This window comes from Embleya sp. NPDC127516, from assembly GCF_044765325.1.
Taxonomy (GTDB): Bacteria; Actinomycetota; Actinomycetes; order Streptomycetales; family Streptomycetaceae; genus Embleya.
In genome coordinates, this window is sequence record NZ_JBIWJT010000040.1 from 1 (window position 1) to 56493 (window position 56493).

Sequence of the window (56493 nt, forward strand, 5' to 3'; positions counted from 1 at the left end):
CGGAAGACCGGCTTGAGCCCGGAGATGCCCTCCAGCGTGGTGCCCGCGCGCGGGCCGTCGTCCTTGGCCACCACGGTGCCGTCGGCGAGCGTGACCGGGGTGATGTCCTTGGCCCAGAAGCCGTCGGCGATCGCCTGCTCGGTGCGGTTCTGCGAGCGCACCGCGAACTCGTCCTGCTCGGCCCGGGAGATGCCCTTGTGCTGGGCCAGGTTCTCGGCGGTGAAGCCCATCCCGATGTACACGTCCGGGAGCAGGCCCTGCTCGCGCGGGTCGGCCCAGGTCGAGCCCTTCTCCACGGCCTCGGTGGTGCGGGTCGCGGCCCCGGCGAAGAGCGGGTTCCTGGTGTCCGGGATCGAGTCGCTGCTGCCCTTGCCCCGGGTGCTGGTGACCATCTCGACGCCGGCCGAGATGTACGCGTCGCCCTCGCCCGCGCGGATCGCGTGCATCGCCATCCGGGTGGTCTGCAGCGACGAGGAGCAGTAGCGGGTGATGGTGGTTCCGGGCAGGTGGTCGTAGCCGAGCATGACCGCGACGTTGCGACCCATGTTGAAGCCCTGCTCGCCACCGGGCAGGCCGCAGCCCAGCATCAGGTCGTCGATGTCCTTGGGGTCCAGCGCCGGGACCTTGTCCAGGGCGGCGCGGACCATGAGCGCGGTCAGGTCGTCCGACCGCAGGTCCTTCAGGGAACCCTTGAAGGCGCGACCGATGGGGGAGCGGGCGGTGGCGACGATGACTGCTTCGGGCATCGGGACTCCTTGGTGGTCTTCGCGGCCGTCGGTACGAGGACCCGGCAGGGACTCTCGTCGTCACGGAAGCGCAACTGACGCTTGAAGTTACTGCCTGGTAGCCAAAAGTGGGAGGGGCGGATCGTGCGACCTGCCCCACGCCATAACTGACGACCAGTCAGATTTCTTCGGTCAGATTACCCCGGGCATCCTCGAAGGGGGTCGGCGCAGTCGGTGCGATTTCGGAATCGCCCTCGGCGGCGGCCTCGGGCTCGGCCTCCGGGTCCACCGTCGCGGGGGTGGGGATCTGCCGGCGACGCCGATGCCGCAGCAGCGCCCACCGGCCGCGCGGGCCGCGTTCGCGACCGCCGACGTCGGTGCCGGTCACCTCGGTGCCGCCCTCGGCGGCGGCCTCGATCGCGGCCTGCGCGATCGGCAGCACACCCTCGCCGCGGAAGCTGTCCGGGCTCACCTCGTCCAGCGGCCACAGGTCCAACGCGGCGCACAACGAGGGCAACGAAGCCATCGCGGCGGTCGCGTAACCCTCCACCGAGGGATGGAAGCGGTCCGGGCCGAACATCACCTTGGGCCGGGCCAGGAACTCGGGACCCAGCAGCGAGCCGAGCGAGACGGTACGCCCGCCCGCCTCGACCACGGCGATGGTCTGCGCGGCGGCCAGATTGCGGCTCCACTGCCGGGCCAGATAGCGCAGCGGCTGCGCGATCGGCTCGATCGTGCCCAGGTCGGGACACGTGGCCACGACCACCTCGACGCCGGAGGCGATCAGCCGACGGGTGGCCTGTTCCAGGTGGCGCACCGACTCCGCCGGGCGCATCCGATGGGTGACGTCGTTCGCGCCGATCATGATCATCGCGACGTCGAGCTCGTGCCGGAGCGCGAGGGTGACCTGACGCTCCAGATCAGAGGACTGGGCGCCGGACAGCGCGACGTTGACCAGCCGTACCGGCACTTCGGCAACCGCCGCCAGGCCGGAGGCGAGCAATGCGCCGGGGGTCTGCATCGGGTTCTCGACGCCGAGACCGGCGGCGGTGGAGTCGCCGATCACCGCGAACGTGATCGGTTCGCCCGGGAGATCGCCGTACATCCCGTCGGCGGTCGGCGGTTCGCCGTCGGGTTCGCCCACGGTGCGGCGGGCCATCTTCGCCTCGGTGTACAGCACCGCGAACATCGCCCCGGTCAGCACGCCCACACCGCCACCGCCGAAGGCCGCCGCGGCGGCCACTCGGCGGGCCATGCGCGTACGCATCATCGTCGGACCCCGTGACCGGCCGTCGTGTACAAGACCTCGGGCTCCTCCCCGTCGCGCACTCCAAGCCGACCCTAACCGACCGTCAGGTGTGTGGACGGCCGGCAGGGGGCGCGGTGGGGCGCGCGGCGTGGGCGCGGGCCGTGTGCGCTGTGTCGCGTCCGGCGCGATGGCGGCGACTAGGCTGGGAGAAGTTAGCGCAATGTGAGGATTTTGGGCCATCCGGCCCCGGCTGATGCGCACTCATGGCGGAGGTTCCGTGCGGTACCACGAATCCATGCTCGACCTGATCGGGGACACCCCCCTCGTCAAGCTCAACTCCGTTACCTCGGGGCTGTCGGCGACGGTGCTGGCGAAGGTCGAGTACTTCAACCCCGGTGGTTCGGTCAAGGACCGGATCGCCGTGCGGATGATCGACGCGGCCGAACAGTCGGGCGCGCTGCGTCCCGGCGGCACGATCGTCGAACCCACCTCCGGCAACACCGGGGTCGGGCTGGCGATGGTCGCGCAGCGGCGCGGATACAAGTGCGTGTTCGTCTGCCCGGACAAGGTCAGCATGGACAAGATCAACGTCATGCGCGCCTACGGGGCCGAGGTGGTGGTCTGCCCGACGGCGGTCGACCCCGAGCACCCCGACTCCTACTACAACGTCTCGGACCGACTGGTGCGCGAGACGCCCGGCGCGTGGAAGCCCGACCAGTACTCCAACCCGCAGAACCCGGAGTCGCACTACCTCTCCACGGGTCCCGAACTGTGGGAACAGACCGACGGTCGGATCACCTGCTTCGTGGCCGGCGTCGGCACCGGCGGCACCATCTCGGGGACCGGGCGCTTCCTCAAGGAGGTCTCGAACGGCGGCGTGCGGGTGGTCGGCGCCGACCCGGAGGGCTCGGTGTACTCGGGCGGCTCCGGCCGGCCGTACCTGGTCGAGGGCGTCGGTGAGGACTTCTGGCCGACCGCGTACGACAGCGCGGTGCCGGACGAGATCATCGCGGTGTCCGACCGGGACTCGTTCCTGATGACGCGTCGGCTCGCCCGCGAGGAGGGCCTGCTGGTCGGCGGCTCGTGCGGGATGGCGGTGGTCGCGGCGCTGCGCGCGGCCGAGCGGCTCGGGCCGGACGACGTGGTCGTGGTGCTGCTGCCGGACTCCGGGCGCGGCTACCTCAGCAAGATCTTCAACGACGAGTGGATGGCCGACTACGGCTTCCTGGACGCGGACCCCAACGAGGCCACCGTGGCCGACATCCTGGCCCGCAAGCAGGGCGACCTGCCCGCGTTGGTGCACGTGCATCCGGAGGAAAGCGTCGGCGACTCGATCGCGATCCTGCGCGAGTTCGGGGTCAGCCAGATGCCGGTGGTCAAGCCGGGCGCCGGTCACCCGGACGTGATGGCCGCCGAGGTGGTCGGCTCGATCGCCGAGCGCGACCTGCTGGACGCGCTGGTGTCCGGCCGGGCCGCCACGGGCGACCCGCTGGAGAAGTTCATGTCGGCGCCGCTGCCGGTGGTCGGCTCCGGCGAGCCGATCGCGCGGCTCGCACGGGTGCTGGAGCAGGCCGACGCGGCGCTGGTGCTGGTGCACGGCAAGCCGCAGGGTGTGGTCACCCGGCAGGACCTGCTCGGCCACCTGGCGGGCTAGTCCCGCTCACGGCGCAGGCCGCCGTGTTTCGCCACCGGGGCGGCGACGTCATCGGATCGGTTCGCTCCGGACACGCACACGTAGTCGATGTGTAACACCGCCTCGACACCGTGGGGTTCGACGGGGAACGGACCACGAGGGGACCGCTCCGGTGGCGAGAGGCGGTAGGGACATGACGGCGATTTCGGTGCGGGGTCGGGCCCGGCTCACCACGGTGAGCGAGGTCGGCGCGGGCGAGTGGCCGTCGCACGTACGGTTGCGGCAGGCCCGTGCGGAGGACGCCGCGCAGGTGCGCGCGATGCACGAGCGCTGCTCCCCGGAGACCCGTCGATTGCGCTACTTCACGTCGGCGCCCCGGTTGCCGGAGAGCGCGCTGGGTCGGCTGCTGGTGCCGGAGCACGGGGTGAGTCTGGTGGCGGTCGCGCCCGACGGTTCGATCGGGGCGTTGGCCACCCTCTTCCACCCGGCGCACGAGCCGGTGGCCGAAGTGGCGTTGCTGGTCGAGGACGGGTGGCAGCGGCACGGGCTCGGTACCGCGCTGTTGTGCTCGCTGGTCGAGCACGCGGCCGTGCGTGGGGTGCGCGAGGTGCGCGCGCACGTGTTGCCGTGGAATCGGCGGATGCTCGCCCTGTTCGATCGGGCCGGGCTGGTCAGCCGGCGCGGCTACGAGGACGGTGTGGTGCTCGTGGCGGCCGACGTGCCGCCGGGGGTGCTCGCTTCGGACCGCTGCGCCTGACGCGATCGGCGAGCGGTGGGATTTCCGCCGCTTTGCCTGATTCGGGGCTTGGTGGGCCGGAGAAAATTGCCTCTCAGGCAAGTTAATTGCCTCATTGGTCAGCGCCTGCCTAGCCTCGAAGCATGGTCGCCACCCCAAGCTACGACATGGACGAGCCGGACCCGGCATCCGCCGAGGCGGTACCGACCGGCCTCGGTGAGCGGTTGCGCGCGGCCCGTCGGGCGAACGGCTTCAAGCTCGACGAGGCCGCGCGGCTGACCAGGCTCTCCGTCGCCTATCTCTCCCGGCTCGAACACGAGCGCCGACAGCCGTCGCTGCCCGCTTTGTTGACCCTGGCCCGGGCCTACAACACCACGGTCTCCGAACTGCTCGGCGAGGACAGCGCCTCGGCCGAGCCGGTGGTCCGGGCCCGCGCGGCCGAACCGGTCGAGGCGCACGGCTGGACCTATTGGCGCGTGGGCAGCCCGCGGCGCGGCATGCAGGCACTGCGGGTGCGGGTGCCGGCGGGGCGCGCGGACGGGCCGGCGCGGGTGCATCCGGGCGAGGAATGGCTGTACGTGCTCAGCGGCCAGCTCCGGTTGACCCTGGACGGGGCCACCCACCTGCTCGCGCCCGGCGATGTGGCGCACTTCGATTCCGGGCTCGCGCATCGGATGGAGTCGGCCGACGCGTATCTGTCGGTCGAGTTCCTGATGGTCCACGCGGCGCCCGCGTTGGTGGCGTTCTCGCCGTGTCTGCCGGCGCATGTGTGAGCGGCGCGCGTGGGTGCGTGGCGCGCGTGTCCGAGTACTTGACGATGTGCGACCGCTGTCCGAGCTCGATGACCGAGCGCGCCCATGTCCGAGGAGTTCGTGATGGAGAGTGAGAAGAGCCGGGCGGCCGGGATGTGGATCCGGATCGCGATCTACATCCTGGGATTCTCCGTGGTGTTCGGTGCGCTGATGTTCACCGCGGTGACCTACGGCCACCGCTGAGTGTGCGGCGCGTCCTCGCGCCGACGGCCGGGCGCGGGCCCGTAGGCTCGCGCTCATGGACAACGCGACTTCCTCCGACTCCACGACCCGCTACATCCGGCTCAACCTCGAAATCGTGCTTGAGGTCACCGACGCCGACGCGCTGCGTGCCGCGGCGCTGGACAGCGTCAAGGCGGACGAGGAGCTGTCGCCCGGCGACCGGGCCGACGCGACCGCCGCGATCGAGAGCGACCTGGCCGAGTCCGTCTCGTACCTGATCGACCCGTTCAGCCTCGTCGAGGACATCGCCGGTACCGAACTGAGCGAGGCCGGCTGGCAGTCCGAGGGTGCCGAGTACCTGCCCGAGGACGACGACGAGGACGACGAGGACGCCTGACGTCCCATCGACTCGGGGCCTCGCCGCCGCCCGGGCGCGGCCACGATGCCCGCAGACCGTACGCAGATCCGATCGTCCCCCCGCGCCCCGCGAAGCGTCCGCTCCGCGGGGCGCCGACCGTTGCGGTGGTGCGGTGGTGCGCCCGCGCCCGGCGCCGGCGTACGGCGGAGGCATTCGTCCACGTAGGGGTGAATCGGCGGCCAACCGGACGGCGGGGCGTTGCCCATCGTCGCGGCCTTCGTTGTCCCACGTGCCGCATCCGTTCGTGCGGCACTGTGACATGGAGGAAGTATGAACACGGTCAAGAAGGCGGCCTTCATCACCGTCGCCGCCGGCGGCATTCTCGCCGCGGGTATGGGTGCGGCCCACGCCGGCTCCGAGGCGGATGGTGCTGCGGTCGGCTCGCCGGGTGTCGCGTCGGGCAACAACATCCAGGTGCCGGTGCACGTTCCGGTCAACCTGTGTGGCAACAGTGTCAACCTGGTCGGCGTGCTGAACCCGGCGTTCGGGAACGTTTGCATCAACCACGGCTGAACATTCGCACCTTCGGTGGGCGCTGTACGGGGCAACCGGTCCCGGGACGGCGCCCTCTGGCTTTTGGGTTGGCCTCAAGCGCCGGCCGGGCTGTTTGGCCTCAAGCGCCGGCCGGGCTGGTTCGCCTCAAGTGCCGGCGGGGCTGGTTCGCCTCAAGCGCCGGTGGGGCTGGTTCGCCTCAAGCGCCGGCCGGGCTGGTTCGCCTCAAGTGCCGGCGGGGCTGGTTCGCCTCAAGCGCCGGCGGGGCTGATTGGCCTCAAGTGCCGGCGGGGCTGGTTCGCCTCAAGCGCCGGCGGGGCTGATTGGCCTCAAGCGCCGGCCGGGCTGGTTCGCCTCAAGCGCCGGCTGGGCTGATTGGCCTCAAGTGCCGGCCGGGCCGGTGGGGCCCGGCCGGTGGTGAGGGTGGGTTTGGGGTCAGGCGTGGGTGCCGCCGTCGATGCGGAGGGACGTGCCGGTGACGAATTTGCCGTCGTCGGAGGCCAGGGCGGCGATCATGCCGGCTATGACGTCGGGGGAGGCCATGCCTTCGCCGATGATGGGCATCAGTTTGGCGAAGAGTTCCCAGTCGGCGTCGTCGGGGACCTGGTTCGGGGTGTCGTCGACTATGCCGCTGGAGATGCTGCCGGGGGCGACGTTGACCGCGCGCAGGCCCTGACGGCTGTATTCGAGGGCGATCGCGTGGGTGAAGGCGTCGATCGCGCCTTTGCTGGCCGCGTACGCCGCCATGTAGGGATGGGCGAAGCTCGCCGAGGTCGAGCTGAAGTTGATGATCACGCCGTTTCCGGTTTCCAGGAGCGGGGGCAGTGCGGCGCGGGTCATCAGGAAGGTGCCCGTCAGGTTGACGGTGATGATCCGGTTCCACTTTTCGAGGGGGAACGTGTGGGTGTGTCCCGCGCGCAGGATCCCCGCCGCGTTCACCAGCACGTCCAGGCCGCCCAGGCGCTCGACGATCTCGGCTACTCCGGCGCCGACCGCGTCCTCGTCCGACACGTCCAGCACGCTCGTGCTCAGCCGGGCCTCCAGGCCCTTCTCCGCCGCCATCGCGCGGGTCTTCTCCAGCCCGTCGGCGTTGACGTCCGCCGCGTGTACCGTGCCCGCCTCGCTCAGCAGCCGCAGCACCGTGGCCTGGCCGATGCCCGAGCCGCCACCGGTGACGATGATGCGCCGATCCTGGAACCGCTCCACAGTGTTTCCTCCTTGGACGGGGTGTACGGGTCCCATCACAAGCTGTTCGTACAGCGGGATCAAGCCTCCTGAACGGTTGGCGGTACGTGAAATGAGACATGTTCCACCGCAGCCGTGCGGCCGATCGGATTAATTCGTCCGGATTGCGTGACGAACCGATCGGGAAGGGGTCAGACCTCATGTGAAGGGGAGCCCCCACCCCTCACGAAGCGGCGAAAGACGAGGTTCCAGTCATGGCAGACTCACCCGCCCGCACACCGGAGAAGACCCAGGCCCGCCCGGAGCGGTCACAGACCGGCTCCGGACACCTGACCGAGGTGACCGCGCTGGCCACGGATCGGGGTCGGACCTCGATCGCGGACGGGGTGGTGGCCAAGGTCGCCGGCTTGGCGGCGCGCGAGATCCCGGGGGTGTACGCGCTCGGCAGCGGCGTCTCGCGGGCGTTCGCCGCGATGCGCAAGGCGGTACCCGGCGGTCGTCCCGACGTCGCGCGCGGGGTCAGTGTGGAGGTCGGCGAGAAGCAGTGCGCGGTCGACCTGAGCCTGATCGTCGAGTACGGCGCGCCGATCGCCGAGGTCGCGGCGGCGGTGCGCGAGCACGTGATCGAGTCGATCGAGCGGATGACCGGCCTCGAAGTGGTCGAGGTGGACATCTCCGTGGACGACATCCACATCGAGCAGGACGACGACGACACGTCCTCGCGCAACCTGGCCTGAGTCCCGGGCGCGCGGCCCTTGGGCCGTGTCGCCCCGACGCACAGGGAAAGGGCGGGCCCGGATCGCACCGGGCCCGCCCTTTCCCCGTGTTCGCGTCGCGCGGTCAGCGCCGCCGGCCGCGCATGCCCAGCCCGACCGCGCCCACCACGATCGCCACGATCGAGGCCGCGAGCACCGACCACGCCATCGTGGTCAGCGAGTCGGTGAACACGGTGTAGATCGCCTCGATGCCGTCCCGGTTCAAGGTGTTCCGGGTGGCCAGCTCGTCCGCGACCGGACTGCTCGCGGCGGAGACCAGGATCAACAGCAGGCCGCTGGTGACCAACAGGCCGACGCCGGTCATCACCAGCGCGCGGAACCGGTTCACCGCGACCACCAGGCCGACCACCAGCAGTACCAGGGCCAGGATCGGCAGCCACTTGCCCGCGTCGTCCACGGCCTGGAGCGCGTCCCGGCTCTGCTCGGCCTCGGACGCGTGCGGCAGTTCGGCCAGGTCGATCGGGATGGTGGTCGGCAGACCAGCCTTCGACACCGGGATGCCGGACTTGTTGAGCTGCGCGACGATCGCGTCGAGCGGGCTCTTGAGGTTGACCACGACCTTGTCGCCGTCGGAGGTGACGTTCTTGCTGTCCCGGCCCAGCAGGGAGGACATCACGACGTCGTGCGCGGTGGCGATGCCGTCCTTCCAGATCGCCTTGAACGCGGGCTTGCCGATCTCCTCGGTCACCGCGGTTTGCACCACACCGCGCGGAACCTGGCTGCGCACGTTCGACGGGAGCTGCTTCATCACCTCGTCGGTCATCAGCCGGGCGACCTCGGTGCGGATCGCCGACTCGTCGATCAGCGCCACCGCGTTGTCGGTGAACCCCTGCTCGGAGACCACCTCCCAGCGCAGCCACAGCGCGGACAGCGCCGGGATCGTCAGCAGCACCGCCAGCACCAGGCTGAGCCCGGCGACGGTGCCGCGCAGCGCGCCGTACGCGGGCCGCGAGGGCTGCCGGGACGGCGGGCCGTGGGGGCCGCCACCGCCGCCGGGTCCACCGGGTTGGTACGGACCGCCCGGATCGTACGGCGGCGGTGGGGCGGGCGTGGCCGCGTAGGGCGGGGGCGGGGGCGGGTAGCCGCCACCCTGGCCCGGATACGAGCCCGGGGACGAGTGCATCGCGCTTCCTCCGTCGTCGTGGTCGGACCGCCGTGGAATCGGCCCGGCTTTCGAGAATCTCACCCACGCGCCGCTGCCACTGCCACCCGCCCGGTGTTGTGCCTGTTCGGTGACACGGGCGGGCGGCGGCACGGGAGTGTTCGACGACGCGGGAGCGTCCCGGTGCGACGGTCCGGGTCGGTACCGGCGATCCGCGCACCCGGGCATAACCTGCTCGGATGGACACTGTGGACAACGCGCCGCAAGCGGGCCGCCGGCGACCCCGGGTAGGCCATATCCAGTACCTCAACTGCCTGCCCATCTACTGGGGTCTGGCCCGTACGGGCTCGTTGGTGGACTTGGACCTCACCAAGGACACCCCGGACAACCTCAACGACGCCCTCGTGCGCGGCGACCTCGACATCGCTCCGATCAGCGTGGTCGAGTTCCTGCGCCACGCGGACGACCTGGTGGTGCTCCCGGACATCGCGGTGGCCGCCGACGGACCGGTGATGTCGGTCATGCTGGTCAGCCAGGTGCCGGTGGAGCAGTTGGACGGGGCGCGGGTCGCGCTCGGTTCGCAGAGCCGGACCGGGGTCCGGCTGGCCCGGCTGCTGCTGGAGGAGAAGTACGGCGTACGGCCGAAGTTCTTCACCTCGGCGCCCGACCTCGGCCTGATGATGCAGGAGGCGGACGCCGCGGTGGTGATCGGCGACGTCGCGCTGCGCGCGACGCTGTACGACGCGCCGCGACTGGGCCTGCTGGTCTACGACCTCGCGTACGAGTGGAAGGAATGGACCGGACTGCCGTTCGTGTTCGCGGTGTGGGCCGCCCGCCGGGAGTTCCTCGCCGCGCATCCGGCCGAGGTGCACGCGGTGCACCGCGCCTTCCTGGAGTCCCGCGACCTGTGCATGCAGGAGGTGGACAAGGTCTGCGAGCACGTGGCCCGGTGGGAGGCGTTCGACGCGGCCACCCTGGAGCGCTATTACACCGAGGCGCTGGACTACTCGCTCGGCGAGCGCCACCTGGCGGGGATGGCCGAGTTCGCCCGCCGAACCGCGCACGACACCGGGTATCCGGCCGATGTGCGGGTGACCCTGCTCGACGCCCCGCCGACGCCGTGAGCGGGCCGGATAGGCTCGTTCACGAGCTTTTGTTCCACTGGCATTCGTTCCACTCGTATTCGTTCCATGCGGAGGCTTCCCCGTGAGCAGCGATCTCCAGCCGGTCCTGGACCGGGCCGCCACCGGTGGGCGGATCACGCCCGACGAGGCACTCGCCCTGTACGTCCACGCGCCGCTGCACGCGCTCGGCCGGGCAGCCGACGCCGCGCGGCGCCTGCGCTACGCGGACACCGTCGACATCGCGACGTACATCATCGAGCGCAACATCAACTACACGAACGTGTGCGTCACCGCGTGCAAGTTCTGCGCGTTCTACGCCCCGCCCAAGAGCGAGAAGGGCTGGGTCCGCGAGATCGACGACATCCTGCGCCGGTGCGCGGAGACGGTCGAACTCGGCGGCACCCAGATCATGTTCCAGGGCGGGCACCACCCGGACTTCGGCGTCGAGTACTACGAGCGCTCGTTCGCCGCGATCAAGGCCGAGTTCCCGCAACTGGTGATCCACTCGCTCGGCGCGTCCGAGGTCGCGCACATGGCCAAGGTCTCCGGGGTGGGCATCGAGGAGGCCATCACCCGGATCCACGCCGCGGGCCTGGACTCGTTCGCGGGCGCCGGCGCGGAACTGCTCCCGGAGCGACCGCGCAAGGCGATCGCGCCGCTCAAGGAGTCCGGCGAGCGCTGGCTGGAGATCATGGAGACCGCGCACGGTCTGGGCGTGGAGTCGACCTCGACGATGCTGATGGGCACCGGCGAGACCAACGCCGAGCGGATCGAGCACCTGCGGATGATCCGCGACGTGCAGGACCGCACAGGCGGCTTCCGGGCCTTCATCCCGTACACCTACCAGCCGGAGAACAACCACCTGAAGGGGCAGACGCAGGCCACCCTGCTCGAATACCTGCGCCTGATCGCGGTCGCCCGGCTGTTCCTGCACAACGTCGCGCACATCCAGGGCTCGTGGTTGACCACGGGCAAGGAGGCCGGCCAGCTCACCCTGCACTACGGCGCGGACGATCTGGGCTCGGTGATGCTGGAGGAGAACGTGGTCTCCTCCGCCGGCGCCAAGCACCGCTCCAACCGGATGGAGCTGCTGCACCTGATCCGCGCCGCCGGCCGGATCCCCGCCCAGCGCGACACCACCTACAACCACCTGATCGTGCACGACGACCCGGCGAACGACCCGGTCGACGACAAGGTCGTCTCGCACTTCTCCTCCACCGCCCTCGACGGCGGCACCGCCCGCCCCCTGCTCAAGGTCGTCGACGCGCGCTGAAAGCGGCTTGCGATGATGGGCGCATGTCGTTGACCTTGCATGTCGCGCCCGTTGTCCTGTCGATGGTCGACGCGGAGCCCATCCGCGACGGGGCCGTGCTCGTGGAGGACGGCCGGATCGTCGCGGTGGGCTCACGGGGGGAGTTGGCGTCGGCGGGGGCGCGCGAGCGGGTCTGGCGGGGGGTGCTCACGCCGGGGCTGGTGAACGCGCACGCGCATCTGCAGTACACCGACTTCGGGGATCTGGCGTTGTCCGGGCTGGCGTTTCCGGAGTGGATTCGCACGCTGACCGCGCGGCGGGCCGACTTCTCCGAGGTGATGTGGCAGGAGAGCGCGCGGCGCGGGGTGCATCACATGCTGCGGTCGGGGACGACGGCGGCGGCGGACGTGGTCACCGATCCCTGTGTGTTGGTGCCGGTGGGGCGGTCGGGGCTGCGCGGGATCAGCTACGTCGAGGTGATCGCGGACGACGCGATGTGGACGGGCGGGCGGCGCGCGGCCTTCCTGGAGACGTTGGACGGGGCGAGTGGCGGGCGCGCGTTGGGGGTCTCGCCGCACACGCCGTTCACGGTCGGTACGTCGGTGTTCAAGGAGTGTGTGGCGATCGCGCGCGAGCGCGGTCTGCGACTGCACCCGCACCTGGCGGAGACCGCGCACGAGGCGGAGTTCATCCGACACGGCACCGGCCGGTTCGCGGACATGAACCGGGCGATCGGGATGGCCCTGGAGCTGCTCGACGGCGGCAGCGGCGCCGGCCCGGCGGCCTACCTCGACGGGTTCGCCGGCCTGGGCGCGGACGTACACGTCGCGCACGGGGTGCACCTGGCCGGCGAGGATCGTGCGCTGCTGCGCGCACAGGGCACCGCCGTCGCGCTGTGCGTGCGCTCCAACGCGATCCTGGCGGCGGGTGAGCCGCCGGTCGCCGACTACCTGGCCGAGGGTGCGCCGATCGCGCTGGGCACCGACTCGCTCGCCTCCTCGCCGTCCCTGGACCTGTGGGAAGAAGCGGCGGCGGTCCGGGAACTGGCGGTCCGTCAGGGATATCGCGCGGACGACCTGGACCGGCGCCTGGTCGAGGCGGTCACGATCGGCGGTGCGACGGCGATGGGTGGGCTGGCCGGCGCGGGCACGCTGCGCCCGGGCGGACTCGCCGACCTCGCGGTGTTCGACGTGCCGACGGAGGGTGATCCGTACGCCGCGCTGGTCACGCACGGGACGGGGTCGTGTGTGGCCACGGTGCTCGGCGGGCGGCTGGTGCATCGGCGCTGAGCGGGCCGGGCGGACGTTCGGTCGGCGGAGGTCGCACGATCGTTTCGGCATGGTCGCGCATACGCCCACGGACCCGGGGCAGGCGCTCGGTCAGAACGACACGGTATTCGCAAAGGCCACTTACCGACCCGGGCCCTGTCCGTCCGGGATGAGGAGGCACATCATGTCCGTCGGTACCCGCATTCGTTCCATCGTTCGCGCCGTCACCCCGAGCCGCAGGGGTCGACGCACCGGCGGCGGCCGTGGCGTCGGCATCGGCGCCCGGATCGGCCGCGTCGGTGGCGGCGTCGGGGCGAACCGGCGCGGCGTCGGCGGTGGCGTCGGCCGTCGGTGACGCAGACGCAGGACACGATCGATTCCGGGCGGGTCGCGTATCGCACGCGGCCCGCCCGGTGCGTTGTCCGCCCCACGGCACAAGGGCCCGGTCCGGCGCGAGATGATGGCCGGGTGACTCGAGCATCCCTGGACAAGCAACCGCGTGAAGTCGCGTCGATGTTCGACGCGGTCGCGGCGCGCTACGACCTGACCAACACCGTGTTGTCCATGGGCCAGGACCGGTCCTGGCGCAAGGCCGTGGCCCGGGCCGTGGACGCCCGGCCGGGCGAGCGCGTGCTCGACCTCGCGGCCGGCACCGGTACCTCTTCGCTGCCCTTCCGGGACGCGGGCGCGGACGTGGTGCCGTGCGACTTCTCGGTGGGCATGCTGCGCGAGGGCAAGCGCAAGCACCCCGAACTACCCTTCACCGCGGGCGACGCGACCAGGCTCCCGTTCAAGGACGCCACGTTCGACGCGGTGACCATCTCGTTCGGCCTGCGCAACGTCGAGGACACCCAGGGCGCGCTGCGCGAGATGTTGCGGGTGACCCGGCCGGGCGGCCGACTGGTGGTCTGCGAGTTCAGCCGGCCCACGTGGCGTCCGTTCGAGACGGTGTACGTGGAGTACCTGATGCGCGCGCTGCCGCCGGTGGCCACCGCGGTCAGCAGCAACCCGGACGCGTACGTGTACCTGGCCGAGTCGATCCGCGCGTGGCCCGACCAGGCCGGCCTCGCGGCGCTGATCGGCGGGGCCGGGTGGGTGAACCCGGCCTGGCGCAACCTCACCGGCGGTGTGGTCGCGCTGCATCGGGGCTTCCGGCCGTCCGCGTGACCCACGGGTCGGTCCCGCGCCCGCGCGGGTGAGCGCGGGCCGGCGTGGCATCCCGCGGGGTGGACCACAGGCCGGTCCCGTGCCCGGCGAGTGGCCACAGGCCGGCCCGCCGCCCGCTCCTCATAGACTTGTCCGGCCGGAACCGTCCCGGTTTCGGTACTGCCGCAGAGACTTCCAGGGGAGTCGTCCGTGACCGACGCAGCGCCCGTCACAACCACCAAGCGCGCCGACTCGACGCATGAGGCCGACGTCATCGTGGTCGGGGCCGGTCCGGCCGGATCGACCACGGCGTACCACCTGGCCAAGTCCGGCGTCAGCGTGATCCTGCTGGAGAAGACCGAGTTCCCCCGGGAGAAGGTCTGCGGCGACGGGCTCACCCCGCGCGCGACCAAGCAGCTCATCGCGATGGGTGTGGACACCTCGGTCGAGGCCGGTTGGCTGCCGAACAAGGGTCTGCGGATCCTCGGCGGCGGCATGCGCCTGGAACTGGACTGGCCGGATCTGGCCAGCTATCCCGCGCACGGTCTGGTCCGCAAGCGGGCCGACTTCGACGAGATCCTGGCCCGCCAGGCGGCGTCCGCCGGCGCCAAGCTGTACGAGCGCGCGAACGTCACCGGCCCGATCCTGGACGATCGCACCGGCCGCATCGTGGGCGTCAACGTGCGGATGAACGGCTCGAAGGAGGAGACCGTCTTCCGCGCGCCGATCGTGGTCGCCGCCGACGGCAACTCGACCCGGCTCTCCCTCGCGATGGGCCTGCACCGCCGCGAGGACCGACCGATGGGTGTCGCGGTGCGCACCTACTTCAAGTCCCCGCGCAGCGACGACGACTACCTCGAATCGTGGTTGGAGCTGTGGGACCGCCGCGACGGTCAGGAGAAGCTGCTGCCCGGCTACGGCTGGGTGTTCGGCATGGGTGACGGCACCTCGAACGTGGGCCTGGGCCTGCTGAACACCTCGGCCGCGTTCAAGGACATCGACTACCGCGACCTGCTCAAGGGCTGGGTCTCGGGCATGCCCGAGGAGTGGGGCTACTCCGACGAGAACCAGGAGGGCCCGATCCGCGGTGCCGCCCTCCCGATGGGCTTCAACCGTCAACCGCACTACACCAAGGGCCTGTTGCTGGTCGGCGACGCGGGCGGGATGGTCAACCCGTTCAACGGCGAGGGCATCGCCTACGCGATGGAGTCGGGCGAGATCGCGGCCCAGGTGATCACCCAGGCGGTGGCCAGGCTCACCCCCGAGGGACGCGAGCGCGCGCTGCACGACTACCCGCGCATCCTCAAGCAGACCTACGGCGGCTACTACACGCTGGGTCGGGTGTTCGTGAAGCTGATCGGCGACCCGAGGGTGATGAACTTCGCCACCAAGCACGGTCTGCCGCACCCGATGCTGATGAAGTTCGTGCTCAAGATGCTGGCCAACCTGACCGACCCGCGCGGCGGCGACGCGATGGACCGGATCATCAACGGCATGGTGCGGATCGCGCCCGCGGCGTGAGGCGTGTGGTGCGGGCGTGCCGCGCGGGTGGTCCGCGCGCAGCCCGTGTGTGATGCGCGTAGTGCGTGCGTAGTGGTGGTGTGCTTGGCTCGGCGGCGCACCATCACTACGACTCCGGAGGACTGCTCCCATGCAAGACGCCCGCGACATGCGCGACTTCATCGCCGGACTGCCCAAGTGCGAGCTGCATCTGCACATCGAGGGCACGCTGGAGCCCGAGCTGAAGTTCACGCTGGCCGAGCGCAACGGGATCGAGCTGCCGTACTCCTCGGTCGAGGAGATGCGCGCCTCGTATCGGTTCGACAGCCTCGCGTCGTTCCTCACCGTGTACTACGAGGGCATGCGGGTCCTGGTGCACGAGCCGGACTTCTACGACCTCGCGATGGCGTACCTGCGCAAGGCCGCCGCGCAGAACGTGCGGTACGTGGAGATGTTCTTCGACCCGCAGGCGCACACCGGTCGCGGGGTGCCGTTCGACGTGGTGGTGCGCGGGCTGACCCGGGCGATCGGTGACGCCCGGCGCGAGCTGGGCATCCGGGCCCAGTTGATCATGTGCTTCCTGCGCGACTTCCAGGCCGAGTACGCGATGGCCACCCTGGTGCAGTCGCTGGCGTACCGGGAGTGGATCGTGGGGATCGGGCTCGACTCGGACGAGCGCGGCAATCCGCCGGCCAAGTTCGCCGCCGTGTACGCGCGGGCGCGGGCCGAGGGCTACCGGTTGACCATGCACTGCGACGTCGACCAGGAGAACAGCGTCGAGCACATCCGCCAGGCGATCGAGGACATCGGCGTGGACCGGATCGACCACGGCTCGAACGCGCTGGAGGACGCGAAGCTGGTCGCGGCGATCAAGGAGCGCGGGCTCGGGCTGACCGTGTGCCCGGTCTCGAACTCCTTCGTGGTGGACGGCATCAAGGGCGCGGAGATCCGCCGGATGCTGGACGAGGGCATCCTGGTCACGATCAACTCGGACGACCCCGCCTACATGGACGCGTACGTCCTGGAGAACCTCGAGCGCACCCAGGCCGACCTGGGGCTGAGCCGGGCCGAGGTGGCGCGGTTCGAGTACAACGCGTTCGCGATCTCGTGGTTGCCGGAGGATGTGCGGGACGGGTACGTGGCGGAGTTGGACGCGTATCTGGCGAACACCGCGAGCTGAGCCGCGACATGGGTCGAACTCCCGTGTACGCACGGGAGTTCGACTGTCGGACCGTGCGGGCTAGGGGAGCGGCGCGACCCAGGTGCCCAGGTCCGCGACGTTCTTGAAGTCGAGGCTCTCGACGCGCACGGCGCCCGCGACCGGTCCGGAACGTCCCGGAACAACATTCTCCGCACTACTGTGCATTGCGTGGTACCGTGCAACGCACAAGAGCTGGAGGCGTCATGGATCCGAGTCAGTTGCTCAAGGGAGTGCTGGACCTGGCGGTACTCGCCGTGCTGCGCGAGGAGGACGGCTACGGCTACGACGTACTGCGCAGACTGCGCAAGGCCGGTCTCGACGACGTCGGCGACGCCTCGGTCTACGGCACGCTGCGTCGGCTGTACAACGCCGGACTCCTCACGTCCTATGTGGTGGCGAGCGACGAAGGCCCGAACCGCAAGTACTACGCGCTGAACGAGCCGGGCCGGCTGCGGTTCCGGGAGTCCACCGACACGTGGAACTCGTTCGCCCGGACGATGTCGGAACTGGTGGGGGAGACCCGATGAAGGACACCGCACTGCACCCCGTCGCGGCGGACTACCGCCTCGAGGTCGCCCGCATTCTGGCCGACCTGCCGGTCGCCGAGGCGGAGGAGATCCTGGACGACGTCGAGGTGAACCTGAGCGAGGTGCTCGCCGAACTCGACGAAGTGGTCACCTCCGAGTCGCTGCGCGCCCGACTGGGCACCCCGCACGAGTACGCGGCCGAACTGCGGGCGGCAGCCGGATATCCGCCGCTGACGCCGACCGGAACGAGGCCCCTGTCCCGCATCGGCAAGGTCGAACTCCTGTGCCTGGGACTGTTCCTGGCGCTCGGCGCGGCGTTCGTGACCGGCATCGGGATCGGTGCCGCCGAGGGCGGGCAGGAGCGGTGGTGGATCTTTCCGTGCCTGCTCGGCCTGGCTGTCGAGGCGCTGAACGCGTTGTGGCTGCGTGGTCGCGCGCCGGGACTGCCCGAGATCGCCGCGCTGTCGATCACCGAACGTGCGAGGACTCTCGGGGATTCCTTGCGCACGGGCCGCTGGGCGGAACCCGTACGGTTTCTGATCGGTCTGCAAAGCGCGTGGTGGGTCACCCGGGCGCTGATCGTGGTCGTGCTCGTGCGGGTCCTCGCGGGCGGTGTGTGGTGGCCGGTGGCCGCCGGTGTCCTGGCCCTGGCCGGGTCGTTGTGGTTGGGGCCGCGTGCGGCACACGACCGTCGGCTGTTGTGGGCGGCGGTGCCGATCAACGCGCTCGTGATCGGAGCGGGGATCGGGATGCTCGCCGCGGGACAGTTGACACCGGAGAGCACGACCGAGTACGTGAACAACGCCCCGCCACGGTCGAACTACTACTCGGCCGTGGACGGTCACCCGCTGGACGGCAGCGCCCTGCTGACCACGGAGAGCGGGGGACCGCTGAAGAACATCTATCCCTTCGACGCCCAGGGGCGTCCGCTCAAGGACGTCCTGCTCTTCGACCACAACGGCAAGCAACTCGGCATCGTCGGCGACCAGTACGAACGCTACTGCGGGCCCACGAACCAGTCCGTGGTGCCCAACCGGGAGAGCCTGCCGTTCCCGCAGCCTCGGGTCGTCGGCGACTCGGCGACAGGAAAGTGCCGCGTCGAGGAGGGCACCGCGCCCTTCACGATCGCGATCCCGGTCCGACCGGGCGGGCAGCCCGCGGCGAACCCGATGCCGGGCGCGGCACCGCAGTCCGGTGCGCAGGTTCCGCAGGGCGGTGGGCAACCGCCGCAGACCGTCCCGTCGGCGCCTCCCTCGGCCGGTGCGTCGGGCGCGGTGAACCCGGCGAACCCGCCGGTGAGCCCCACGAGCCCGACCACCCCGCCCGTTTCGCCGAACTCGGCTCCGCCCGCCTCGCAGGCGGGTCCGAAGACCGGGGAGTCGGCGACCGCTCCCGCGGAGAGCGGGAGTTGAGACTCGGGACCCGGGCCCCGACTCGGGTCCCGGGACCGGCGGTCGGGACCGGCGGTCGGGACCGCCGGTCCCGGGCGGCCGATCGTGATACGGGCCGGGTGAGGTATGGGCCGGCAGCCGGTACACCGGGCCCAGCCGGCGTCCTCGGCTCGGCGCCGCGCGGGGCGGATCGACGCCGGGCGCAACCGCGTCCGGTCGATGTCCAGTGCGCGGCAGGAGGGCGGCAAGGGTGTTCAACGGACGTCGAGTGAGCGTTGAACGCGGCGTGGGACAACGGCCGGACGACTTCAGCCCCGGCCGCCGCTCGGCCGCTCGTGACGCATCAGTAAGGTCTCTTATCCATGCTGACGTTTCGTGTTCTGGGAGCGCTCGAAGCGTGGGACGGTGACCGGCCGGCCGACCTGCGCGGCCCGCGCCATCGGGCCGTTCTCGCTCGGCTCGTCCTGGCACGGGGGCACGTCGTACCGGTCGACCGGTTGATCGAGGACCTGTGGCACGGCGAGTCGCCGCATCGCGCGCTCGGCTCCGTACAGACCTTCGTGTCGCACCTGCGCCGTGCGCTGGAACCCGACCGCGCGCCGCGTACGCCCTCGACCGTATTGGTGACCGCGCCGCCCGGATACGCGTTCCGGGTCGGCACGGACGAGGTCGACGCGTGGCGCTTCGAGGCCCTGGTGCACCGGGCCGGCGGCCTGTTGGCGGCCGGTACCGCCGAGGAGGCGCTGCGTGAGTTGACCGCGGCGCTGGACCTGTGGCGTGGGCCCGCGTACGCGCAGTTCGCCGACGAGCCGTGGGCCCGGCCCGAGGCGGCGCGGCTGGAGGAACTGCGGTTGGTCGCGGTCGAGCGCCGGGCCGAGGCGGGGCTCGCGATCGGGCAGGCGTCCGGGATCGTGCCGGGGTTGGAGGCGCACGCGGCGGCCCACCCACTACGCGAGGAGAGTTGGCGATTGCTCGCGCTGGCGATGTACCGATGCGCGCGTCAGGGCGACGCGTTGGCCGTGCTGCGCCGGGTACGCACCGCGCTGCGCGAGGAGTTGGGCGTCGAGCCGGGGGCGCGGTTGCAGCGACTGGAGGCGGACATCCTGGCGCACGCCGCCGAGTTGGACGCCCCGGCAGCGGTGTCGACCCCGGCCGGAACGGCGACCGGGACCGCCGCGCCGCGTGAGGTTCCGGGCCTGGCGCAGGCTGCCGACGAGGCGACGGAGGACGGATTCGTGCCGCGGACGACCACCCTGATCGGCCGGGCGGTGGAGACCGCGACCCTGCTGGCCGCGGCGAAGCGGGCCGACGGGCGGCTCTCGGTCGCCCTGGTCAGCGGCGATCCGGGCGAGGGCAAGACCGCGTTGACCGAGCACGTACGGGAGTTGCTGGCCGCCGAGGGCTGGCGGGCCGCCTGGGGGCGCTGCCCCGAGTCCGGCGGTGCACCGGCCGGGTGGCCGTGGACCCAGATGTTGCGCACGCTCGCCGCGGTGAGTCCGCCGGACGAGGAGACCGCGCGGGTGCTCGCACCCTTGCTGGCCGACTCGTTCGTCCCGGTCGGCGATCAGGCCGCGGCGAAGTTGATGCTGCATCAGGCGGTGGTGGGCTACCTGGCCCGGGCCACCGCCGAGACGCCGTGGCTGCTGGTGCTGGACGACGTGCACCGCGCGGACGAGGAGACCTTGGCGCTGTTGTGCCACCTGGCCACCGACCGGGACGCGGCCGGGCGGGTGTTGCTCGTGGTCACCTACCGGCACAACGAGGTCGGAGACCTGCTCGCCGACGCGCTCGCCCGGCTGGCACGATGCGGCCCGGAACGCGTCGAACTCACCGGCCTGGCCCCGGAGGCGGTCGCCGACCTGGTGCGCGGCGCGGTTTCGGCGGCGATCGACGAGGACACCGTACGGGCGATCGTGGACCGTACGGCGGGCAACCCGTTCTACGTCCTGGAGACCGCCCGGGTGCTCGCGGCCGAGGGCGCGCACGCGGCGGTGTCCGAGGTCCCGGTCGGGGTGCGGGACGTGATCCGGCGGCATGTCGCGGGGCTGCCGAAGGCCGCCCAGGAGGTGCTCAAGCAGGCTTGTGTGCTCGGCCGGGACATCGACGTGGACGTGCTGTTGGCGCAGGGCAACGCGGACGAGGACACCGTGCTGGACGCGGTCGAGTCGGCGCTGCTGACCGGGCTGCTCGTCGAGCCGGACGCGGGCCAACTGCGGTTCACCCACGCGCTGGTGCGGGACACGCTGTACGAGGACCTGTCCCAGCTTCGCCGGGCCCGGATGCACGCGCGCACGGCCGAGGCGATCGAGGCCGTGCGGCCTCGGGACGTGGCCGCGCTGGCGCATCACTACCTGGCCTCGGCGTCGCGGGCGACGGCGGCGAAGGCCACCCACTTCGCGCGCTTGGCGGCGCTCGACGCGGAGATCCACTTCGCGTATCGCGAGGCCGCGCAGTTGTGGCGGGGCGCGCTGACGGCCTTCGAGCGGTCGGGGGCCGCGGACGACGCGGCCCGCAAGGAGATGGAGGCGGGAGTCGAGCGCTCGCTTGCCCAGTCGGGGGACCACAGCCAGGGATAGGGGCGTGGCGGCCTCTCGGGGTCGACGGCTTCGGATCGACCGCTTCGGGCCGAGCGCTTCGTCCGACCGGCCCGGCCGGACGGGACGGCCTGCTCCGAGGGGTCGGAACGGCCTTCTCGGTGCGCGTCGTTCCTGCCGGCGGAGCTCTTCCGGGAGCCTTGCCCACGCCGCGACGCACCCCGCGTCCGCGCCGTGCCGGTGCGGTGCGGAGTGCGTCGCGGTCGAGGCTAGGCCGGGATGTGCGGGGCGATGATGGCGGCGTAGTTGGCTTCGCCTCGGCGGTTGGGGTGCAGCGGGGCCGCGAGGTCGGTGGGGACGTAGCCCTCGACCCACTTGGCCGAGGGGGCCTGGCAGGCGTCGTGCCCGGTGCTCGGTCCGGCCACGTCCACGTAGGTGGCGCCGTGGCCCGCGGCTTGGGCGGCGATGGCCGTGTTGAGCCGGTTCACGCTGCCCTGGAGGTAGTCCGCGTCGACGCCGAGGACCGGCTGGTACGGCCAGCAGCCGCCGGGCTTGATGTACAGGCCGTATCCGGTGACCACGATCCTTGCCTGGGGCGCGCGTTGGTGGATCCCGGCGAGCACCGCGCCGAGCTTGGGCGCGAACGCGTCGATGCGCTGCGCGATCTGGTCGACGCCGCCGGCCGTCCACTTGTCCTTGCACGGGGTCGCGAACGGGTTGAGCGTCGCGCAGCCCTGCGCCACGCCGACCAGGCCGACGTCGTTGCCGCCGATGGTGAGGGTGACCAGCGTGGTGTCCGCACTCAGCGCGTCGAACTGCGGCGGTGCCTCGCCCATGTCGATGCCGCCGAGGGACAGGTGTTGCGGCGAGGTCATGTCGTTGCTGTCCGCACCGCTACAGGTCACGTCGCGCAGCTCGGCGACGTTCAGGCGCGCGGCGAGCACGTGTGCGTAGTTGTTGGTGGACCGACCGCACGCGAGCGGCCCGGTGATGTCCGGGATCAGCGGACCCGAGGCCATCGAGTCGCCGAGCGCGACGTAGACCTGACGATCCGCCGCACCCGCCGGCCCGGTCGCGGCGACCAGACCGGCCAGTGCCAGTGCGCTCGCCGCGATCGCCGCCGCCGTCCCGCGCCCGAACCGGCGCAGCCGGCCGGGTGGATTCCGTGGACTGTTGTGCAGCCGACTCCTCATGCGTGCCGCAGAGTTCATGACGACTCCCGCCGGTCGTGGAATGTCCCACGCGTCATCATGCAGACTCGGACACAGCGGCTTAACTGGTGAGTAACACAGACTTTCCGGGAGGTCCCTGTGACACGTGACAACCCGCCGCGTGACCGGGCGCCCACCACCCGCGAGCGCCCGCCCGTCGAACGACCGCGGCGCGGCCCGCTGCGCATCGGCGGGCGGCCCGTGGCGGCCCGACTGCGGGCCGGTGCGCCGCGGTTGACCAGGGAGGTGCTGGACCGGCTGCCCGCCGAGCTGCCCGCGTACGCGGCGCTGCCGGCCGAGGAACTGGCCGGGGACATCGCCGAGATCGTGCAGCACACCGTGCGCCTGTTCGCCGATGTCGTGGAGGGCCGGCTCGCGGCCTGCGACGCCGATCTCGCGCCACAGCGCGCCTCGGCGGCCCAACGGGCGGAGGAGGGCGTACCGCTCGACGCGATTCTGACCGCCTATCAGATCGGCGTGGAGATGTGCTGGCGGGAGATCACCGGTCAGGCCCGCCCGGATGAACTCGCTGACGTCCTGGCCCTGTTCGCCGACCTGCTCGGGCTCCAGCGGGCCATCGTCACGGCGGTCAGCTCGGCCTATCTGGAGGCGTGCCGACTGGCGGCCGGCCCGGAACAGAGCGGCCGGCACGAGCTGTTCGCGGCGTTGTTGGCGGGCGAATCGGCGGACGCGGTCGCCGGGCGGACGGGGATGCGCCCGGCGGCCCGGTACCTGGTGCTGACACTGGCCCTGGCCGCGCACCCGGACGAGGCCAGGCCCGGTCCGTGCGCGGTCATCGCCGCGCGGCGCAAGCTGCGCCGGATCCGGCGGGCCCTGGACGCATTCACCGGCGCGCCCGCGCTGGCCGCGCTCGACCCGCGCGGCGGGACGGTGCTGCTGCCGGTGGACACCGCGCCGGGCTGGCCCGAGGTACGCGCCCTGATCGCACACGCGGCGCACGCGGCCGACACCGCGATCACCGCGTCGGCCGCGCTCACCGAGCCGACCGGGATCCCGGACGCGGTGGACCGCAACGCCGAGGTGCTGCGCCTGGTCCGCGGCAGTGGCCGCGGCCCCGGCCTGTACCTGCTCGCCGACGTGCTGCTGGACTACCAACTCAGCCGCCCGAGCGCGGCGTTGCCCGGTCTGGCCGGCCTGCTCGCGCCGCTCGACCGCAGGCCCGAACTGCTGCTGACGCTGGAGACCTACCTGGCCCACAGCCGCGACCGCCGAGCCACCGCCGCGACGCTGCACCTGCACCCGAACACCGTGGACTACCGCATCCGCCGGGTGACCGGGCTCACCGGGTTGTCCCCGGGCCGTGCCGACGACCTGCATCGCCTGAACGCGGCGCTGGTGGCCCGGCGCACTCTGCGCACGGACGGAGTGGGCGGGGGACTCGGGGGTGCCTGAAGCGAGCGCGTTTCGTGCTGTGCGGACGGGTCGGCGGTGAAGAGCCGGTTCGCCCCTTCGGGTCGGTGCCGAAGAGCCGGTTCAGCACCGTCGGGTCAGCGGCGAAGGGCCGGGTACAGCACCGTCGGGTCAGCGGCGAAGGGCCGGGTACAGCACTTCCGGGTCGGCGGACAGGGCAGCCTTGGCGTCGCGGCTGTAGTGGTCGACGAGGACCTCGTACAGCTCGGCCTCGACCGCGTCGAAGGTCTGCGCGGCGACGTCGGCCGGGGCGATCTTGGGCAGCTGTACGCCCGCCGCCATGTCGGTGTCGATGAAGCCCGCGTGCACGCCGACCACCAGGGTGCCCTGGGCGGCGAGTTCGAGGCGCAACGCGTTGGTCAGCGACCAGGCGGCGGCCTTGGAGGCGCTGTACGAGCCGACTCGGGGGATGGTCATGAAGGACAGCACGGAGAGCATGTTGACCAGCGCGCCGCCGCCGTTGCGGGCCAGGACGGGGGCGAACGCGCGGCTCAGCGAGAGGGTGTCGAAGTAGTTGGTCTCGATCTCCGCGCGTGCCGGGTCCAGGCTCTCCGCGGTCAGGAACGAGGCGGCGCGGGAGACGCCCGCGTTGTTGACGAGCAGGTCCACGTCGTCGAGTCGGCGGGCGACCTCGGCCACCTGGTCGGGATCGGTGATGTCCAGCTCGATCGGCACGACCCCGGGGTCGGTGACGGTGCCCGGGTCGCGGGCGCCGGCGTATACGGTGCGCGCGCCGCGTTCGACCAGTGCGCGGGTGAAGGCGCGGCCGAGGCCGCGGTTGGCCCCGGTGACGAGGGCTACCGAACCTGCGATCTTCATGCGGGTGCTTCTTTCGGGATCGGGAGAGTGGAACCGCGGTACGGGGCGACGGGTTGCCTGCCGGGTCGCCGGGTCGCCGGGTCGCCGGGTCGCCGGGTCGCCGGGTCGTGGGCCGTCGGTCGAGGCGGGCGGACGAGTGGATCAGGTGAGGCGCTCGATGATGGTGACGTTGGCCATGCCGCCGCCTTCGCACATGGTCTGCAGGCCGTAGCGGCCGTTGCTGCGTTCGAGTTCGTTGAGCAGCGTGGCCAGCAGTTTGGTGCCGCTCGCGCCCAGCGGGTGGCCGAGCGCGATCGCACCGCCGTTGACGTTGACCCGCTCCGGGTCCGCGCCGGTCGCGCGCTGCCAGGCGAGGACCACGGACGCGAACGCCTCGTTGATCTCGACCCGGTCGATGTCGTCCAGGGACAGGCCGGTGCGTTCCAGCGCCCGGGCGGTCGCCGGGATCGGTCCGGTCAACATCATCACCGGGTCGTCGCCGAGCACGGTGAGGTGATGGATCCGGGCGCGCGGGCGCAATCCGTGTACCCGCAGGGCGCGTTCGGAGACCACGAGGGCGGCCGAGGCGCCGTCGGAGATCTGGCTCGCGAGCGCCGCGGTGATCCGGCCGTCGGGGCGCAGGGTGGGCAGCGAGCGGATCTTGGCCAGGTCCGGCTCGCGCGGGCCCTCGTCCCGGGTGACCTCGCCGAACGGCACGATCTCGTTGGCGAAGCGACCCTCGCGCTGGGCGCGCAGCGCGCGTTCGTGCGAGGTGATCGCGAACGTCTCCATCTCCTCCCGGGTCAGACCCCAGCGCTCGGCGATCAGTTCGGCCGCGCGGAACTGGGTGATCTCCTGGTCGCCGAACCGGTCCCGCCAGCCCTGCGCGCCGTCGTACGGGGTCTCAAAGCCGAACTCCCGTCCGGCGCGCAGCGACGCGGAGATCGGCACGGCGCTCATGTTCTGTACGCCGCCGGCGACCACGACGTCGGCGGTGCCGCTGAGTACGGCCTGCGCGGCGAAGTGCACGGCCTGCTGGGAGGAGCCGCACTGGCGGTCGATGGTGGTGCCCGGGACGCTCGTCGGGAGACCGGCGGACAGCCAGGAGGTGCGGGCGACGTTGCCGGCCTGCGGGCCGATCACGTCGAGGCAGCCGAAGATCACGTCGTCCACGGCGGCGGGATCGAGGCCGGTGCCGTCGATCAGGCCGCGCAGGACGTGCGCGCCGAGGTCGGCGGGGTGAACCTTGGCGAGGCCCCCGTTGCGCCTGCCGACCGGGGTTCGGATGGCGTCGACGATGTACGCCTCGTTGCTCATGAGCGGCCGCCTTTCGACAGGGGCGTGCGATCGGGCCCAGCGGCGTCCGCGCGCTGCGGCGAGCCGTCCGAGGCCATAGAGTTGGAAAATCAAACTCACTTTTCGTCAACGTAGCGCGAGTGGGTTGGAGATGGCAACCTTGTCGGTGTGATCGTCATGAGTGGTTCCTCGAACGGTTCGTCCGCCGACGACTCGACGGCGCCCGCCGCCGGCTCCGCAGCCCCGTCCCGGTCCGGACGCGGCCCGGTCGGGCGGCCGTGTTCGGTCGCGGCCACGCTGTCGGTGGTGGGCGAGAAGTGGGCGCTGCTCGCCGTCCGCGAGCTGAGCTTCGGCAATCACCGCTTCGACGCGATCGCGCGCAACACCGGCGCGCCGCGCGACATCCTCACCACCAGGCTGCGCGCGCTGGAGGCGGCCGGGATTCTGGAACGCCGCCGCTACCAGGAGCGCCCGCCGCGCTTCGAGTACCACCTGACCGACCAGGGCCGCGACCTCGCGCCCGTATTGCAGACCCTGGCCTCCTGGGGCGACCGTTGGCTGACCGAAGAGCCGCCGGTGGTGTTCGAGCACGGCGACCACGAGTTGGACGTCGCGGTGATGTGCCGGGGCTGCGGCCGGGAGGTCGAGGCGGGCAGCGTGCGGATCCACGTCCACGCGAAGGGGTGGGACCGGGCGGGACCGGTGGGGTGAGGGGCCGGCGGGTGTCCTCGCGGGCCCGGGTGGGTGTGGGCGGCGGCGCCGGATCGGTTTGGGACGAGCCGACCCGTCGCGTCGTGGGTCGGGTGCCGGCCGGTTGTCGGGTCGTCCGCTTGACCCTGACGCCGTGTGCGGCCGTTCACCGGGAGGCGTCATGTTCACCAATCGGAGACTTCGCCGGGCACGGCCGCGTATCGGTCCGAATGTCGCGCCGCTACGACGCGATCGGACTACTGCGGCCTGCCCACGTCGACCCGGCCGGTGGCTACCGCCTCTGCGAGGTGGGCCAACTCGCCCGACTGAACCGGGTGATCGCGCTCAAGGATCTTGGCTTCACCCTCCACCAGGCACGCAGCATCCTGGCGGAGCGGGTGAGCGTCGGCGAACTGCGCGGGATGTTGCGCCTGCGGCAGGCCGAATCCTCGCCGCAGTGGCGGCGGACGCGATGCGGCCGGCACACGTCGAGGCGAGGCTCAGGACGATCGACGCCGAGGGAGAATGCCCACCCACGACATCGTGATCAAGCGCATCCCGGCGGTCCGCGGCCAGACCGGGCAGGGTCAGGAGCCGGGTCGCCGAGTCGACCGCGACCACCGTCGCCGGCGTCGACGGCCGGAGGGGATCGGACCGATCATCGGCCCGCTGTACGACCGACTGTGCCGCCGCCTCGCGGCTGCGGGCGTGGTCCCGACCGGACCGGGCATCGCCTATTACGAGGCCGCGCCGGACGAGGAGGACACGGTCGTCATCCACGCCGGCACGACCATCGCGGCGGAGCACCGAGCCGGCGTCGGCGTGGACTTCGACTTCGGATCGTGGACCTGCCCGAGATCGAGTGTGTCGCGAGGTATGTCCATCGCGGATCCATGGACAACGTGATGACCGGCGTCCAGGCGATGGCGAGATGGATCGATGCCAACGGATATCGCTCGCTGGGATACGCCCGAGAGCTCTACCTCGAATGCCCGGCGACCCGGAGCGGTGGGTGACGGAACTCCAGGAGCCGAGCCCCCCGGCCGGACCGGGATGCCGGCCGGGTGATCGTACGGGCGGCCGATCGCCGCCGTCACCCGCGCGGGTTACCTCACAGCGGGCGGAACAGGCGCGCCAGGTCCGGCCCGGCGGATGTGGCGACCATCGCCGCCAACACCCTTCGCACGGCGGCCACATCCTCCGCGCCGACCTGCTGCGTCAACCTGCCCTCGTACGCGGCGTGGAACTCACGTACCGCCGTCAACATCGCCACCCCGCCCGGTGCCAGATGCAAGCGCTTCGCGCGCTTGTCCGTCGGGTCCGGGCGGCGTTCGACATAGCCGACGGCCACCATCTCGTCGACCACCTTCGCCGCGCCCTGCGCGGTGATCCCGAGCCGTTCGCCGAGCTGCGTGGCGGTCGTCGCCTCCCGGTCCAAGGTGCGTAGCACGAAGCCGTACGACGACCCCATCACCGGGAACCCGCGTTCCGCCAAGTGGGCGTGCAGCTCTCGGACGAAGGCTTGGTAGGCGTTCCCCAACAACAGTCCGAAGTCCACGCTTGACGTCCTTCCCGGAAATATGCTCAACTCTGGTTGTATACCTTGGTTGAATACTCTACCGGAAGGAACCACGATGCCTCTCATCAAAGCCGCCGACGCTCCGCTCTTCGAAGCTCCGCTGACGACCGCCATCGGCCTCGCCGCCCCGAGCCGCGGCTCGAAGGAGAACAGCGTCTGGCGCTTCACCATGCACCCGGGCAACCTCGGCCGCGAACACGCAGTCACCCGCGAGGAGATCTTCATCGCGATCAGTGGCAAGGCGGTCGTCACGATCGACGGTGAAACGCGCGACTTCCACGCCGGTGACGCCCTCATCGTCCCCGCACATGTGCCCTTCGGCATCGCCGTCCCGGGCGACGAGCCCTTCGAGGCGATCGCGATCCTGCCCGTCGGCGGGCAGGCCCGGATGGGCGGCGACCTGATCGATCCGCCGTGGGCCCAGTAGATCCTTCACTCCTGATTCTCTCCACTTCCGCTTCCGCCTCCGCTCCCCGCGCCGGCGACCTGCCTCCAGGAGACGCCCCCCATGCCGTTCATCGCCGCCGCCGAAGCGCCCGTCTTCGAGAACCCGCACGCGACCTTTGTCGGCCTCGCCGCCCCGAGCCGTGGTTCCACCGAGAACGCGGCATGGCGGCTCACCCTCAAGCCGGGCACCTCATCCCCGCCGCACGCGCTCACCAGGGAGGAGATCTTCGTCGCGTTGTCGGGTCGGCTCACCGTCACCATGGACGGCGAGACCTTCGACGTCGAACCTGGCGATGCGTTGGTCGTCCCGGCCGACACCTCGTTCGCCCTGGCCAACCACGGCACCGACCCGTTCGAGGCGGTTGTCGTCCTTCCGGTCGGCGGCAAGGGACTCATCCCAGGCCAAGAGCCCTTCGTCGCCCCATGGGCTCGGTAGGGCCTTACCCGGTGGGCCCGGTAGCCGCCCTACAGTCCCAGGCCCGCGCGCAGCGTCGCCGCGTCCAGCATTCGGCCGTACACGTTGTAGACAGCGCTGCCTGGCCGGAACGCGCGGCCTTCGGCGAGCGGTCCGGCGTCGTTGACGTCCAAACCGATGGCGTCGACGGGCGCCTCCGCCGCCTCCGCCGCCGCGTCGTCGCCGGCCGGTGGCAACGCGCTGCGATCGGCGGCGCCGGCGGGACGCCCGGCCCTCACCAAGTGCTCGACATGGATCGGGTTGACAGCTTCACGACGCGCGCCGACAAACGTGCCGCATCGAGCGCCCGTCGATGCCGGCTCAGCGGGGTGGGCGCGCCTCCCATCCCAAATCGGCGCCCCGGGTGCGTGCCGCTCCGCTCTCGCGTCGCCGTACGGCACTCGACCGCCACAACGAGGCCCACTGGCCCGCGGTCAAGTCCTTGGGCAAAGCGTGCGGCGAGAGGTACTCGTTTCGGAACCACGCGCGCAGCCCGGGCGCCGCGAACCTCCCCGTCCGGTCGAGGACTTCGCGCAGGCCGCGTCCCGGTCCGGTGAACACCTCGCGCACCAACTCCTGGTACGGGCCGGGTCGTTCATCGATCAGGGGGATATCCCGGCGCGTCATCGTGAGCAGCCCGCCGTCCACCGACGGCATCGGCCGGAACGCCCGAGCCGGCACGCGCGCGTGCAGCCCGAACTCGAACCACGGCCACCAGGCCGCCGTCAGCATCGTCGCCCCGCCCACGCCCGCCCGCCGCCGGGCCACCTCCCACTGCACCAGCAACACCGCGCTCCGCCAGTGCTCCGTTTCCAACAGTCGTCGCAACACAGAGGTGGTCAGATGAAACGGCAGATTCCCCACCACGGTGTGCGGCTCGCGCGGAAACCGGAACCGCAGTACGTCGGCGGCCACGACCTCGACGTGTCCGGGCACCCTTCGAGCCAGCCGTCGGGCGCGCTTCGGATCGAGCTCGACCGCCGTGATCGGCCGCCCGGTCCGAGCGAGCGGCAACGTGATGGCGCCGTCGCCGGGCCCGATCTCGACGATCGGCCCGGACGTATGGGCGACCAGGTCCTCGAAGAGCGCGATCACCGCACGATCGACAAGGAAGTTCTGACCAAGCTCATGACGTCCACCATGAGTGGGGTAAGGCACGAGGGGCTCCGCAAAGGCAGTTCGGAGCCGGGCAGCACGAATCGGCCGCACCGGCGAATGGACCCGAAGTGCGGCGGAACTCGGAGAGAAGAGACCCTCGGCCCGCCGCTAGAAGCGGCGAGTCCTCGTGAAGGCTGAAGCGAACATGCCCCGACCATAGCCCGACACCCGCGCTGTCCTCGAACCCATTTTCCGGCCCGGGGTCAGGATGCGGGCGGGCCTCGGTCGGGACGGGAGTGGAGCTCGGTACGGATCGGTTCGACTGGTAGGTGGTCGGCTGCGCCAACCGGCACGACGGCGCGGCGTGCGCGCTTGAGCGGGGGCCGGGTGAGGGAGGGCCTCTGCTCGCCCGGGGTGCCCACGGAGCAGGTCTGGGACTGTCACGGTTCGTTACGCGCATACGTAGGAGCCGGGGCGAGCCGGCCGGAGCCGGCGACAACGGTTCGATCGGCAAGTGCCGTACCGACGACCTCAGGGCCACCGCGCAGGACGCCACCATCAGCGGCGACGACGAACTCACCGTCATGGTGACGTTCAAGAACATCGGTCACAACTGCACGATGTCCGGATTCGCGGGCGTCGACCTCCAGACCGCCAAGGGGCCCCTGTCCGCCGAGCGCCTCGGCGCGCCGGCCGACCCGTTCGTCCTCAAGAGCGACAAGTCCGTGTCCTTCGGCGTCACCTACCCCGGCGGCGCCACCGGCGACTACGGCGTCAAGGTCACGGGCCTGCAGGTCACCCCGCCCGGAGAGACCAGGACCATCACCCTGAACTGGCCCGGCACCCCCACCGTGCCGGTCGTCGACGGCGCCGGCTCCCCGATCAACGTCGGCCCCATGGGCGGCGCCGGCCAGGGCGGCTGACCCACACCCGCGCAACACCGACGCACACCCCGGGCCCCGCCCCACCGCTTCAAGCGGTGGGGCCCCTGCCCACAGACCCACAGACACTGCCACCCACATGCCGGCCCGCAGCCGGCGCCGAGGGATTCATCGATCGGCGTCCAGCGACCCGGTCCCGATGTGCACCGACGCACCGACGCTATGCGTCGTCGTGAGCACCCCGCCGTCCGCCGAGGTCATCGACCGATACGCCCGCGGGAACCGACGGGCGCGGTCGACGGAGCCGAGACCGACACTCGGCACATGAACCAAGAACACGAGGCCGCGTCGACGGACCCCGCCGAGATGTTCTCCCGCGCCGGTGACCGCGATGTGCTCAAGCGGACGTAGACAGAGCAACCCGTCCCTGCCGCTGCCGTCGATTACCAGGAAACCTGCGAGACGTCATCCAGGCCCCTCTCGGCGACAGGACGCAACCGACCCACCGAGCCCGCTCGGGCGGATGCGCCGGAAGCCTTGGCCTTCTGGACGAGCCGGGGATATCGCTCGTTGGGGCCGAGCGTTCCGCGTGAGAGTGGGCCGCGGTTCGAGATGTTCGTGCGCTCGGTGGGCTGACGACTTGGCGAGTAATGCCGTGTCGCTCGGTGCCCGGGATGTGCTGGTTCGCCGGTGTGAGTGATGTGGTGGATGGGGTAGTTGGGCCGCCCGGGCCGGGAAGGTCGCCAGGTGACGCGACGCGGGCCGGTCGACCGATTGAACCCCCGAGTGCCGCTTCGAGAGCACGCCGCCCACCACTCCGCCACGATCCACGTCACCCCCTTCCGGCGCCGCTGCGAACTCGGTGACTCCCCGGCGCGTCAGCGCCCACGACTTGATCGTCGACCAGTGATCGACGAGCGCGTGAGGAGAGCGGCCGGAGGCCGCCGGCGGCGCAGCCGCCGCCGCGCGAAGCGCGGCGTTTCCGGGAGCGGCCGGAGGCCGCCGGCGGCGCAGCCGCCCCGCCCGCAGGGCGGCTTTTTCAGTGACACTCTGTGTGCGAACGCCCTCGGCGGCTATCACAACCGATCATGTTCGGCCAAATTTGATGAGCTTGTGAACGGGTGGTATAGGCGATTTTCGTGATCAACATCGTCCGTGAGTGCCGAACCGTTTAGGCTCCCCTATTTCTCACCCTGTGTGATTTTTGCCTGCACGCAACCGTTTCTGATCGATCATCAGGTGGGGAAGATCACACCATGATCGTTCCCTACCCGTGTCGCAGATCACATCGTGAGGGGCCTAGGATGGGCGCCGTTCCGGCAGCTTGTGAACCCGGTCACATGCGTGACTCCGGGGGACTGAGAAGGGAGATGGGAGCGCGGTGAACCTGTACGCGCCGATCCTCGTGCTCGGGGGCATTGCCCTGGCCTTCGGAGTGGTCTCCCTCGTGATGGGGGCGCTCACCGGGCCCAAGCGCTACAACCGGGCCAAGCTCGAAGCCTACGAATGCGGCATCGAGCCCACCCCGCAGCCGATCGGCGGCGGGCGATTCCCGGTCAAGTACTACCTGACGGCGATGCTCTTCATCGTCTTCGACATCGAGATCGTCTTCCTCTACCCGTGGGCCGTGTACTTCGACTCGCTCGGGATGTTCGGTCTCGTCGAGATGGTCCTGTTCGTCGCCGCGGTCTTCGTCGCGTACGCCTACCTGTGGCGTCGCGGCGGCCTGGATTGGGACTGACGTGGAAGCAACGGATGATGTGGGACCGATGAGCCGAGACGCCCAGGCTTCCCCACAGGCTTCCCCCAACGACTGACGGAGAGAGGGCATCCGCGTGGGTATCGAGGAGAAGCTGCCCAGCGGCTTCCTGCTGAGCACCGTGGAAGGGCTGGCCGGCTACTTCCGCAAGGGATCCTTCTGGCCGGCCACGTTCGGACTCGCGTGCTGCGCGATCGAGATGATGGCGACCGGCGCGGGGCGCTACGACCTGGCCCGGTTCGGCATGGAGGTGTTCCGCGCCTCGCCGCGCCAGGCCGACCTGATGATCGTCGCCGGCCGGGTCAGCCAGAAGATGGCGCCGGTCCTGCGGCAGATCTACGACCAGATGCCCAACCCCAAGTGGGTGCTGTCGATGGGCGTCTGCGCGTCCTCGGGCGGCATGTTCAACAACTACGCGATCGTCCAGGGCGTCGACCACGTGGTGCCGGTGGACATCTACCTCCCCGGCTGCCCGCCCCGACCCGAGATGCTGATGGACGCGATCATCAAACTCCGCGAGGAGATCCAGGCGGCGCCGCTCGGCGTCAACCGCGAGAAGGCCGCCCGCGCCGCCGAACAGGCCGCCCTGAAGGCGCTGCCCACCATCGAGATGTTGCCCGCGAGCGCCCGCCGCGGCGCGCACGAGCTCGATCCCGGCATCCCGGTCGGCCACGCACCCGACGGGAGCGCCCGATGACCACTCCCGGCAGCACCCCCGAGGAGAAGGCCCAGCTGCCCATCCCCCGCGACGCCGACGTGGAACCCATCGAGGTCCGGCACGGCATGTTCGGCGCGAGCGGATCGGGCGACACCTCCGGCTACGGCAAGCTGGTCCGTACCGTCGCCTTCCCCGGCTCCGCCGCCCGCCCCTACGGCGGCCCGCGCGGAACCGCGGACGGCGAGGGCGAGTTCGACCTGGTCGCCGACGAGCTCTCCGGCGCCCTCGCGGAAGCCGGCATCGAGTTCGACGACGCGATCGAGAAGGTCGTGGTCGACCGCGGCGAACTCACCTTCCACGTGCGCCGCGAGTCGCTGCCCCGGATCGCGCTGACCCTGCGCAACGACCCGGCACTGCGCTTCGAGCTGTGTACCGGCGTCTCCGGTACGCACTACCCCCAGGAGACCGGCCGCGAGCTGCACGCGGTCTACCACCTGCGCTCGATCACCCACAATCGCGCGGTCCGGCTCGAGGTGAGCGTCCCCGACGCCGACCCGCACCTGCCGTCCCTGGTGAGCGTGTATCCCGCGCTGGACTGGCACGAGCGCGAGACCTACGACTTCTTCGGCCTCGTCTTCGACGGCCACCCCGCGCTCACGCGCATCCTCATGCCGGACGACTGGCCCGGCCACCCGCAGCGGAAGGACTACCCGCTCGGCGGCGTGCCCGTCGAGTACAAGGGCGCCCAGATCCCGCCGCCCGACCAGCGGAGGTCGTACAACTGATGAGCGATCAGACAACGACACCCCCATCCGCCGCGCACGCGCGGGAGACCACCGAGGGCCGGGTCTACACGGTCACCGGCTCCGACTGGGACGAAGTGATCCAGGCCGCGGCGGACGCGGAAGAGCGCATCGTCGTCAACATGGGCCCGCAACACCCCTCCACCCACGGTGTGTTGCGGCTGATCCTGGAGATCGACGGGGAGACCGTCACCGAGGCCCGCTGCGGAATCGGTTATCTGCACACCGGCATCGAGAAGAACCTGGAGTTCCGCAACTGGACCCAGGGCGTCACCTTCGTGACGCGCATGGACTACCTGATGCCGCTGCACAACGAGACCGCGTACTGCCTCGCGGTGGAGAAGCTGCTCGGCATCACCGACGACATCCCCGAGCGCGCGCAGGTGATCCGGGTCCTGCTGATGGAGCTCAACCGGATCTCCTCGCACATGGTCTGCCTGGCCACCGGCGGCATGGAGATCGGCGCGCTCACCGTGATGACCTTCGGGTTCCGCGACCGCGAACTGATCCTCGACGTGTTCGAGATGATCACCGGGCTTCGGATGAACCACGCCTACATCCGCCCCGGCGGCCTCGCCCAGGACCTTCCGCCCGGCGCCGTGGACAAGGTCCGCGAGCTGGTGAACATCCTGCCCGGCCGGATCCGCGAGTACGAACTGCTGCTCAACGACAACGCGATCTTCAAGGGCCGCACCCAGGGCATCGGCTACCTCGACCTGGCCGGCTGCATGGCCCTGGGCCTGACCGGCCCGGTGCTGCGCTCCACCGGACTGCCGCACGACCTGCGCAAGACGCAGCCGTACTGCGGCTACGAGAACTACGAGTTCGACGTGGCCACCGCGGACTCCTGCGACTCCTGGGGGCGGTACCTGATCCGCATCGAGGAGATGAAGCAGTCGCTGCGGATCGTCGAACAGTGCCTGGACCGGCTGGCCCCGGGCCCGGTCATGGTCGGCGACAAGAAGATCGCCTGGCCCGCGCAACTCGCGCTCGGCTCGGACGGCCTGGGCAACTCGCCCGCCCACATCGCGAACATCATGGGCACCTCGATGGAGTCCCTCATCCACCACTTCAAGCTGGTCACCGAGGGCTTCCGGGTACCACCGGGCCAGGTCTACAGCGCGATCGAGTCGCCACGCGGCGAACTGGGCGTACACGCGGTCAGCGACGGTGGCACCCGCCCCTACCGCGTGCACTTCCGCGACCCCTCGTTCAACAACCTGCAGGCCATGGCCGCGATGTGCGAAGGCGGTCAGGTGGCCGACGTGATCGTCGCAGTGGCGGGCATCGACCCCGTCATGGGAGGTGTCGACCGATGAGTACGGACCTGGGCATGCCGATGCCGCCGGCCAAGCCGGCTCCGCCGTTCCCGCCCGCGGTGCGCGCGCGCCTGGAGGTGGACGCGAAGGAGGTGATCGGGCGCTACCCGCAGGCCCGCTCGGCGCTGCTGCCGCTGCTGCACCTGGTGCAGGCCGAAGAGGGCTACGTCACCGGCACCGGCATCGAGTTCTGCGCCGACATGCTGGGCCTGACCACGGCGGAGGTCTCCGCGGTCTCCACCTTCTACACGATGTACCGGCGCCGCCAGGGCGGCGACTTCCACGTCGGCGTCTGTACCAACACGCTGTGCGCGGTGATGGGCGGCGACGAGATCTTCGCGAGCCTGAAGGACCACCTCGGGATCGGCAACAAGGAGACCACCGCCGACGGTGTGGTCACCCTGGAGCACATCGAGTGCAACGCCGCCTGCGACTACGCGCCCGTGGTGATGGTCAACTGGGAGTTCTTCGACGACGCGACCCCGCAGTCGGCCAAGGAACTCGTGGACGACCTGCGCGCGGGCAAGGACGCGGTGCCCACCCGCGGCGCGCGACTGTGCACCTTCCGGGACACCTCGCGGATCCTGGCCGGCTTCCCGGACGAGCGACCCGGCGCGGTCGACGAAGGCGGCGCCGGCGGCGCGGCCAGTCTGGTCGGGCTGCGCATCGCCAACGGCACGCACACCGAACGGCCGGCCCGGACCGCCACCCCGCCCGCCCCCCGGCGTGCCGGCGAGGAGAGCGCGGACGAGGCTCCGCGGACCCCGAGTTCGCACGACGCCCCGGCGCCCACCGCCGAGTCCGACCCGGCCCACCCCGCGCCCGCCACCGACCAGGACGGGGACCAAGCGCCGTGACCGAGCCCTCCCTCCTCACCCCCGTGCTCTCCGCGAACTGGGACGAGCACCAGCCGTGGACGCTGGACACCTACCGGCGCGGCGGCGGCTACGACGGACTGCGCAAGGCGCTGGCGATGCACCCCGACGAGGTGATCCAGACCGTCAAGGACTCCGGTCTGCGCGGTCGCGGCGGCGCGGGCTTCCCCACCGGCATGAAGTGGGGCTTCATCCCGCAGAACGACGGCAAGCCGCACTACCTCGTGGTCAACGCGGACGAGTCCGAGCCGGGAACCTGCAAGGACATCCCGCTCATGTACGCCAACCCGCACGTGCTGATCGAGGGTGTGATCATCGCGTCCTACGCGATCCGCTCCGAGCACGCGTTCATCTACGTGCGCGGCGAGGTGGTCCCGGTGCTGCGCCGACTGCACAACGCGGTCCGCGAGGCGTACGCCGCCGGCTACCTCGGCAAGAACGTGCTGGGCTCGGGCTTCGACCTCGAACTCACCGTGCACGCGGGCGCCGGCGCGTACATCTGCGGCGAGGAGACCGCGCTGCTCGACTCGCTCGAGGGCCGCCGGGGCCAGCCCCGACTGCGCCCGCCCTTCCCGGCGGTGGCCGGCCTGTACGCGTCCCCGACCTGCGTGAACAACGTCGAGTCGATCGCTTCGGTGCCGCCGATCCTGAACAAGGGCGTCGAGTGGTTCCGCTCGATGGGCTCGGAGAAGTCGCCCGGCTTCACGCTGTACTCGCTGTCCGGACACGTCGAACGACCCGGCCAGTACGAGGCCCCGCTCGGGGTCACCCTGCGCCAACTCCTGGACTTGGCGGGCGGCGTGCGCGAGGGGCACCGGATCAAGTTCTGGACGCCCGGCGGCTCGTCCACGCCGATGTTCACCGACGAGCACCTGGACGTGCCGCTCGACTACGAGGGCGTCGGCGCGGCCGGTTCCATGCTCGGCACCAAGGCGCTGCAGATCTTCGACGAGACCGTGTGCGTGGTGCGCGCCGTGCTGCGCTGGACCGAGTTCTACGAGCACGAGTCCTGCGGCAAGTGCACACCGTGCCGCGAAGGCACCTACTGGCTCACCCAGTTGCTCACCCGACTCGAGCGCGGCGAGGGCACCGAGGAGGACCTGGAGACGTTGCTCGACGTCGCCGACAACATCCTCGGCAAGTCCTTCTGCGCGCTCGGCGACGGTGCGGCGAGCCCGATCCAGTCCTCGCTCAAGTACTTCCGCGACGAGTACCTGGCGCACTTCGAGCACGGCGGCTGTCCGTTCGACACCGCGGCATCCACCGCGTGGGCGAAGACAGCCCCCGCTTCAACCGGGGCAGGAGCGCACAGCTGACATGACAGTCACGACCAACACCCCCGCGAGCGGGCCGCCGGCCCCCAAGCCGGAGGACCTCGTCACCATCTCGGTGGACGGGATCGACGTCTCCGTGCCCAAGGGCACCCTGGTGATCCGGGCCGCCGAGCTGATCGGCATCCAGATCCCCAGGTTCTGCGACCACCCGCTGCTCGACCCGGTCGGCGCCTGCCGGCAGTGCCTGGTCGAGGTCGAGGGCCAGCGCAAGCCGCTCGCGTCCTGCACCACCACCGTCACCGACGGCATGGTCGTGCGCACCCAGCTCACCTCGCCGGTCGCGAAGAAGTCGCAGGACGGGGTGATGGAGCTGCTGCTGATCAACCACCCCCTGGACTGCCCCGTCTGCGACAAGGGCGGCGAGTGCCCGCTGCAGAACCAGGCGATGGGCGCGGGTCGTTCGACCTCGCGCTTCACCGAGGTCAAGCGGACCTTCCCCAAGCCGCTGCGGATCTCCTCCGAGGTGCTCCTGGACCGCGAGCGCTGCGTGTTGTGCGCGCGCTGCACCCGCTTCTCCGAGCAGGTCGCGGGCGACCCGTTCATCGCGCTGATCGAACGCGGCGCGCTCCAGCAGGTCGGGATCTACGAGAAGCAGCCGTTCGAGTCCTACTTCTCCGGCAACACCATCCAGATCTGCCCGGTCGGCGCCCTCACCTCGGCCGCCTACCGGTTCCGGGCCCGGCCGTTCGACCTGGTGTCCTCCCCGACCACGTGCGAGCACTGCGCGTCCGGGTGCTCGCTGCGCGCGGACCACCGGCGGGGCAAGGTGCTGCGCCGGCTGGCCGGCGACGACCCCGAGGTCAACGAGGAATGGAACTGCGACAAGGGCCGCTTCGCGTTCCGCTACGCCACTCGACAGGACCGGCTCACCTCCCCACTCATCCGGGACGAGGACAGCGGCGAACTGGTTCCCGCGTCCTGGTCCGAGGCACTGGGCGTGGCCGCTCGCGGGCTGGCCGCCGCCCGCGGCTCGGCCGGCGTCCTGGTCGGCGGCCGGGTCACCCTCGAGGACGCCTACGCGTACGGCAAGTTCGCCCGGGTCGCGCTGGACAGCAACGACATCGACTTCCGGGCCCGCGAACACTCCGCCGAGGAGGCCGAGTTCCTCGCCGCCGAGGTGGCCGGTACCGGGCTGGGTGTGACCTACGCCGAGTTGGAGAAGGCCCCCGGTGTGCTGCTCGTCGGGTTCGAACCCGAGGACGAGTCGCCGATCGTGTTCCTGCGGCTGCGCAAGGCCGCCCGCAAGGGCCTGAAGGTGTATGGCATCGCGCCGTTCGCCACGGCCGGCCTGATCCGGATGAAGGGCAGCCTGCTGCGGGCCGCGCCCGGCACCGAGACCGAGTGGCTGTCCGCCCTCGGCGACCCGGCGATCGAGGGCGAACTGGCCCGGGGCGCGGCGGACCTGCTGCGCACCCCGGGCGCCGTCGTGCTCGTCGGCGAACGACTGGCGGGCGTGCCGGGCGCACTGGCCGAGGTCACCGCGCTGGCCGCGCGTACCGGAGCCCGACTCGCCTGGATCCCGCGCCGGGCCGGCGAGCGCGGCGCGCTCGACGCGGGCGCGCTGTACAACGTGCTCCCGGGCGGGCGACCGCTCGGCGATCCGGCGGCCCGCGCCGAGGTGGCCTCGCTCTGGCGGGTCGCCGACCTGCCCGGCGGCTACGGCCTGGACACCACCTCGATGCTCACCGCGGCCCGCGAACAGCGCCTGGCCGCGCTCGTGGTCGGTGGCGTCGACGTGGACGACCTGCCCGACCCGGCCGGCGCCCTGGCCGCACTGGACGCGGCCCGCTTCGTGGTCAGCCTGGAACTGCGGCACAGCGCGGTCACCGAACGCGCCGACGTGGTCTTCCCGGTCGCCGCGCCCGCCGAGAAGCCGGGCACCTTCGTCGACTGGGAGGGCCGCGAGCGCCCGTTCGCCACCGTGCTGAAGAAGGACCAGCTCACCGGCGACCTGGCCGCGGTGATGTCCGACCTGCGCGTGCTCGACGCGATCGCCGAGGCGATGGCCGAGCAGCGCGAGGGCACCGCGATCGAACTGCCCTCGCTCACCGCCGCCCGGCGCGAACTGCGCCGGCTCGGCCGGTGGACCGGCGACCGGGGGCCGGCCCCCGAGGGCCGGGCCCGCGAACTTCCGCGTCCCGGCGCGGGCGAGGCCGTACTGGCCACCTGGCGTCTGCTCCTGGACGAGGGCCGGGGCCAGGACGGCGAACCCCATCTGGCGGGCACCCGGCGTGCGCCGGTCGTCCGGCTGTGTGCGTCCACGGCCGCCGAGATCGGCGCCGAGGACGGGGGCGGCGTCACCGTGACCTCGTTGCACGGGGAGGTCACGTTGCCGCTGCGCGTCACCGACATGACCGAGCGCGTGGTGTTCCTGCCCGCGAACTCGCCGGGCTCCTCGGTGCGTCGCGCACTGGGCGTCGGCGCGGGCGAGGTGGTCAAGATCCGGCCGGCAGTGGTCGATCTCGCTCAGGCCGAAGGCCCACCCAACGGCACCGGCCACAACGGTCGGACCGCACACGTTCACGAGGAGGAGCGGTGACGGACAGCGGCATGCAGCTCGCCGCCGTCGGGTTCGGCACCGACGTCTGGTGGCTGGTCCTGCTCAAGGCGGTGCTCATCTTCGCGTTCTGCGTCGTGATGACGCTGTTCGCGATCTGGTGGGAACGCAAGGTCGTGGCCTGGATGCAGATGCGCATCGGGCCCAAGTACACCGGCCCGCAGGGCCTGCTCCAGTCCCTCGCGGACGGCGTGAAGCTCGCGCTCAAGGAGGACATCACCGTCAAGGGCGCCGACAAGGCCGTCTACATCATCGCCCCGATCGTGGCGATGGTCCCGGCGTTCATGGCGTTCGCGGTGATCCCCTTCGGCCCCGAGGTCTCCATCTTCGGGGAGCGCACACACCTGCAACTGACCGACCTGCCGGTCGCGGTCCTCTACATCCTCGCGGTCGCGTCCGTGGGCATCTACGGCATCGTGCTCGCGGGCTGGTCCTCGGGCTCGACCTACCCGCTGCTCGGCGGGCTGCGCAGCTCGGCGCAGATGATCTCGTACGAGATCGCGATGGGCCTGTCGTTCGCGGCGGTCTTCCTCTACGCCGGCTCGATGTCCACGTCGGAGATCGTCGCCGCCCAGCAGGACACCTGGTACGCCGTCCTGCTGCCGGTCTCGTTCATCATCTACGTCGTCGCGATGATCGGTGAGACCAACCGCGCGCCGTTCGACCTCCCCGAGGCCGAGGGCGAGCTGGTCGGCGGCTTCCACACCGAGTACTCGTCGCTGAAGTTCGCGCTGTTCTTCCTCGCCGAGTACGTGAACATGGTCGTGGTCAGCTCGCTGGCGACCACCCTGTTCCTCGGCGGCTACCTCGCGCCGTGGCCGATCACCGCGGTCTGGGACGGCGCCAACTCCGGCTGGTGGCCCTTCCTCTGGTACTTCCTCAAGGTCCAGGCCTTCATCTTCGTGTTCATCTGGCTGCGCGGCACGCTGCCGCGGTTCCGCTACGACCAGTTCATGAAGATCGGCTGGAAGGTGCTGATCCCGCTCTCGCTGGTGTGGCTGATGCTGGTGGCCACCGTGCGCGCGCTCAAGAACGAGGGCTACGAGCAGTCCCGGATCGTGCTGTGGGTCGCCGGCGGCGTGGTCGCCCTGCTCCTGCTGTCGATCCTGTGGGACGCGGTCACGCCCAACAAGGACGAGGAGGCCGACGCGAAGGCGGCCGGCCCCGAACCGTTCGACCCGATGGCGGGCGGGTTCCCCGTACCGCCGATGCCGGGACAGCAACTCCCGCCGGTGCCGCGCCGCAACGTGCGCAAACCCGAGCCGGTCGGAGTGCCGGCCGCGGCGGAGCCCCCGGCCGACCGCACTGAAGGAGAGGCATAGACCCGTGCCCAAGTTCCTCGGACCGGTCGCGGGGTTCGGTGTCACCTTCGCGACGATGTTCAAGAAGGCGAACACCGAGTACTACCCGTACGAGAAGAAGGTCACCGCACCGCGATTCCACGGCCGGCACCAGCTCAACCGGTACGCCGACGGCCTGGAGAAGTGCATCGGCTGCGAACTGTGCGCGTGGGCGTGTCCCGCCGACGCGATCTTCGTGGAGGGTGCCGACAACACCGACGAGGAGCGCTTCTCGCCCGGTGAGCGGTACGGCCGCAACTACCAGATCAACTACCTGCGCTGCATCTTCTGCGGCCTGTGCATCGAGGCCTGCCCGACCCGGGCGCTGACCATGACCAACGAGTTCGAGCTCGCCGACACCAGCCGGGCGAGCCTGATCTTCACCAAGGAACAGCTGCTCGCGCCGCTGTACGAGGGCATGGTCCCGGCGCCGCACGAGATGTACCCGGGAACCACCGACACCGACTACTACCTGGGCAAGGTCACCGCGGCCGCGCCCGGCACGGTGACCCAGGGGCAGCCCCGCGAGACGGCCGAGGCGCACAAGCAGGGGACGGAGGCGGGCCGATGAGCCCCGGAATCGACTTCGCGGCCGAGGTCACCAAGACCTCCACCGGTGAGGCGCTGCAGTTCTGGGTGCTCGCGGCCGTCGCGCTGATCGGCGCGCTGGCCACCGTCTTCATGAAGAAGGCGGTGCACAGCGCGCTCGCGCTGGTCACCACGATGATGTGCCTGGCGATCTTCTACCTGGCCCAGGGCGCGATGTTCCTGGGCATCGTGCAGATCGTGGTCTACACCGGCGCGATCATGATGCTGTTCCTGTTCGTGCTGATGCTGGTCGGCGTCTCCTCGGTGGACTCGCTCAAGGAGACGCTGAAGGGCCAGCGGATCGCCGCCGCGGGGCTCGGCCTGGGCTTCGGCATCCTGCTCGTCGCCGGCATCGCCAACGCGTCCATCACACACTTCAGCGCCTTGGCCACCAAGACGCCGGGCAGCCGCCCGGTCTACCCCGCCGAGACCGACGACGAGGCACTGCGCGCGGTGGCCGAGGGCAACGTCCAGGGCCTGGCGCACCAGATCTTCACCAAGTACATCTGGGCCTTCGAGATGACCAGCGCGCTGCTGATCACCGCGGCGGTCGGCGCGATGGTGCTCGCGCACCGCGAGCGGCTGGTGGCGCGCAAATCCCAGCGCGAACTCTCCGAGGAGCGGGTGCGCGATAACAAGCAGGTCGCGCCGCTGCCCACGCCCGGCGTGTACGCCCGGCACAACGCCGTGGACGTGCCCGCGCTGCTGCCGGACGGCAGCATCTCGCAGTTGTCGATCAACAACACGCTCCGTGCGCGCGGACAGATCCGCGACGTCAGCGCCGAGCAGGTGCACAGCGTCGCCGAGTTGGAGAGCGCCGGCACCGACACCGACGACGAGGCGTGGCCGGACGAGTCGGACGGACCCTCGTCCGCGCCGGTGCCCACCGCCCGGCAGGAACACGACGACGCCGACACCTCGGCGGGCGACGGGTCGGGCAACGAGGTTGCCGCCGGCGCAGGCTCCAAGGAGGGGCGCCCGTGAACCCGGTGAACTACCTGTACCTGTCCGCGCTGTTGTTCACCATCGGCGCGGCCGGGGTCCTGCTCCGGCGCAACGCGATCGTCGTGTTCATGTGCGTCGAACTGATGTTGAACGCGTGCAACCTCGCGTTCGTGACGTTCGGCCGCATGCACGACAACCTCGACGGCCAGATCATCGCGTTCTTCACGATGGTCGTCGCCGCGTGCGAGGTCGTGGTCGGACTGTCCATCATCATCGCCATCTTCCGCAGCCGCCGTTCGGCCTCGGTCGACGACGCCAGCCTCATGAAGTGGTAGGTCGGAACCGGTGATCGAAACCTCCTCCCTGGCCTCCGGCGTCGTGCTCGCCAACGAGGGCGGCGGCGGGCTGCACTCCGTCGCGGCGAGTGGCGCGTTCTCGGCGCTGTGGCTGGTCGTCGGCCTGCCGCTGTTGGGCGCGCTGCTGCTGCTCGTCGGCGGCAAGCGCACCAACGCCTTCGGCCACATCCTCGCCACCGCCTTGGCCCTCGGGTCGTTCGTGGTCGGCGCGCTCATGTTCGTGACCATGCTCGGCAAGGACGACGCGGACCGCTCCGTCGACCAGCACCTGTGGACCTGGGCGCCGGTCAACGAGTTCCAGGCCGACATCGGCCTGCACCTGGACCAACTGTCCATGGTGTTCGTGCTGTTGATCACCGGTGTGGGCTCGCTGATCCACATCTACTCGATCGGCTACATGGCGCACGACGAGAACCGTCGACGCTTCTTCGCCTATCTGAACCTGTTCGTCGCCGCGATGCTGCTGCTGGTGCTGGCGAACAACTACCTTCTGCTGTACGTCGGTTGGGAGGGTGTGGGTCTTGCCTCCTACCTGCTGATCGGTTTCTGGCAGCACAAGCCCAGCGCCGCGACCGCCGCCAAGAAGGCGTTCATCATGAACCGCGTCGGCGACTTCGGTCTGGCCGTCGCGATCTTCCTGATGTTCACCACGTTCGGCAGCTTCGACTTCGCCGACGTGCTCGGCGGCAGTGCGAGCGCGAGCGACGGCACGATGACCGCGATCGGCCTGATGCTGCTGCTCGCCGCGTGCGGCAAGTCGGCGCAGTTCCCGCTCCAGGCCTGGCTCGGCGACGCGATGGAGGGCCCGACCCCGGTCTCCGCGCTGATCCACGCGGCGACCATGGTCACCGCCGGCGTGTACCTGATCACGCGGTCGGCGGAGATCTTCAACGCCTCGCCGGACGCCCAGCTCGCGGTCACCATCGTGGGCGCGATCACCGTGCTGTTCGGGGCGATCGTGGGTTGCGCCAAGGACGACATCAAGAAGGCGCTGGCCGCCTCGACGATGAGCCAGATCGGCTACATGATCCTGGCCGCGGGCCTGGGTCCGATCGGCTACGCCTTCGCGATCATGCACCTGGTCACGCACGGCTTCTTCAAGGCCGGGTTGTTCCTGGGCGCGGGTTCGGTCATGCACGGCATGAACGACGAGGTCGACATGCGCCGCTACGGCGGCCTGCGCAAGTACATGCCGATCACCTTCGCCACCTTCGGCCTGGGCTACCTGTCGATCATCGGCTTCCCACTGCTGTCCGGGTTCTTCACCAAGGACAAGATCATCGAGGCGGCGTTCGCCAAGGGCGGCACCTCCGGCTGGATCCTGGGCGCGGTCACCCTGCTCGCCGCCGGCCTCACCGCGTTCTACATGACGCGCGTGATGCTGATGACCTTCTTCGGCAAGGAACGCTGGAAGGAGGCGCCCGTCGGCGCCCCGGCGGACTGGCACGAGCCGCACCCGCACGAGTCGCCGACCTCGATGACCGGCCCGATGATCCTGCTCGCGTTCGGATCGGTGTTCGCCGGTGGCCTGTTCGTGCTCAACGACTCGTTCGTGAAGTGGCTGACGCCGGTCACCGGCTTCTCGCACGGCGACCTGCCGATGAGCGAGTGGGCGGTCACCGGTATGGCGCTCGCGATGGTCGCGCTCGGCTCGGCGGTGGCCTACGTGCAGTACGCCCGCCGGGACGTGCCCGCCGTGGCGCCGGCCGCGAGCCTGGTCACCGTGGCCGCTCGTCGGGACCTGTACCAGGACGCGGTCAACGAGGGCCTGGTGATGCGGCCCGGTCAGTACCTGACCCGCCTGCTCGTGTGGTTCGACAACCGCGGCGTGGACGGATTCGTGGGCGGACTCGCGGCGTTCTTCGGCGGCACCTCGGCGCGTGTGCGCAAGGTGCAGACCGGCTTCGTCCGCTCGTACGCGCTGTCCATGTTCGGCGGCACGCTGCTGGTCGTGGCCTGCACGCTGATGGCTCGGATGGCCTGAACATGACCATCCGGACACGACCCCAGATCGCCCACACCGTAGGCGCCTCGGCGGAGGGACTTCGATGAACGGCCACTTTCCCTGGCTGACGACGCTGGCGGCGCTGCCGTTCGTCGGTGGCCTGTGCGTCGCCGCCGTTCCGGCCGGCAAGCGCAAGCTCGCCAAGAACGTGGCGCTGCTGTTCAGCCTGCTCACACTGGCCGTCGCGATCGCGGTGGCGACCAGGTTCGACAACGACGGCGGCCGTTTCCAGATCACCGAGAGCTACAGCTGGATCTCCTCGTTCGGGGTGCGCTGGTCGCTGGGTGTGGACGGGATCGGCCTGGTGCTGATCCTGCTCACCGCGGTGCTGATGCCGCTGCTGATCCTGGCCTCCTGGCACGACGCGGACCAGGCGCCGGTGAACGCCGACGGCTCGGCCGGCACCGGCAAGCCCGCGCCGCGCAGCACGCACGCGTTCTTCGCGCTGATGTTGCTGGTCGAGGCCATGGTCGTGGTGTCCTTCGCGGCCACCGACGTGTTCATGTTCTACGTCTTCTTCGAAGCCATGCTGATCCCGATGTACTTCCTGATCGGCGGCTACGGCGGCGCGCAACGCTCGTACGCGGCGGTCAAGTTCCTGCTCTACAACCTGCTCGGCGGACTGGTCATGCTGGCCGCCGTGGTCGGGCTGTACGTGGCGACCGCGAACCAGGGCATCGGGATCGACGGCAACGGCACGTTCGACTTCGTGAAGATCTCGCAGGCGGTGGCCACCGGTCAGCTCGACATCGATCCGACCGCGGAGAAGGCGCTGTTCCTGGGCTTCATGTTCGCGTTCGCGGTCAAGGCCCCGCTGTGGCCGTTCCACACCTGGCTGCCGGACACCATGACCGAGGCCACACCCGGCATCGCGGTGCTGGTCACCGCGATGGTGGACAAGGTCGGCACGTTCGCGATGTTGCGGTTCTGCCTGGAGATCTTCCCGGACGCGTCGAAGTACTTCGCCCCCGTGATCGTCACGCTCGCGGTGATCGGGATCATCTACGGCGCGCTGCTGGCGGTCGGCCAGACCGACATCAAGCGGCTGATCGCGTACACGTCCATCTCGCACTTCGGCTTCATCATCCTGGGCATCTTCGTGATGACCAGTCAGGGTCAGTCGGGCGCGACGTTGTACATGGTCAACCACGGCTTCTCCACCGCGGCCCTGCTGCTGATCGCGGGCTTCCTGATCACCCGCCGCGGCAGCAAGACGATCGCCGACTTCGGCGGCGTGCAGAAGGTCGCCCCCATTCTCGCGGGTACGTTCCTGGTGGCCGGACTCGCGACCCTCTCGATGCCGGGACTCGCCCCGTTCGTGAGCGAATTCCTGGTGTTGGTGGGCGCGTTCGCGAAGTACAAGGTGGCCGCGATCTTCGCCACCACCGGCATCGTGCTCGCCGCCCTGTACGTGCTGGTGTTGTACCAACGCACGATGACCGGCCCACTGCGGCCGGGCAATGAGAAGCTCCGCGACCTGGTGCCGCGTGAACTGGCGGTCGTGGTACCGCTGATCGCGTTCCTGCTCGTGCTCGGCGTCTATCCCAAGCCGGTGCTCGACGCGGTGAACCCGGCCGTGGACCACACGCTCAGCCGGGTGGAGCAGAAGGACCCGGCGCCCACCAAGCCCATCGAACAGGCCGCGGGCACCGAGGCGCACACCACTGGAGGCTCCAAGTGAGCATGAGCACCGCCGCTACGGCAACGCTCGCCGCGACGAAGGTGGACGCGCCCACCGTCGAGTACGGCAAGCTCTCGCCGATCCTGATCATCGCGGGCGTCGCCGTGGTCGGCGTGCTGATCGAGGCGTTCCTGCCCCGACCGGCCCGCTACCGCGCGCAGCTCACCGTGGCCCTGGTCGGCATGATCGGCGCCTTCGGCGCGGTCGTCTGGCTCGCCCGGGACCTCCCGGACGACCACCGGGGCAGCATCACCGCGATGGGCGCGGTCGCCGTGGACGGCCCGTCGCTGTTCCTGCAGGGCACGCTGCTGCTGATCGGCATCGCCTCGGTGCTGCTGATCGGCGAGCGCAGGCTGGAACCGGCCGGCGGCGACGCGTTCGCCCCGCAGGCCGCGGCGGCGCCGGGCAGTCAGCAGGAGAAGGACGCGACGGCGGCCGGGTGGACGCAGACCGAGGTCTTCCCGCTGACCATGTTCTCGCTGGTGGGCATGCTGCTCTTCCCGGCGGCGAACGACCTGCTGATGATGTTCGTGGCGCTCGAGGTGTTGTCGCTGCCGCTCTACCTGCTGTGCGGGCTGGCCCGGCGCAACCGGCTGCTCTCCCAGGAGGCGGCGCTCAAGTACTTCCTGCTCGGCGCGTTCTCCTCGGCGTTCTTCCTGTTCGGCGTGGCGATGTTGTACGGCTACTCGGGCAGTGTCTCGCTGGACAGGATCGGCGTGGCCTCGGCGGGCGCGATGGACAACGACGCGCTGCTGCTGATCGGGCTCGCGATGGTGGCGGTCGGCCTGCTGTTCAAGGTCGGCGCCGTGCCGTTCCACTCCTGGACGCCGGACGTGTACCAGGGCGCGCCGACCCCGATCACCGGGTTCATGGCGGCGGCCACCAAGGTCGCCGCGTTCGGCGCGATGATGCGGTTCTTCTACGTCGCGCTGCCGGGCATGCGCTGGGACTGGCGGCCGGTGATGATCGGCGTCGCGATCCTGACCATGGTCGCCGGCGCGATCATCGCGATCACCCAGACCGACGTGAAGCGACTGCTGGCCTACTCGTCGATCGCCCACGCGGGTTTCATTCTGACCGGAATGATCGCGATGAACGACGCGGGCGTGTCGTCCACGATGTTCTACCTTGTGGCCTATGGGTTCGTCACTCTGGGTGCCTTCGCGGTGGTCACACTGGTACGCGACGCCCGCGGCGAGGCGACCCATCTGTCCCACTGGGCGGGTCTGGGCAGGCGCTCCCCGCTGGTCGCAGGAGTGTTCGCTCTGTTCCTGCTCGCCTTCGCCGGAATCCCGCTGACCAGCGGTTTCTCCGGAAAGTTCGCGGTCTTCCAGGCGGCGGCGCAAGGGGGTGCGGGCAGCCTCGTGGTGGTCGGTGTGCTGTGCAGCGCGATCGCCGCGTTCTTCTACGTGCGGGTGATCGTGTTGATGTTCTTCTCGGAGCCCAAGGTCGACGGTCCGACGGTTGTCGTACCCAGCGTGATGACCACCGCTGCCATCGCGCTCGGGGTAGCCGTTACCGTGGTCCTTGGCATCCTCCCGCAGCCGGTACTGGACCTCGCGGACAAGGCAGCCTTGTTCGTCCATTGAGCACGACGCAGAGACTCTGCGTGATCGACAGGAGAGAACCGTCATGGCGATCGTGGGGCCCTTCGGGCTGAGCGTCACGGACGAGACTCTCGACGCCGATATCAGGGCGGGGATGGCCGCCGTGGAGCAGGAGCTCCTGGCGGCCACCAAGAGCGAGTTCCCCTACCTGACGCAGACCTCGCGGCACCTGGTGGAGGCGGGCGGCAAGCGGTTCCGGCCTCTGCTGGTGCTGCTCGCCGCCCAGTTCGGCGACTGGCAGGCCCCGGGCGTGGTGCCCGCGGCGGTGGTGTGCGAACTGACCCATCTGGCCACGCTGTACCACGACGACGTGATGGACGAGGCTCCGCTGCGGCGCGGCGCGCCCAGCGCGAACTCCCGGTGGGACAACTCGGTCGCGATCCTGACCGGCGACTTCCTGTTCGCCCGAGCCTCGGAGATCGTCGCCGACCTGGGCAACGAGGCGGTCCGGATCCAGGCGCGGGCGTTCGCCCGACTGGTCACCGGCCAGATCCGCGAGACGGTCGGACCGGGCCCCGGCGACGACCCGGTCGAGCACTACCTGTCGGTGATGGCGGACAAGACCGGCTCGCTGATCGCGGCCTCGGGCCAGTTCGGCGCGATGTTCGCGGGCGCGGACGAGCACGTGGTGGACATCCTGACCCGCTACGGCGAGCGGTTCGGCGTCGCGTTCCAACTGGCCGACGACGTGCTCGACATCGCCAGCGAGGCGACCGAGTCCGGCAAGACACCGGGCACCGACCTGCGCGAGGGTGTGCCGACGTTGCCGGTGCTGCACCTGCGGGCGGGCGTGGCCGGGTCGTCGCCGGCGGCCGACCGGCACCTGCTGAACCTCCTGGACGGGCCGATCACCGACGACGACGAGCACGCCGAGGCGCTCGCGCTGTTGCGCGCGCACCCGGCACTCGCCAAGGCCCGCGAGGACACTCGGCGTTATGCCGAAGCGGCTCGGGAGGTCCTGGCGCCGCTGCCGGAGTGCAGCGCGAAGCGGGCGTTGTCCTCGTTGTGCGAGTTGGTCGTGGAGCGCAGCGCGTAGTTTTCGATGCCGGCCCGCCCACCCGTGACGTCGGGTGGGCGGGCCGCGGTCTACCGCGGGAGTGCTCGCCGGCTGCTCCCTCGGGAGTAGCGCGGGAGGTGGTGCGTCACCATCAAGTCCCGTGCTCGGGTGCGGCGCACGTCTTGAGGGTGACGTTTTGCGGTGACGTGAGGCCGACGCCGAGTGCCCGGTCCCGATGATCCCCTTGTGGTGTCGCATTCGACACTCGAATCAGGGGGCAATCTCCATGACCCGCACCACCCGCCGATCCGTTCCGTGGCGCTTCGCGGTGCCGGCCGCGATCGCGGCGGCGACCGTGGGCGCCGTGACGTTCGGCCCCGCCGCGTTCGCCGACGACTCGCATCCGGGGCTACCGGACCAGACCGCCGATCAACTCGTCGCCAAGGTCGCCGCCGCCCGGGCCGACGCGCTGACCGGCACCGTCCGCATCGACACCGACCTGGGCCTGCCCGCCCTGCCCGGCAAGGCCGGCGGCGGCCCACAGGCGCTGCTGTCCGGCACCAACAAGCTCCAGGTGGCCGTGGACGGCCCGGACCGACAGCGGATCGGCATCATGTCCGATCTGGCCGAGTACAACGTCATCCACAACGGCCGGGACGTGTGGACCTACGACAGCCGTGCGCACGCGGCCACCCACGGCACGATCGACACGAGCCGGCCGGACGTGGCCTCGCTGCTGCCGGTCACGCCGCAGGACGCGGCCGGGCAACTGCTCGACCTGGTCGGCCCGAGCACCGACGTCCGGGCCGACGGCACCGCCCGGGTCGCCGGGCACGACGTCTACAAGCTCCGCTTCGCGCCCAAGGCCCAGGGCAGCCTGATCGCCGCGGCGACGGTGTTCGTGGACGCGAGGACCGGGGTGCCGCTGCGGGTGACGGTCGACACCGTCAAGGGCGGCAAGCCCGCGATCGACATCGGCTTCGAGAAGGTCTCCTACGACAAGCCGGCGGCCGACACGTTCGACTTCAAGCCGCCGGCCGGGGCGCGGGTCAAGGAGGTGCCGACGAACGAGGCGATGCCCGAGCCGCCCGCCGCGCCGAACCCGCCCACCGCTCCCACCGGGGAGCAGCCGAAGCAGAACCCGGGTCTGTTCGGCGACGGGTGGGCCACCGTGGTCGAGTTGCCCGCCGGCGGGGAGGCCGAGGACGCCACCCGGCTGTTGGGCAAGCTGGGCAAGCCGGTTCCGGGCGGGACGCTGATCGACACCCGGCTGCTGAACGTGTTGAGCACCGACTCGGGCCGGATCTTCGCCGGCGCGGTCGACGCGGACACGCTCCAGCGGATCGCGGCACAGCGATGAGCGCGTCCACGGCGGTCGGCGCCGCGGCGATCCGTACCGAGGGGCTGTCCAAGCGCTACGGCCGGGACCGGCTCGCCGTGGACGGACTCGACCTGACCGTGCCGGCCGGTTCCGTCTTCGGGTTCCTCGGGCCCAACGGTTCCGGCAAGACCACGACCATCCGGATGTTGCTCGGCCTGATCCGGCCGACCGGCGGTTCGGTCACCCTGCTCGACGGCCCCATGCCCGGGGCCGTCGGGCAGGTCCTGCCCAGGGTCGGCGCGCTGATCGAAGGCCCGGCCCACTACGGCTTCCTGACGGGTCGGCAGAACCTGGAGCGGCTGGACGCCGCGGACCCCACGTCGGATCCGCGCACCCGCGCCGCCCGGGTGGACGAGGCACTGGCCAAGGTCGGGCTGACGGCGGTGGCCGGGCGCAAGGCGCGGGCGTACTCGCTGGGCATGAAGCAGCGGCTCGGCATCGCCTCCGCGCTGTTGCGACCGCGCGACCTGCTGGTGCTGGACGAGCCGACCAACGGCCTGGACCCGCAGGGGATGCGCGAGATCCGGGCGCTGATCCGCGCCTTGGCCGCGGACGGCACGACGGTGTTCCTGTCCTCGCATCTGCTGGACGAGATCGAGCAGGTGTGCACGGACGTGGCGGTGATGAGCCACGGCAGGCTGATCACCCAGGGCACGGTGGAATCGCTGCGCGCGGGCACCCGGGCCCGCCTGGTGGTCACGACTCCCGACGCGGAGGCGGCGGTCGTGGTGCTGACCAGGCTCGGCGCGAGCGACATCGTCACCACCTCGGACGGTGTCGAGGCCGACCCCGCTCCCCTGGAGCCCGACGAGGTCTGTGCGGCGCTGGTGCGCGCCGACGTCCGGGTCCGTTCGTTCACCCTCGCGCGGCCGTCCCTGGAGGACGCGTTCGTCGCCCTGACCGGAGAAGGCTTCGATGTCACCGACTGACGCACTGCCCAAGACGGGCGTCCTGTCGCCCGCGTTCCGGTACTCGACGGGCACCGAGACGTTCGGGTCCGAGCGACTGCCGCGGCTGCGCGGGCTGATGCGCAGCGAACTGCGCCTGGTCTTCCTGCGCCCGCGCACGGCCGCGATGCTGGGCTTCCTGGCCTTCGTGCCGGTCATGCTCGGGGTCGCGTTGCGCTACTTCCACGACGGGGGTTCCTCGGGCGGTGGCGGCGGGGGAATGGACTTCGTGAACCAGGTCACCGGCAACGGGCTGTTCCTGGTCTTCGCGTCGCTGGCCGCCGCGCTGCCGTTCTTCCTGCCGATGACGGTCGGCGTGGTGGCGGGGGACTCGATCGCGGGCGAGGCGCACGCCGGGACGCTGCGCTATCTGCTGGTCGCGCCGGCCGGCCGGACCCGGTTGTTGCTGGTGAAGTTCGCCGGCGTGCTGGCCTTCTGCCTGGCCGCCACGCTCACGGTGGCGCTGTCCGCGCTGGTGGTGGGCGCCGCGCTGTTCCCGATGGGCGATGTGCCGCTGTTGACCGGGGACACCATCTCGATGGCCGAGGCGTCCTGGCGCGCGTTGTTGATCGCGCTGTGCGTCGCGGCCTCGCTGGTCGGCCTCGCGGCGATCGGGCTGTTCGTGTCGACGCTGACCACGGTGCCGGTCGCGGCGATGGCCACCACGGTGGGCGTGGTCATCGTGACCGCGATCCTCACCGGGATCCCGCAACTGTCGGGTATCCACCCGTGGTTGTTCACCGACGGCTGGATGAGCTTCGGCGACCTGCTGCGCGACCCGATCCCCACCGACGAGATCCTGCGCAACCTGGGCGTCCAGACGGCCTACACGGCCATCTTCGGCGCGGCGGCCTGGGCCCGGATGACCGAACGCGACATCACCACGTGAGCGCGGGCGGGTCGGCCGGTGGTCCGGGTGGGCGACTCGTCCGGGTGAATGTCCGGTTGGCGCGGGTGTCCCGGGTGCATGTACGGCCCCATGAGGATGCGCGCGGCGATCGCGATGGTGTCCGCGGCCGCGGCCGCGGTGTTCGGGACGGTGCCCGCGGCGGCGCGGTCGGCGGACACACCGCCGGAGACCTACTCGTACCTGGTGCTGACCCGGCCCGACGGCGCGGCGGGCGCGGCGCTCGCCGAGGCGGCGGTGCGGCGGGCCGGGGGCACGGTGGTGCAGGCGTACGGGCGGATCGGGGTGGTGGTGGCGCACGGCGGGCCGGGATTCGCGGCGGCGGTGCGCGGGCGGCCCGGGGTGGCGCGGGTCGGCGCGACGCGCACGGTGCCGGTGCGGGCGGCGGAGCGGACCGGCGCGCCGGCCGCGGATCCGGCCGAGGCGGCCCAGTGGAACCTGGCGATGGTGCACGCGTACGAGGCGCAGCGGATCACCGAGGGGGTTCCCGACGTCGTGGTCGCGGTGGCCGACACGGGCGTGGACGATCGGCATCCGGATCTGGCGCCGAACTTCGACGCCGCGTTGTCCGCGGACTGTTCGACGGGCCGGCCGATCCAGGCGGACGCGGCGTGGCGGGCCCCGCGCTCGGATCACGGCACACACGTGGCCGGCACCATCGCGGCGGCCCGCAACGGCACGGGCGTGGTCGGCGTGGCGCCCGGGGTGCGGATCGCGGCGTTGCGGATCGGTGACGCGGACGCGATGTTCCACGGCGAGGCGAGCGTGTGCGGGTTCGTCTGGCTCGCCGAGCACGCGGACCGGGGGCTGCGGATCGCCAACCACAGCTACTACAACGACCCGTGGTGGCTGCTGTGTCCGGACGACGAGGACCAGGCGGTGATCCACGAGGCGGTACGCCGGGCGGCGGCGTACGCGGCCGATCGGGGCGTGCTGTCGATCGCGGCGGCGGGCAACGCCGACTACGACCTCGCGCACAAGACGGTGGATCCGTACAGCCCCGACGACGCGGCCGAACGGCCCGTGAGGCCGCGGCCGGTGACCGACGCGTGCCGGATGTTGCCGGCCGAACTCCCGGGTGTGGTCACGGTCGCGGCGGTCGGTGCGGACGGGCGCCGGGCCGGCTACTCGAACACGGGCCTGGGTGTGGTGGACCTGGCCGGCCCGGGCGGCGGCGGGGCGGGCGGCGAGGGCGTGTTGTCGACGGCGCGCGAGGGCGGTTGGGCGCACAAGGCGGGCACGTCGATGGCGGCGCCGGCGGTGAGCGGGGTGGCCGCGCTGATCGCCTCGGCGCATCCCGCGTGGGGGCCGGCCGCGATCACCGCCCGGTTGTACGCGACGGCGACCCGACTGCCGTGCGCGGCGCCGTGCACAGCGTCCGGCGACATCGACTCGTTCCACGGCCACGGCCTGGTGGACGCGCTCCACGCGGTGCGCCCGGGGAAGTGAGCCGGTCGCGCACGGCACCGGGGGCGTGCGCCGACCACGGGCGCGCGGAGCGGGTCACCCGACACCTCGGCCCGCGCCGAAACACCCGCGTGTCGGCGTGCCCGGGCCGGCAGGGTGGTGCCGTGAGTGCTCGCTTCCGCAGTTATCGCTATGTCGGGCCGGCGGACATCCGCGCCGAGGTGGTGCGTGGCTCGGGCGGGGGCCGGCCGATCCGCTCCGCCGGCGAGTTGGCGGCCTGGCTCGGGGCGCAGGAGCGCGGCGACCTGGCCGAGCCCTTCACGTACGTGGTCGCGCTCGACGGGGTGCTGCGGCTCGCCCCGCGTCGCAGCGAGCACGTGGCCTGTGCGGGCGGCGGACGGGTGCTCGGCGCCGGAGAGATCGCCTTCGGGGTCGAGGACGGGGCGTGGGCGGTGGTCGGGATCGGCAACCAGTCGTCCGGCTATTGCCCGGAACCGGATTCGTGGCCGGCGGTCGCCGCGGCCCTCGCGCGCATCGGTGTGGCCCGTCCGGACGCTTTCACCGACGTGTTCGTGTTCCGCCGGTGTCCGGATTGCGGTGAGCGCGCGGTGGTCAAGGAGGACGATTTCGTCTGCGCCTGCTGTGCCGCCGAGTTGCCGCGGGACTGGAACTTCGAGTGAACGCGCAGGTCGGCGGGGCCGGCTGACAGCCGGGGCCGGCGCTGACAGCGGGCTGTCGGGGCGGTCAGTGGTTTGTGCGGGGGCTGCCGGCGGTGAAGCGGATGCTCTTGCACATGGACACCACGGGCAACACCACCGCCAAGGCACCCGGAGTGATCGGCTCCTTCGTCCGCTTCGTCGTCTTCGGCGGCGGTGTCGGCCTCGCGAGCAGCGCGACGCTGGTCCTGCTCTCCGGCCGCGTGCCGTTCGCCGCCGCCAACGCGCTGGTGACCGTCGGCTCGACGTTGATCGCCACCGAACTGCACAGCCGGTTCACCTTCGGCCAGGACAAGCCCGGCAATAGCGACCACATCAAGGCGGCGCTGACCGTCCTGGTCTGCTACCTGTTCACCACCGCCGCGATGCTCGTCCTGCGCGCGATCGAGCCGAACGCCGGTGTGCTGGTCGAGCAGTCGGTGTACCTGTCCGCGTCGGGCCTGGCCGGCGTCGGCCGGTTCGCCTTCATGCGCCTGGTGATCTTCGCGAAGAAGGGCCCGAAGGCCACGCAGCGGGTGCTGGCCCGCGAAGCGGTGGTCCCGGCGGCCTGACCGGGCCCGACCCGACGATCGACGGATCGGCGCGAAGCAGCGAGCGGCGAATGTGTCCCGCCGACTCGCTGTCTCGTGCCGATCCGTCGCCGCGTTTCCGGGGGTTGCGGGCGGCCGCCGGGATCAGGTCACGAAGCAGAACTCGTTGCCCTCGGGGTCGCTCATCACCTGGAACGAGCCCTGCTCGTCGGTGACCGTGGCGCCCCGGGCGTCGGCGCCGAGGGAGACCGCCAGGGTCACGGCGGCGTCGATGTCGGTCACCCGCAGGTCCAGGTGCAGCCGGTTCTTCCCGGCCTTGTCCTCGGGCACCGGCTGGAACGACATGCGCACCGCCCCGGGCGGTTCGACATGCGACCAACCCCGTTCCCGATCCACCGGCTCGCCGCCGAGCAGGCCGGCCCAGAACCGCACCAACTGCCGGGGCTCCCGGGCGTCCACCACGATCTGATGCAGGTCCACGCGCATACGCCGCAGCCTAGGCCAAGCCCGGAAGAGCCCGCCTCGGCTCGATCGGGTGAACCGGATCGGGGAGGCTACCGTGTGGTCGGAGCCGAAACTAGGCTGACGGAGTTGCCTCGGAGAGAGGAGGACCGGGTGTGATGACCGTCGGATCGGTGTATCCCCATCATGTGGAAACCGATG

55 protein-coding genes and 1 pseudogene (1 of these 56 only partly in view) are annotated in these 56493 nt (G+C 70.9%); 44 read left to right on the top strand and 12 right to left on the bottom strand.

What is annotated here, in order from left to right; genetic code table 11:
• Together ACIRL2_RS44575 and ACIRL2_RS44580 are read right to left on the bottom strand one after the other, a co-directional pair.
• A partial coding sequence (locus tag ACIRL2_RS44575; protein ID WP_402240406.1) for a beta-ketoacyl synthase N-terminal-like domain-containing protein occupies positions 1 to 746 on the bottom strand: 746 nt, incomplete at its 3' end.
• 157 nt (positions 747 to 903) lie between these two features.
• Positions 904 to 1995, bottom strand: coding sequence for an SGNH/GDSL hydrolase family protein (locus ACIRL2_RS44580; protein WP_395864134.1), 1092 nt, complete (start codon positions 1993 to 1995; stop codon positions 904 to 906).
• 256 nt (positions 1996 to 2251) lie between these two features.
• On the opposite strand from ACIRL2_RS44580, the gene ACIRL2_RS44585 reads away from it, so the two are divergent.
• From ACIRL2_RS44585 to ACIRL2_RS44610, 6 genes are all read left to right on the top strand, one after another.
• Positions 2252 to 3628, top strand: a complete 1377-nt coding sequence (locus ACIRL2_RS44585) for a cystathionine beta-synthase (RefSeq protein ID WP_395864132.1) — start codon at positions 2252 to 2254, stop codon at positions 3626 to 3628.
• A 172-nt stretch (positions 3629 to 3800) separates the two neighbouring features.
• The gene (locus ACIRL2_RS44590; protein ID WP_402240409.1) at positions 3801 to 4364 is read left to right on the top strand and encodes a GNAT family N-acetyltransferase; all 564 of its coding nucleotides are present in this window, start codon (positions 3801 to 3803) and stop codon (positions 4362 to 4364) included.
• Between the two features lie 122 nt (positions 4365 to 4486).
• Entirely contained in the window at positions 4487 to 5116 is a 630-nt protein-coding gene (locus tag ACIRL2_RS44595; protein ID WP_395864128.1) for a helix-turn-helix domain-containing protein, read from the top strand.
• Positions 5117 to 5200: 84 nt separating this feature from the next.
• Positions 5201 to 5338: a hypothetical protein gene (locus tag ACIRL2_RS44600; RefSeq protein WP_395864126.1), complete on the top strand. Its 138-nt coding sequence runs from the start codon at positions 5201 to 5203 to the stop codon at positions 5336 to 5338.
• Between the two features lie 55 nt (positions 5339 to 5393).
• The gene (locus ACIRL2_RS44605) at positions 5394 to 5714 is read left to right on the top strand and encodes a hypothetical protein (RefSeq protein WP_395864124.1); all 321 of its coding nucleotides are present in this window, start codon (positions 5394 to 5396) and stop codon (positions 5712 to 5714) included.
• A 291-nt stretch (positions 5715 to 6005) separates the two neighbouring features.
• Entirely contained in the window at positions 6006 to 6248 is a 243-nt protein-coding gene (locus tag ACIRL2_RS44610) for a chaplin (RefSeq protein ID WP_395864122.1), read from the top strand.
• A gap of 414 nt (positions 6249 to 6662) precedes the next feature.
• On the opposite strand, the gene ACIRL2_RS44615 is transcribed toward ACIRL2_RS44610, so the two are convergent.
• Complete coding sequence (locus ACIRL2_RS44615; protein WP_402240412.1) at positions 6663 to 7433, bottom strand: SDR family NAD(P)-dependent oxidoreductase; 771 nt, start codon at positions 7431 to 7433, stop codon at positions 6663 to 6665.
• A gap of 233 nt (positions 7434 to 7666) precedes the next feature.
• On the opposite strand from ACIRL2_RS44615, the gene ACIRL2_RS44620 reads away from it, so the two are divergent.
• Entirely contained in the window at positions 7667 to 8149 is a 483-nt protein-coding gene (locus ACIRL2_RS44620) for an Asp23/Gls24 family envelope stress response protein (protein ID WP_395864119.1), read from the top strand.
• 103 nt (positions 8150 to 8252) lie between these two features.
• On the opposite strand, the gene ACIRL2_RS44625 is transcribed toward ACIRL2_RS44620, so the two are convergent.
• Complete coding sequence (locus ACIRL2_RS44625) at positions 8253 to 9311, bottom strand: hypothetical protein (RefSeq protein ID WP_395864117.1); 1059 nt, start codon at positions 9309 to 9311, stop codon at positions 8253 to 8255.
• A gap of 218 nt (positions 9312 to 9529) precedes the next feature.
• Here ACIRL2_RS44625 and ACIRL2_RS44630 point away from each other — a divergent pair, with 218 nt between their 5' ends.
• From ACIRL2_RS44630 to add, 6 genes are all read left to right on the top strand, one after another.
• Positions 9530 to 10414 carry a menaquinone biosynthetic enzyme MqnA/MqnD family protein gene (locus ACIRL2_RS44630; protein ID WP_395864115.1) on the top strand — a complete coding sequence of 295 codons (885 nt, stop codon included), beginning with the start codon at positions 9530 to 9532 and terminating at the stop codon, positions 10412 to 10414.
• Between the two features lie 82 nt (positions 10415 to 10496).
• A complete protein-coding gene (gene mqnC, locus ACIRL2_RS44635; RefSeq protein WP_395864113.1) occupies positions 10497 to 11687 on the top strand; it encodes a cyclic dehypoxanthinyl futalosine synthase in 1191 nt (396 codons plus the stop codon).
• A gap of 23 nt (positions 11688 to 11710) precedes the next feature.
• Complete coding sequence (locus ACIRL2_RS44640) at positions 11711 to 12955, top strand: amidohydrolase family protein (RefSeq protein WP_395864111.1); 1245 nt, start codon at positions 11711 to 11713, stop codon at positions 12953 to 12955.
• Positions 12956 to 13402: 447 nt separating this feature from the next.
• Positions 13403 to 14101 (top strand): demethylmenaquinone methyltransferase, encoded by a 699-nt coding sequence (locus ACIRL2_RS44645; RefSeq protein ID WP_395864109.1) that lies wholly within the window; start codon positions 13403 to 13405, stop codon positions 14099 to 14101.
• 159 nt (positions 14102 to 14260) lie between these two features.
• Positions 14261 to 15601 carry a geranylgeranyl reductase family protein gene (locus tag ACIRL2_RS44650; protein WP_395864709.1) on the top strand — a complete coding sequence of 447 codons (1341 nt, stop codon included), beginning with the start codon at positions 14261 to 14263 and terminating at the stop codon, positions 15599 to 15601.
• Positions 15602 to 15731: 130 nt separating this feature from the next.
• A complete protein-coding gene (add, locus tag ACIRL2_RS44655) occupies positions 15732 to 16760 on the top strand; it encodes an adenosine deaminase (RefSeq protein WP_395864107.1) in 1029 nt (342 codons plus the stop codon).
• A gap of 60 nt (positions 16761 to 16820) precedes the next feature.
• On the opposite strand, the gene ACIRL2_RS44660 is transcribed toward add, so the two are convergent.
• Complete coding sequence (locus tag ACIRL2_RS44660; RefSeq protein ID WP_395864105.1) at positions 16821 to 16946, bottom strand: hypothetical protein; 126 nt, start codon at positions 16944 to 16946, stop codon at positions 16821 to 16823.
• A 38-nt stretch (positions 16947 to 16984) separates the two neighbouring features.
• Here ACIRL2_RS44660 and ACIRL2_RS44665 point away from each other — a divergent pair, with 38 nt between their 5' ends.
• The 3 genes from ACIRL2_RS44665 (at position 16985) to ACIRL2_RS44675 (ending at position 21275) form a co-directional block, all read left to right on the top strand.
• Positions 16985 to 17308 (top strand): PadR family transcriptional regulator, encoded by a 324-nt coding sequence (locus ACIRL2_RS44665; RefSeq protein ID WP_161357719.1) that lies wholly within the window; start codon positions 16985 to 16987, stop codon positions 17306 to 17308.
• Complete coding sequence (locus tag ACIRL2_RS44670) at positions 17305 to 18720, top strand: hypothetical protein (protein ID WP_402240417.1); 1416 nt, start codon at positions 17305 to 17307, stop codon at positions 18718 to 18720. Before ACIRL2_RS44665 ends, ACIRL2_RS44670 begins: the two co-directional genes overlap by 4 nt.
• 341 nt (positions 18721 to 19061) lie before the next feature.
• A complete protein-coding gene (locus ACIRL2_RS44675; protein WP_395864101.1) occupies positions 19062 to 21275 on the top strand; it encodes a BTAD domain-containing putative transcriptional regulator in 2214 nt (737 codons plus the stop codon).
• Positions 21276 to 21502: 227 nt separating this feature from the next.
• Here ACIRL2_RS44675 and ACIRL2_RS44680 read toward each other — a convergent pair whose 3' ends face one another.
• The gene (locus ACIRL2_RS44680; protein ID WP_395864099.1) at positions 21503 to 22444 is read right to left on the bottom strand and encodes an SGNH/GDSL hydrolase family protein; all 942 of its coding nucleotides are present in this window, start codon (positions 22442 to 22444) and stop codon (positions 21503 to 21505) included.
• 180 nt (positions 22445 to 22624) lie between these two features.
• Here ACIRL2_RS44680 and ACIRL2_RS44685 point away from each other — a divergent pair, with 180 nt between their 5' ends.
• Entirely contained in the window at positions 22625 to 23857 is a 1233-nt protein-coding gene (locus ACIRL2_RS44685; protein ID WP_402240481.1) for a helix-turn-helix domain-containing protein, read from the top strand.
• 129 nt (positions 23858 to 23986) lie between these two features.
• Here the strand turns inward: ACIRL2_RS44685 and ACIRL2_RS44690 are convergent, their stop codons facing one another.
• Positions 23987 to 24694: an SDR family oxidoreductase gene (locus tag ACIRL2_RS44690; RefSeq protein ID WP_402240421.1), complete on the bottom strand. Its 708-nt coding sequence runs from the start codon at positions 24692 to 24694 to the stop codon at positions 23987 to 23989.
• 141 nt (positions 24695 to 24835) lie between these two features.
• The gene (locus ACIRL2_RS44695) at positions 24836 to 25990 is read right to left on the bottom strand and encodes an acetyl-CoA C-acetyltransferase (RefSeq protein WP_402240422.1); all 1155 of its coding nucleotides are present in this window, start codon (positions 25988 to 25990) and stop codon (positions 24836 to 24838) included.
• Positions 25991 to 26146: 156 nt separating this feature from the next.
• Between ACIRL2_RS44695 and ACIRL2_RS44700 the strand changes: the two genes are divergently transcribed.
• Both ACIRL2_RS44700 and ACIRL2_RS44705 read left to right on the top strand, forming a co-directional pair.
• Positions 26147 to 26680: a winged helix-turn-helix transcriptional regulator gene (locus ACIRL2_RS44700; RefSeq protein ID WP_402240425.1), complete on the top strand. Its 534-nt coding sequence runs from the start codon at positions 26147 to 26149 to the stop codon at positions 26678 to 26680.
• A 209-nt stretch (positions 26681 to 26889) separates the two neighbouring features.
• Positions 26890 to 27692: pseudogene (locus tag ACIRL2_RS44705) on the top strand (MerR family transcriptional regulator); the annotation flags it as partial.
• A 78-nt stretch (positions 27693 to 27770) separates the two neighbouring features.
• On the opposite strand, the gene ACIRL2_RS44710 reads toward ACIRL2_RS44705, so the two are convergent.
• The gene (locus ACIRL2_RS44710) at positions 27771 to 28217 is read right to left on the bottom strand and encodes a MarR family winged helix-turn-helix transcriptional regulator (RefSeq protein ID WP_395864091.1); all 447 of its coding nucleotides are present in this window, start codon (positions 28215 to 28217) and stop codon (positions 27771 to 27773) included.
• A gap of 76 nt (positions 28218 to 28293) precedes the next feature.
• On the opposite strand from ACIRL2_RS44710, the gene ACIRL2_RS44715 reads away from it, so the two are divergent.
• Both ACIRL2_RS44715 and ACIRL2_RS44720 read left to right on the top strand, forming a co-directional pair.
• Complete coding sequence (locus tag ACIRL2_RS44715; protein WP_402240428.1) at positions 28294 to 28665, top strand: cupin domain-containing protein; 372 nt, start codon at positions 28294 to 28296, stop codon at positions 28663 to 28665.
• An 81-nt stretch (positions 28666 to 28746) separates the two neighbouring features.
• The gene (locus ACIRL2_RS44720) at positions 28747 to 29121 is read left to right on the top strand and encodes a cupin domain-containing protein (protein WP_395864087.1); all 375 of its coding nucleotides are present in this window, start codon (positions 28747 to 28749) and stop codon (positions 29119 to 29121) included.
• Positions 29122 to 29150: 29 nt separating this feature from the next.
• Here the strand turns inward: ACIRL2_RS44720 and ACIRL2_RS44725 are convergent, their stop codons facing one another.
• Both ACIRL2_RS44725 and erm read right to left on the bottom strand, forming a co-directional pair.
• A complete protein-coding gene (locus ACIRL2_RS44725; protein ID WP_402240430.1) occupies positions 29151 to 29378 on the bottom strand; it encodes a hypothetical protein in 228 nt (75 codons plus the stop codon).
• A gap of 82 nt (positions 29379 to 29460) precedes the next feature.
• The gene (erm, locus tag ACIRL2_RS44730; protein ID WP_395864083.1) at positions 29461 to 30297 is read right to left on the bottom strand and encodes a 23S ribosomal RNA methyltransferase Erm; all 837 of its coding nucleotides are present in this window, start codon (positions 30295 to 30297) and stop codon (positions 29461 to 29463) included.
• A gap of 269 nt (positions 30298 to 30566) precedes the next feature.
• On the opposite strand from erm, the gene ACIRL2_RS44735 reads away from it, so the two are divergent.
• From ACIRL2_RS44735 to ACIRL2_RS44840, 22 genes are all read left to right on the top strand, one after another.
• The gene (locus ACIRL2_RS44735; RefSeq protein WP_402240432.1) at positions 30567 to 31160 is read left to right on the top strand and encodes a DUF4232 domain-containing protein; all 594 of its coding nucleotides are present in this window, start codon (positions 30567 to 30569) and stop codon (positions 31158 to 31160) included.
• 1339 nt (positions 31161 to 32499) lie between these two features.
• Entirely contained in the window at positions 32500 to 32859 is a 360-nt protein-coding gene (locus ACIRL2_RS44740; RefSeq protein WP_395871826.1) for an NADH-quinone oxidoreductase subunit A, read from the top strand.
• A gap of 94 nt (positions 32860 to 32953) precedes the next feature.
• Positions 32954 to 33574 (top strand): NuoB/complex I 20 kDa subunit family protein, encoded by a 621-nt coding sequence (locus ACIRL2_RS44745; protein WP_395871824.1) that lies wholly within the window; start codon positions 32954 to 32956, stop codon positions 33572 to 33574.
• A complete protein-coding gene (locus ACIRL2_RS44750) occupies positions 33571 to 34320 on the top strand; it encodes an NADH-quinone oxidoreductase subunit C (RefSeq protein WP_395871822.1) in 750 nt (249 codons plus the stop codon). Before ACIRL2_RS44745 ends, ACIRL2_RS44750 begins: the two co-directional genes overlap by 4 nt.
• Entirely contained in the window at positions 34320 to 35657 is a 1338-nt protein-coding gene (locus ACIRL2_RS44755) for an NADH-quinone oxidoreductase subunit D (RefSeq protein WP_395871821.1), read from the top strand. Before ACIRL2_RS44750 ends, ACIRL2_RS44755 begins: the two co-directional genes overlap by 1 nt.
• Complete coding sequence (gene nuoE / locus ACIRL2_RS44760; protein WP_395871818.1) at positions 35654 to 36514, top strand: NADH-quinone oxidoreductase subunit NuoE; 861 nt, start codon at positions 35654 to 35656, stop codon at positions 36512 to 36514. Before ACIRL2_RS44755 ends, nuoE begins: the two co-directional genes overlap by 4 nt.
• Positions 36511 to 37848, top strand: coding sequence for an NADH-quinone oxidoreductase subunit NuoF (nuoF, locus tag ACIRL2_RS44765; protein ID WP_395871816.1), 1338 nt, complete (start codon positions 36511 to 36513; stop codon positions 37846 to 37848). Before nuoE ends, nuoF begins: the two co-directional genes overlap by 4 nt.
• 1 nt (position 37849) lies before the next feature.
• Entirely contained in the window at positions 37850 to 40405 is a 2556-nt protein-coding gene (locus tag ACIRL2_RS44770) for an NADH-quinone oxidoreductase subunit G (protein ID WP_402240436.1), read from the top strand.
• An 11-nt stretch (positions 40406 to 40416) separates the two neighbouring features.
• Complete coding sequence (gene nuoH / locus ACIRL2_RS44775) at positions 40417 to 41745, top strand: NADH-quinone oxidoreductase subunit NuoH (RefSeq protein ID WP_395871836.1); 1329 nt, start codon at positions 40417 to 40419, stop codon at positions 41743 to 41745.
• A gap of 4 nt (positions 41746 to 41749) precedes the next feature.
• Positions 41750 to 42334 carry an NADH-quinone oxidoreductase subunit NuoI gene (gene nuoI / locus ACIRL2_RS44780; protein WP_395871812.1) on the top strand — a complete coding sequence of 195 codons (585 nt, stop codon included), beginning with the start codon at positions 41750 to 41752 and terminating at the stop codon, positions 42332 to 42334.
• Positions 42331 to 43335, top strand: a complete 1005-nt coding sequence (locus ACIRL2_RS44785) for an NADH-quinone oxidoreductase subunit J (protein WP_395871810.1) — start codon at positions 42331 to 42333, stop codon at positions 43333 to 43335. Before nuoI ends, ACIRL2_RS44785 begins: the two co-directional genes overlap by 4 nt.
• Positions 43332 to 43631 carry an NADH-quinone oxidoreductase subunit NuoK gene (gene nuoK, locus ACIRL2_RS44790; RefSeq protein ID WP_020549317.1) on the top strand — a complete coding sequence of 100 codons (300 nt, stop codon included), beginning with the start codon at positions 43332 to 43334 and terminating at the stop codon, positions 43629 to 43631. The genes ACIRL2_RS44785 and nuoK overlap by 4 nt, the downstream gene beginning before the upstream one ends.
• 70 nt (positions 43632 to 43701) lie before the next feature.
• The gene (gene nuoL / locus ACIRL2_RS44795; RefSeq protein ID WP_395871834.1) at positions 43702 to 45636 is read left to right on the top strand and encodes an NADH-quinone oxidoreductase subunit L; all 1935 of its coding nucleotides are present in this window, start codon (positions 43702 to 43704) and stop codon (positions 45634 to 45636) included.
• 64 nt (positions 45637 to 45700) lie between these two features.
• Complete coding sequence (locus tag ACIRL2_RS44800; protein ID WP_395871808.1) at positions 45701 to 47338, top strand: NADH-quinone oxidoreductase subunit M; 1638 nt, start codon at positions 45701 to 45703, stop codon at positions 47336 to 47338.
• A 2-nt stretch (positions 47339 to 47340) separates the two neighbouring features.
• Positions 47341 to 48927, top strand: a complete 1587-nt coding sequence (nuoN, locus tag ACIRL2_RS44805; RefSeq protein WP_395871806.1) for an NADH-quinone oxidoreductase subunit NuoN — start codon at positions 47341 to 47343, stop codon at positions 48925 to 48927.
• Positions 48928 to 48970: 43 nt separating this feature from the next.
• Positions 48971 to 49981, top strand: coding sequence for a polyprenyl synthetase family protein (locus tag ACIRL2_RS44810; protein ID WP_395871804.1), 1011 nt, complete (start codon positions 48971 to 48973; stop codon positions 49979 to 49981).
• A gap of 247 nt (positions 49982 to 50228) precedes the next feature.
• Positions 50229 to 51302 (top strand): outer membrane lipoprotein carrier protein LolA, encoded by a 1074-nt coding sequence (locus ACIRL2_RS44815; RefSeq protein ID WP_395871802.1) that lies wholly within the window; start codon positions 50229 to 50231, stop codon positions 51300 to 51302.
• Positions 51299 to 52252, top strand: coding sequence for an ATP-binding cassette domain-containing protein (locus ACIRL2_RS44820; RefSeq protein ID WP_395871800.1), 954 nt, complete (start codon positions 51299 to 51301; stop codon positions 52250 to 52252). Before ACIRL2_RS44815 ends, ACIRL2_RS44820 begins: the two co-directional genes overlap by 4 nt.
• Positions 52239 to 53159: an ABC transporter permease gene (locus ACIRL2_RS44825; protein WP_395871799.1), complete on the top strand. Its 921-nt coding sequence runs from the start codon at positions 52239 to 52241 to the stop codon at positions 53157 to 53159. Before ACIRL2_RS44820 ends, ACIRL2_RS44825 begins: the two co-directional genes overlap by 14 nt.
• 78 nt (positions 53160 to 53237) lie before the next feature.
• Positions 53238 to 54626, top strand: coding sequence for a S8 family serine peptidase (locus ACIRL2_RS44830; protein WP_402240443.1), 1389 nt, complete (start codon positions 53238 to 53240; stop codon positions 54624 to 54626).
• 122 nt (positions 54627 to 54748) lie between these two features.
• Complete coding sequence (locus tag ACIRL2_RS44835) at positions 54749 to 55264, top strand: hypothetical protein (protein ID WP_402240446.1); 516 nt, start codon at positions 54749 to 54751, stop codon at positions 55262 to 55264.
• 113 nt (positions 55265 to 55377) lie between these two features.
• Positions 55378 to 55851, top strand: a complete 474-nt coding sequence (locus ACIRL2_RS44840; protein WP_402240449.1) for a hypothetical protein — start codon at positions 55378 to 55380, stop codon at positions 55849 to 55851.
• 123 nt (positions 55852 to 55974) lie between these two features.
• On the opposite strand, the gene ACIRL2_RS44845 is transcribed toward ACIRL2_RS44840, so the two are convergent.
• Positions 55975 to 56316, bottom strand: a complete 342-nt coding sequence (locus ACIRL2_RS44845; RefSeq protein WP_402240451.1) for a VOC family protein — start codon at positions 56314 to 56316, stop codon at positions 55975 to 55977.
• A gap of 134 nt (positions 56317 to 56450) precedes the next feature.
• Here ACIRL2_RS44845 and ACIRL2_RS44850 point away from each other — a divergent pair, with 134 nt between their 5' ends.
• Positions 56451 to 56493: the 5' portion of a Uma2 family endonuclease gene (locus tag ACIRL2_RS44850; protein ID WP_395871789.1), read on the top strand. Its footprint extends 527 nt past the window's final position; 43 of the gene's 570 nt are visible here — the first part of the coding sequence; it begins with the start codon at positions 56451 to 56453; the stop codon falls past the right edge of the window.

Coding starts and splice junctions, on each gene's coding strand:
- ACIRL2_RS44800 (WP_395871808.1), top strand. CDS start 45,701: ATGAACGGCCACTTTCCCTGGCTGACGACGCTGGCGGCGCTGCCGTTC.
- add (WP_395864107.1), top strand. CDS start 15,732: ATGCAAGACGCCCGCGACATGCGCGACTTCATCGCCGGACTGCCCAAG.
- ACIRL2_RS44720 (WP_395864087.1), top strand. CDS start 28,747: ATGCCGTTCATCGCCGCCGCCGAAGCGCCCGTCTTCGAGAACCCGCAC.
- ACIRL2_RS44750 (WP_395871822.1), top strand. CDS start 33,571: ATGACCACTCCCGGCAGCACCCCCGAGGAGAAGGCCCAGCTGCCCATC.
- ACIRL2_RS44830 (WP_402240443.1), top strand. CDS start 53,238: ATGTACGGCCCCATGAGGATGCGCGCGGCGATCGCGATGGTGTCCGCG.
- nuoE (WP_395871818.1), top strand. CDS start 35,654: ATGAGTACGGACCTGGGCATGCCGATGCCGCCGGCCAAGCCGGCTCCG.
- ACIRL2_RS44610 (WP_395864122.1), top strand. CDS start 6,006: ATGAACACGGTCAAGAAGGCGGCCTTCATCACCGTCGCCGCCGGCGGC.
- ACIRL2_RS44675 (WP_395864101.1), top strand. CDS start 19,062: ATGCTGACGTTTCGTGTTCTGGGAGCGCTCGAAGCGTGGGACGGTGAC.
- nuoN (WP_395871806.1), top strand. CDS start 47,341: ATGAGCACCGCCGCTACGGCAACGCTCGCCGCGACGAAGGTGGACGCG.
- ACIRL2_RS44845 (WP_402240451.1), bottom strand. CDS start 56,316: ATGCGCGTGGACCTGCATCAGATCGTGGTGGACGCCCGGGAGCCCCGG.
- ACIRL2_RS44580 (WP_395864134.1), bottom strand. CDS start 1,995: ATGATGCGTACGCGCATGGCCCGCCGAGTGGCCGCCGCGGCGGCCTTC.
- ACIRL2_RS44660 (WP_395864105.1), bottom strand. CDS start 16,946: ATGCACAGTAGTGCGGAGAATGTTGTTCCGGGACGTTCCGGACCGGTC.
- ACIRL2_RS44825 (WP_395871799.1), top strand. CDS start 52,239: ATGTCACCGACTGACGCACTGCCCAAGACGGGCGTCCTGTCGCCCGCG.
- ACIRL2_RS44665 (WP_161357719.1), top strand. CDS start 16,985: ATGGATCCGAGTCAGTTGCTCAAGGGAGTGCTGGACCTGGCGGTACTC.
- ACIRL2_RS44810 (WP_395871804.1), top strand. CDS start 48,971: ATGGCGATCGTGGGGCCCTTCGGGCTGAGCGTCACGGACGAGACTCTC.
- ACIRL2_RS44770 (WP_402240436.1), top strand. CDS start 37,850: ATGACAGTCACGACCAACACCCCCGCGAGCGGGCCGCCGGCCCCCAAG.
- ACIRL2_RS44670 (WP_402240417.1), top strand. CDS start 17,305: ATGAAGGACACCGCACTGCACCCCGTCGCGGCGGACTACCGCCTCGAG.
- ACIRL2_RS44600 (WP_395864126.1), top strand. CDS start 5,201: ATGTCCGAGGAGTTCGTGATGGAGAGTGAGAAGAGCCGGGCGGCCGGG.
- ACIRL2_RS44640 (WP_395864111.1), top strand. CDS start 11,711: ATGTCGTTGACCTTGCATGTCGCGCCCGTTGTCCTGTCGATGGTCGAC.
- ACIRL2_RS44695 (WP_402240422.1), bottom strand. CDS start 25,990: ATGAGCAACGAGGCGTACATCGTCGACGCCATCCGAACCCCGGTCGGC.
- ACIRL2_RS44590 (WP_402240409.1), top strand. CDS start 3,801: ATGACGGCGATTTCGGTGCGGGGTCGGGCCCGGCTCACCACGGTGAGC.
- ACIRL2_RS44620 (WP_395864119.1), top strand. CDS start 7,667: ATGGCAGACTCACCCGCCCGCACACCGGAGAAGACCCAGGCCCGCCCG.
- ACIRL2_RS44680 (WP_395864099.1), bottom strand. CDS start 22,444: ATGAACTCTGCGGCACGCATGAGGAGTCGGCTGCACAACAGTCCACGG.
- nuoH (WP_395871836.1), top strand. CDS start 40,417: ATGCAGCTCGCCGCCGTCGGGTTCGGCACCGACGTCTGGTGGCTGGTC.
- ACIRL2_RS44700 (WP_402240425.1), top strand. CDS start 26,147: ATGAGTGGTTCCTCGAACGGTTCGTCCGCCGACGACTCGACGGCGCCC.
- ACIRL2_RS44820 (WP_395871800.1), top strand. CDS start 51,299: ATGAGCGCGTCCACGGCGGTCGGCGCCGCGGCGATCCGTACCGAGGGG.
- ACIRL2_RS44625 (WP_395864117.1), bottom strand. CDS start 9,311: ATGCACTCGTCCCCGGGCTCGTATCCGGGCCAGGGTGGCGGCTACCCG.
- ACIRL2_RS44630 (WP_395864115.1), top strand. CDS start 9,530: ATGGACACTGTGGACAACGCGCCGCAAGCGGGCCGCCGGCGACCCCGG.
- ACIRL2_RS44595 (WP_395864128.1), top strand. CDS start 4,487: ATGGTCGCCACCCCAAGCTACGACATGGACGAGCCGGACCCGGCATCC.
- ACIRL2_RS44840 (WP_402240449.1), top strand. CDS start 55,378: ATGGACACCACGGGCAACACCACCGCCAAGGCACCCGGAGTGATCGGC.
- ACIRL2_RS44785 (WP_395871810.1), top strand. CDS start 42,331: ATGAGCCCCGGAATCGACTTCGCGGCCGAGGTCACCAAGACCTCCACC.
- ACIRL2_RS44755 (WP_395871821.1), top strand. CDS start 34,320: ATGAGCGATCAGACAACGACACCCCCATCCGCCGCGCACGCGCGGGAG.
- ACIRL2_RS44715 (WP_402240428.1), top strand. CDS start 28,294: ATGCCTCTCATCAAAGCCGCCGACGCTCCGCTCTTCGAAGCTCCGCTG.
- ACIRL2_RS44605 (WP_395864124.1), top strand. CDS start 5,394: ATGGACAACGCGACTTCCTCCGACTCCACGACCCGCTACATCCGGCTC.
- ACIRL2_RS44690 (WP_402240421.1), bottom strand. CDS start 24,694: ATGAAGATCGCAGGTTCGGTAGCCCTCGTCACCGGGGCCAACCGCGGC.
- ACIRL2_RS44815 (WP_395871802.1), top strand. CDS start 50,229: ATGACCCGCACCACCCGCCGATCCGTTCCGTGGCGCTTCGCGGTGCCG.